The organism is Acinetobacter sp. YH12235, from assembly GCF_013417705.1.
In the GTDB taxonomy this organism is placed as follows: Bacteria; Pseudomonadota; Gammaproteobacteria; order Pseudomonadales; family Moraxellaceae; genus Acinetobacter.
The window spans coordinates 1-41,176 of the sequence record NZ_VPDL01000029.1 but is presented as its reverse complement, the minus strand read 5'-3'; the positions used below and the strand labels follow the sequence as shown (position 1 = coordinate 41,176).

The 41,176-nt window shown below is 41.8% G+C and carries 31 protein-coding genes and 1 tRNA gene; 14 read left to right on the top strand and 18 right to left on the bottom strand.

Annotated elements, in window-relative coordinates:
• Positions 1 to 170 precede the first annotated feature (170 nt).
• The 4 genes from FTV13_RS13395 to FTV13_RS13380 all read right to left on the bottom strand — a co-directional run bounded on the left by FTV13_RS13395 (position 171) and on the right by FTV13_RS13380 (position 5,090).
• On the bottom strand, positions 171 to 1,391 hold the full coding sequence (locus FTV13_RS13395) for an OmpP1/FadL family transporter (RefSeq protein ID WP_180012295.1): 1,221 nt from the start codon (positions 1,389 to 1,391) through the stop codon (positions 171 to 173).
• 321 nt (positions 1,392 to 1,712) lie between these two features.
• Positions 1,713 to 3,233: an outer membrane protein transport protein gene (locus tag FTV13_RS13390; protein ID WP_179993355.1), complete on the bottom strand. Its 1,521-nt coding sequence runs from the start codon at positions 3,231 to 3,233 to the stop codon at positions 1,713 to 1,715.
• A 337-nt stretch (positions 3,234 to 3,570) separates the two neighbouring features.
• Positions 3,571 to 3,646: transfer RNA gene (locus tag FTV13_RS13385), tRNA-Arg, on the bottom strand.
• 91 nt (positions 3,647 to 3,737) lie between these two features.
• Positions 3,738 to 5,090, bottom strand: coding sequence for an amino acid permease (locus tag FTV13_RS13380; protein WP_179993356.1), 1,353 nt, complete (start codon positions 5,088 to 5,090; stop codon positions 3,738 to 3,740).
• 332 nt (positions 5,091 to 5,422) lie between these two features.
• Between FTV13_RS13380 and prpF the strand changes: the two genes are divergently transcribed.
• Positions 5,423 to 6,613 (top strand): 2-methylaconitate cis-trans isomerase PrpF, encoded by a 1,191-nt coding sequence (gene prpF, locus FTV13_RS13375; protein ID WP_180012293.1) that lies wholly within the window; start codon positions 5,423 to 5,425, stop codon positions 6,611 to 6,613.
• Positions 6,614 to 6,841: 228 nt separating this feature from the next.
• Positions 6,842 to 7,750, top strand: a complete 909-nt coding sequence (locus FTV13_RS13370; RefSeq protein ID WP_179993358.1) for a farnesyl diphosphate synthase — start codon at positions 6,842 to 6,844, stop codon at positions 7,748 to 7,750.
• An 83-nt stretch (positions 7,751 to 7,833) separates the two neighbouring features.
• On the opposite strand, the gene putP is transcribed toward FTV13_RS13370, so the two are convergent.
• The 5 genes from putP to FTV13_RS13345 form a co-directional block, all read right to left on the bottom strand.
• On the bottom strand, positions 7,834 to 9,345 hold the full coding sequence (putP, locus tag FTV13_RS13365; RefSeq protein ID WP_179993359.1) for a sodium/proline symporter PutP: 1,512 nt from the start codon (positions 9,343 to 9,345) through the stop codon (positions 7,834 to 7,836).
• A 213-nt stretch (positions 9,346 to 9,558) separates the two neighbouring features.
• Entirely contained in the window at positions 9,559 to 10,410 is an 852-nt protein-coding gene (locus FTV13_RS13360) for an SPFH domain-containing protein (protein ID WP_005234507.1), read from the bottom strand.
• 3 nt (positions 10,411 to 10,413) lie between these two features.
• Positions 10,414 to 10,896 (bottom strand): NfeD family protein, encoded by a 483-nt coding sequence (locus FTV13_RS13355; RefSeq protein WP_179993360.1) that lies wholly within the window; start codon positions 10,894 to 10,896, stop codon positions 10,414 to 10,416.
• Between the two features lie 101 nt (positions 10,897 to 10,997).
• Positions 10,998 to 11,915 (bottom strand): patatin-like phospholipase family protein, encoded by a 918-nt coding sequence (locus FTV13_RS13350; RefSeq protein ID WP_004783071.1) that lies wholly within the window; start codon positions 11,913 to 11,915, stop codon positions 10,998 to 11,000.
• 64 nt (positions 11,916 to 11,979) lie between these two features.
• Entirely contained in the window at positions 11,980 to 12,609 is a 630-nt protein-coding gene (locus FTV13_RS13345) for a 1-acyl-sn-glycerol-3-phosphate acyltransferase (protein ID WP_179993361.1), read from the bottom strand.
• Positions 12,610 to 12,742: 133 nt separating this feature from the next.
• Here FTV13_RS13345 and FTV13_RS13340 point away from each other — a divergent pair, with 133 nt between their 5' ends.
• The 3 genes from FTV13_RS13340 to FTV13_RS13330 all read left to right on the top strand — a co-directional run bounded on the left by FTV13_RS13340 (position 12,743) and on the right by FTV13_RS13330 (position 16,624).
• Positions 12,743 to 13,984 carry an MFS transporter gene (locus tag FTV13_RS13340; protein ID WP_179993362.1) on the top strand — a complete coding sequence of 414 codons (1,242 nt, stop codon included), beginning with the start codon at positions 12,743 to 12,745 and terminating at the stop codon, positions 13,982 to 13,984.
• A 359-nt stretch (positions 13,985 to 14,343) separates the two neighbouring features.
• On the top strand, positions 14,344 to 15,648 hold the full coding sequence (locus FTV13_RS13335; protein WP_179993363.1) for a DcaP family trimeric outer membrane transporter: 1,305 nt from the start codon (positions 14,344 to 14,346) through the stop codon (positions 15,646 to 15,648).
• A gap of 274 nt (positions 15,649 to 15,922) precedes the next feature.
• A complete protein-coding gene (locus FTV13_RS13330; protein ID WP_179993364.1) occupies positions 15,923 to 16,624 on the top strand; it encodes an HAD family hydrolase in 702 nt (233 codons plus the stop codon).
• Here FTV13_RS13330 and FTV13_RS13325 read toward each other — a convergent pair.
• On the bottom strand, positions 16,621 to 17,298 hold the full coding sequence (locus FTV13_RS13325) for a DUF421 domain-containing protein (RefSeq protein ID WP_004783062.1): 678 nt from the start codon (positions 17,296 to 17,298) through the stop codon (positions 16,621 to 16,623). The two genes, FTV13_RS13330 and FTV13_RS13325, sit on opposite strands and share 4 nt — an antisense overlap.
• A 478-nt stretch (positions 17,299 to 17,776) precedes the next feature.
• Here FTV13_RS13325 and FTV13_RS13320 point away from each other — a divergent pair, with 478 nt between their 5' ends.
• The 3 genes from FTV13_RS13320 to FTV13_RS13310 all read left to right on the top strand — a co-directional run bounded on the left by FTV13_RS13320 (position 17,777) and on the right by FTV13_RS13310 (position 20,098).
• The gene (locus FTV13_RS13320; protein ID WP_179993368.1) at positions 17,777 to 18,463 is read left to right on the top strand and encodes a carbonic anhydrase; all 687 of its coding nucleotides are present in this window, start codon (positions 17,777 to 17,779) and stop codon (positions 18,461 to 18,463) included.
• Between the two features lie 142 nt (positions 18,464 to 18,605).
• Positions 18,606 to 19,649, top strand: coding sequence for a molecular chaperone DnaJ (locus FTV13_RS13315; RefSeq protein WP_179993369.1), 1,044 nt, complete (start codon positions 18,606 to 18,608; stop codon positions 19,647 to 19,649).
• A gap of 68 nt (positions 19,650 to 19,717) precedes the next feature.
• Positions 19,718 to 20,098 carry an endonuclease domain-containing protein gene (locus tag FTV13_RS13310; RefSeq protein ID WP_179993365.1) on the top strand — a complete coding sequence of 127 codons (381 nt, stop codon included), beginning with the start codon at positions 19,718 to 19,720 and terminating at the stop codon, positions 20,096 to 20,098.
• 98 nt (positions 20,099 to 20,196) lie between these two features.
• On the opposite strand, the gene FTV13_RS13305 is transcribed toward FTV13_RS13310, so the two are convergent.
• From FTV13_RS13305 to FTV13_RS13290, 4 genes are all read right to left on the bottom strand, one after another.
• Positions 20,197 to 20,637 (bottom strand): Panacea domain-containing protein, encoded by a 441-nt coding sequence (locus FTV13_RS13305; protein WP_179993366.1) that lies wholly within the window; start codon positions 20,635 to 20,637, stop codon positions 20,197 to 20,199.
• A complete protein-coding gene (locus FTV13_RS13300) occupies positions 20,634 to 21,428 on the bottom strand; it encodes a GAF domain-containing protein (protein WP_179993367.1) in 795 nt (264 codons plus the stop codon). The genes FTV13_RS13305 and FTV13_RS13300 overlap by 4 nt, the downstream gene beginning before the upstream one ends.
• A protein-coding gene (locus FTV13_RS13295) for an IS5 family transposase (protein WP_180012291.1) occupies positions 21,428 to 22,250 on the bottom strand; the annotation gives its coding sequence in 2 pieces (ribosomal slippage) (positions 21,428 to 21,868 and positions 21,870 to 22,250; 822 coding nt in all). Before FTV13_RS13295 ends, FTV13_RS13300 begins: the two co-directional genes overlap by 1 nt.
• 275 nt (positions 22,251 to 22,525) lie before the next feature.
• Positions 22,526 to 25,420, bottom strand: a complete 2,895-nt coding sequence (locus tag FTV13_RS13290) for a valine--tRNA ligase (protein ID WP_179993451.1) — start codon at positions 25,418 to 25,420, stop codon at positions 22,526 to 22,528.
• Positions 25,421 to 25,595: 175 nt separating this feature from the next.
• Between FTV13_RS13290 and FTV13_RS13285 the strand changes: the two genes are divergently transcribed.
• From FTV13_RS13285 to FTV13_RS13275, 3 genes are all read left to right on the top strand, one after another.
• On the top strand, positions 25,596 to 26,291 hold the full coding sequence (locus FTV13_RS13285) for a hypothetical protein (RefSeq protein WP_004783051.1): 696 nt from the start codon (positions 25,596 to 25,598) through the stop codon (positions 26,289 to 26,291).
• Positions 26,291 to 27,097 carry an SDR family oxidoreductase gene (locus tag FTV13_RS13280; RefSeq protein ID WP_004783050.1) on the top strand — a complete coding sequence of 269 codons (807 nt, stop codon included), beginning with the start codon at positions 26,291 to 26,293 and terminating at the stop codon, positions 27,095 to 27,097. The genes FTV13_RS13285 and FTV13_RS13280 overlap by 1 nt, the downstream gene beginning before the upstream one ends.
• 266 nt (positions 27,098 to 27,363) lie before the next feature.
• Positions 27,364 to 28,638, top strand: coding sequence for a glutaminase (locus FTV13_RS13275; RefSeq protein WP_004783049.1), 1,275 nt, complete (start codon positions 27,364 to 27,366; stop codon positions 28,636 to 28,638).
• 176 nt (positions 28,639 to 28,814) lie between these two features.
• Here FTV13_RS13275 and dhaK read toward each other — a convergent pair whose 3' ends face one another.
• Positions 28,815 to 30,545 (bottom strand): dihydroxyacetone kinase subunit DhaK, encoded by a 1,731-nt coding sequence (gene dhaK, locus FTV13_RS13270; protein ID WP_179993414.1) that lies wholly within the window; start codon positions 30,543 to 30,545, stop codon positions 28,815 to 28,817.
• A gap of 264 nt (positions 30,546 to 30,809) precedes the next feature.
• Here dhaK and FTV13_RS13265 point away from each other — a divergent pair, with 264 nt between their 5' ends.
• Together FTV13_RS13265 and FTV13_RS13260 are read left to right on the top strand one after the other, a co-directional pair.
• On the top strand, positions 30,810 to 31,160 hold the full coding sequence (locus tag FTV13_RS13265) for an endonuclease domain-containing protein (RefSeq protein WP_004783047.1): 351 nt from the start codon (positions 30,810 to 30,812) through the stop codon (positions 31,158 to 31,160).
• Positions 31,161 to 31,202: 42 nt separating this feature from the next.
• Positions 31,203 to 32,381 carry a RelA/SpoT domain-containing protein gene (locus FTV13_RS13260; RefSeq protein ID WP_004783046.1) on the top strand — a complete coding sequence of 393 codons (1,179 nt, stop codon included), beginning with the start codon at positions 31,203 to 31,205 and terminating at the stop codon, positions 32,379 to 32,381.
• Positions 32,382 to 32,548: 167 nt separating this feature from the next.
• Here FTV13_RS13260 and metH read toward each other — a convergent pair whose 3' ends face one another.
• Positions 32,549 to 36,235 carry a methionine synthase gene (metH, locus tag FTV13_RS13255; RefSeq protein ID WP_179993415.1) on the bottom strand — a complete coding sequence of 1,229 codons (3,687 nt, stop codon included), beginning with the start codon at positions 36,233 to 36,235 and terminating at the stop codon, positions 32,549 to 32,551.
• Between the two features lie 516 nt (positions 36,236 to 36,751).
• On the opposite strand from metH, the gene FTV13_RS13250 reads away from it, so the two are divergent.
• Complete coding sequence (locus FTV13_RS13250) at positions 36,752 to 38,371, top strand: inorganic phosphate transporter (RefSeq protein WP_179993416.1); 1,620 nt, start codon at positions 36,752 to 36,754, stop codon at positions 38,369 to 38,371.
• A gap of 524 nt (positions 38,372 to 38,895) precedes the next feature.
• On the opposite strand, the gene FTV13_RS13245 is transcribed toward FTV13_RS13250, so the two are convergent.
• Positions 38,896 to 40,437 carry a hypothetical protein gene (locus FTV13_RS13245; RefSeq protein WP_179993417.1) on the bottom strand — a complete coding sequence of 514 codons (1,542 nt, stop codon included), beginning with the start codon at positions 40,435 to 40,437 and terminating at the stop codon, positions 38,896 to 38,898.
• 167 nt (positions 40,438 to 40,604) lie between these two features.
• Complete coding sequence (locus tag FTV13_RS13240) at positions 40,605 to 41,123, bottom strand: ABC transporter substrate-binding protein (RefSeq protein WP_257218524.1); 519 nt, start codon at positions 41,121 to 41,123, stop codon at positions 40,605 to 40,607.
• Between the last annotated feature and the right edge of the window lie 53 nt (positions 41,124 to 41,176).

Genomic DNA, 41,176 nt, shown 5'->3' with positions numbered 1-41,176 from the left:
TAATGGAAAAATCTAAAAGGTATGTTTTACTGAAAAAAAGAAGTAGAAACTACCCACGAGTTGTGAAAGGGAAACCACAGAAATACCCAAAAAAATGCCAGTCAATCTCTTAACTGACTGGCATTACACCAAAGGGTGCCTTTTTTTATTAGAGTAAAACTCTTTATTGCTTAGAAACGGTAGCCGATTTTTAGGCCATAACCCATGGCATGGTTGTCTTCAAAGCTACCTTTTACTTCACCACCTGTTTGTGCTTGTGCATCTCCTAGCCAGAAGTATTTAACCCCAGCCTGGATAAAATAGTTTTCTGCAGGGCTGTATTGGCCGCCTAGACCGACACTCCAATAACCTTCAGTTGGACCCAAGGTGGTTACCGGGTTTCCTGCACCAGAGTCATAACCTACAGCAGCAGAGCCTGACCATTTAACGTTAAATTTATGACCTAAACCCACATTTGCAGACCATTGATCATCTGAATAATCGACAAGATTCTGCTGTTTTCCGGTGAGTGCGCCAGTTAGCTGAGATAAATAAGCAGGTTTTACTGCAAACTGATCCCAATGTACCCAGCGAATATTAGCAAAGGCTAAGGTATTTTTTGCAATGCCTGACTGTAAGTCAATGTTGACTGATTGTGGTGTAGTAATTTCCGCTTTATGGTAAGTTGGAATTACTGGTTTACCCAATAATGTGCCAGTTAATCCAGGAATATATAAAGCCCCATCTGTACCAAAACCGAAGGTTTCTGTGGTATCTAATTCATGTTTAATTTCAGAGCGATAAGTCACAGCAGCTTTTAAGGCAATTTCAGGAATAGAATATGCAAAACCAGCTAACCAACCGTAAGCTTCACTTTCTTTAAGGTCAATATCATAACCGCCAAGAACTTGCGGGCCTCTATAAGCTGTACCACGTAGGGAGACTTTCGCCTTTACGCTTTGATAGACAGGTCCGGCATAAACATTCCAGTTCTCATTTGGCTGATACCCTATAAGTGCTGTAATGCTATTGGTTTTTACTTCAACAGAAGTGCCCTCCAATACACCAGTATTGGTATTTACTGTAGCAAAAGCATTAGATTCAGGCGCATATTGAGCGTCAGCTCCAAATGGCTGGTCATAAAGTAAACCCAGAGATATTTTATCAGTTGCCTGAATTTTTATAGCAGCAGTAGGGAAGTAGTAATCTTCAGCCATATCGCTGACTTTATTGCCGGCATTGTCTTTACCTTGAACTTCTGGATCTAAAACAGAAATACCCGCTTCCGCATAGTTACCAGGTTGTAAAAAAGCCTGAATAGACTGGCCTGAACGGTCTAAACCGGCAGCGAACACGAGAGAAGTAGGCAGGCTAGAAAGAAGAATAGCGATAGAGATTGGCTTAAGCTTCATGGCTCATCCTTGACAATGTTGCATAAATATTAATAAAAGTTGTGGAAAAGTAACACAAATTTAAAAAGAGTAAATGCTCCACTTCGTCCAAGAAATGAACTATGGCGGTTATAAAAAATGATTGCTTAGAGTATTTATACTATATTTTTTTGATTAACTTAATGAAAATAAACAAATAATAATTTTTATCAAAATATATTAAAAACAAAATTTAGGCAAAATTTGATTGGTGATAAAAGCATCGAATAGTATACAGGTGTATAAAAATATAATTGGGATAATAAAAACCACCCGAAGGTGGTCTTTATTAACTATCAGGAATTAGAAGCGATAGCCCATTTTTAAGCCATATGCGATTGCATGGTTATCGCTGAAGTCACCAACAATACGGTTATCTTCACCGACTTGAGCTGCAGTTTGTGATTCTGCATCACCTAACCAGAAGTATTTCACACCACCAGCAATAAATGTAGCTGGAGTAGGACTAAATTGAACGCCTAAACCAACATTCCAATAACCTTCTGTTGGTCCAAGTGTTGAAACTGGATTACCTGCACCAGAATCCCAACCCACAGAGACATTCCCAGCCCATTGCTCAGAAAGCTTACGACCTACACCTACTGTTGCAGACCATTGATCTTTATCATATTCAACTACGTGGAAACCATCTGGACGATTCACAGAATCTAATTGTCCAACAGCTTCACTTATTTTACCAAACTGGTATGGGCGAATAGAGAAATTAGACCACTCTACCCAACGTACATTAGCAAATGCTACGGTATCTGCCATGATACCTGTTTGGAAGTCTAAGTTTACAGATTGCGGAGTAGTAATTTTGGTTTTACCAGATTCAGTCATTGCATCTGTATAAGTAGTTGGTACACCTAAACCATTTAAGAGTCCTGTAACTGATGCAGCAGCAAGAGGATTATTTAAAACTGATAATCTTTCAGTAGTGCTCGCATTATGGTCGATTTCAGAGCGATAAGTTAAAGAAGCTTTTAAGGCAATCTCAGGAATTTGGAAAGCCATACCTGCTAACCATCCTAAGTCTCCTGTCTCTTTGAAATTTGCATCATAGCCATTAAAAATACTATATGCCTGTCCGCGTAATTTTAAGTCGCCTTTAACAGTTTGATATACTGGTCCTGCATAGATATTCCAGTTTTGGGTTGGTTGGTAGCCAAAAACAAAACTAAGATTTTGTGTATGTACCTCAACCTCAGTATTGCCTTGACCTAATGCAGCATTAGCATTCACTAAAGCAGTTTGAGTTCCTTGTAATTGTTGTAAGCCTGCTGCAACGATTGGATTTGATGCAGCAACTTGCTGTAAAGCACCTAGTACTAAGCTCTGCTGTGGAGTGCCTGCTGGTGCAGCTGCTGTAACAGCAGTCAAAGCTGGAGCAAAACTAGCTCCAGCTGCTTGCACTAATTGACTAACTGAATTTTGAGTAATATTCGCGATACTTGATGGAGTGAGAACTTGGTCAGTTCCTTGAGATACAAAAGCGTTATTACCGCTATATTCTGCATTTGCACCAAAAGGTTGGTCATATAAGAGACCAAATGAAAACTTATCTGTAAGTTGTAATTTTAATGCAGCATGAGGAAAATAATAGCTGTCAGCCATATCGCTAATTGAACGACGTGTGTCTAATTCGCCAGCTTCTTGTCCTGAGACATCTGCATCTAAAACAGAAATACCTGCTTCAAAATAGTTACCAGGTTGTAGGAAGGCTGCAATAGATTGGCCTGAACGGTCCATTGCCGCAGCAAATGCACCCGTCATTGGTACAGTTGCGAGAATCATTGCAGTAGTTAATGTTTTTAATTTCATTTACGTCTTTCCTTGAGGTACAAATTTATATCTAGCGTTGTTGTTTGCACTTATTAAATTCTTGGAGATTTCGGGTATTTATCCGCAATCATTTGTTACTCCATGTGACAAAAATAGCACAATTAAAATAAGAGTAAATGCTCTAGAAAAAACTAATTAGTCTAAAAAAGCACCAAAATAGAGTTTTTGCACCAAAAAATAGCTGTATTTTAAAATAAGTATTTGAAAGTAAAAGAAATAAAATAATGGAGAAAAAATGATTTTTTGTATAAAAAATATTCTAAAAATATGAAGATTAACGCTAATTTTTTGAAGTATAGATCACATTTTGAAAGGATGGTGCGCCCTGCGGGACTCGAACCCACGTCGGTCGCTTAGGAGGCAACTGCTCTATCCAGTTAAGCTAAGGGCGCGAAAAGAAGGCTATTGTACTGTAAAAAATGCAAAAAAAAAGTTATTGCCGCAGCAATAACTTTAAAAATCATCGATTAAAAGATTTTTTGATTAATTCTTAGGGCGCAGTGCCTTAAACAGAATAAACATGATCACTACCCAGATCGGAAGCATCAGTACTGATTCTTTAAAGCCTTGTGTCCACATGATGTAAAGAATGGTTGCAATGAAAGCTAAAACCAGAATATTACTTGCAGGTGACCACAATGCAGGGAAACTGGTCTTTTGTCCTAACTGCTTCATGCTTTGCATAAACTTGAAGTGGGTCAAGCTAATCATGGCCCAGTTCAGTACCAATGCACCTACCACCACATACATCAGGTGACTTAAGGCATCTTCAGGAACAAAGTAGTTTAGGAGTACACAGCCGAAAATCAGCAGGGCAGAGAACAGTACTGCAGGAATAGGAACCCCTTGTTTGTTCACAGTCTTGAAGATTTTAGGGGCATTACCTTGCTGTGCCAGACCATAAAGCATACGGCTATTGGCATACATACCACTGTTATAAACAGAGAGTGCCGCTGTCAGGATGATGAAGTTCAGCAGATGTGCTGCCCAGTCAATCCCCAGCTGGCTGAAGATCATCACAAACGGGCTTTTATCTAGGCCGCCAAGCTCTAACTGATTCCAAGGTACTAAAGACAATAGAATGGTCAATGCACCTACATAGAATACCAGAATACGGAATACGACCTGATTAATCGCTTTTGGAATGGTTTTTTCTGGATTTTCAGCTTCTGCTGCCGCCATCCCGATCAGTTCAATCCCACCGAAGGCAAACATCAGGAAGGCCAGCATATAGAATAAGCCTTCAAAACCATTCGGGAAGAAACCGCCTGCTGTCCAAAGGTTGCTGAAAGAAGCTCCTGAAGAGGCATCAGCAGTCAGGATCAGATAGAGACCAAAGACAATCATGGAAACGACCGCAGTCACTTTCACAATAGACAGCCAGAATTCTGATTCACCGTAGAATTTCACATTGCCGAGATTGACCAGCGTAATTACGATGAAGAAAAACAGGACTGAGGTCCAAGCAGGAATATGAGGCCACCAGTAATTAATATATTTTGCAACGGCGGTGAGCTCGGTCATAGCCACCAGGATATATAAGATCCAGTAGTTCCAACCCGCAAGGAAACCAGGGAATTTGCCCCAGTATTTATAAGCAAAATGGCTGAATGAACCTGCTACAGGTTCATGAACAATCATCTCACCCAATTGACGCATGATTAAGAATGCAATTAAGCCACCAATGGCATAGCCAAGAATAATAGAAGGACCCGCAGATTGGATCACCTGTGCGGAACCTAAGAATAAGCCTGTGCCAATTGCACCGCCCATGGCGATCAACTGAATATGACGGTTCTTTAAGCCACGCTGAAGTTGTGAAGACTCGTTATTCAAAGTGTTCAGCCCGACAATGTAAGAAATAGGTATAAAGATTGTAATGGAACAAAGATAAGAAGCCTAGAGCACCCGTCTGGATGAAATATTATTATCGTATTTATAAAAAAAAATTATAAAAATAAATAGAATAAAAGATATGTGAATCAATATATTAATTTTATTGAAAATGTAACTGATGAGTTTGCTGTTTTTTTAACTCGACACAAATGCTGTTTTTTTATACTTAGGTCGGGCAAGGCAGCTACTTGGCTTTAAACCGATTATACTCGTCTCAGAAATATTCAATAATTTTGATCAGAATAAAGACAAGCCAGAGGAAGAAAGTATTCATGAGTTTCGCTGCCCAAATCAAAATCCCGGCCACTTACATGCGCGGAGGCACCAGTAAAGGGGTGTTCTTTAAACTGGACGATTTACCTGCTGCTGCACAACAGGCAGGCCGAATTCGGGACCAGTTATTATTAAGAGTGATCGGCAGCCCGGATCCATATGGCAAGCAGATTGATGGGATGGGCGGTGCCAGTTCAAGTACCAGCAAAACTGTGATTCTGTCTAAAAGTCAGCAAGAAAATCATGATGTGGATTATCTTTTTGGTCAGGTATCGATTGATCGACCTTTTGTGGACTGGAGTGGTAATTGTGGCAATCTGACTGCAGCAGTTGGGGCATTTGCAATTTCCAATGGCCTGGTCGATCCTGCACGTATTCCTGAAAATGGGCTGTGTACGGTGCGAATCTGGCAGGCGAATATTCAGAAAACCATTATCGCCCATGTACCGATGCAGAATGGTCAGGTTCAGGAATTAGGTGATTTTGAGCTGGATGGCGTAACTTTCCCAGCAGCCGAAGTACAGATTGAATTTCTGGATCCTGCCGATGATGATGCCGAGGGCGGTTCAATGTTTCCGACCGGAAATTTAACCGATACGCTAGAAGTACCGAATATTGGCAGCTTTGAAGTAACGATGATTAATGCCGGGATCCCGACAGTTTTCTTAAAGGCAGAAGATCTGGGCTATAACGGTACCGAGTTACAGGACCATATCAATAATGATGCAGCTGCCTTGGTGAAGTTTGAAACCATCCGAGCCTATGCTGCTCAACAGATGGGTCTGATTCAGGACATTAGTGAAGCTGTTACACGTCAGCATACGCCAAAGATCGCTTTTGTGGCTCCGCCAAAGACTTATACGTCCTCTAGTGGTAAGGAAGTCACTGAAACAGATAGCGATATTCTGGTCCGTGCCTTATCGATGGGTAAGTTGCATCATGCCATGATGGGAACAGCCGCTGTAGCGATTGGAACAGCGGCAGCGATTCCGGGAACTTTGGTCAATCGTGTTGCGGGTGGCGGTGAACGTGAATCAGTCCGCTTTGGTCATCCTTCCGGTACCTTAAGAGTGGGTGCGCAAGCAGTGCAGGAAAATGGAGAATGGAAAGTAAAAAAAGCCATCATGAGTCGTAGTGCGCGTGTGCTAATGGAAGGTTGGGTGCGTGTCCCTGAAGATGTTCTCTCTTAAAATTATTCCTTGAGAAAATTAGCCTAAGTAAAACCATCAGTTCTCTGGTGGTTTTTTTATTAAAAAAGATATTTCTGATTTGATTATTTTCAGTCTCAATACAGAATTATGAAACAACATTTGGATTTAAGAATGAAAATTCAATGCAATTCTAGGTACAATGCCTGATAACAGACAGGCACTTATAAACTGTCATTTTATTATTCTGGCTACGTATTCGAGGCGAATGTGTCATCTATCACTGACGTATCAACCCATGCACTAACTCAAGCACAACAACGGATTCAACACGATTTAATGACTGCTTTGGAAGCCTTTTCCATTCCAGAACCGTTAAAGTCGGCAGTACATCATGCCGTAATGCTAGGAGGAAAGCGGGTACGTCCAGCGCTCTGTTATGCCACTGCTGCATTAAAGCCGAATCAGAATAGTGCTGCGGTACGCCGTGCCGCAGTTGCGATCGAGTTTATTCATTGCTATTCACTGGCACATGATGATCTGCCATGTATGGACAATGACTTGTTACGTCGTGGTCAGCCAACCTGTCATGCTGCTTTTGGTGAAGATACGGCTCTTTTGGCGGGTGATATTTTGCAATCTATGGCGTTTGAAATTCTGGGTAGTCGTCTGTTTGATCAGGGGCCTGCAGTAGAACCTGCGATTGTCTTGAAGCAGATGCAGATTCTGGCGACTGCTTCCTCGAAAATGGTCAATGGTCAGGTACTGGATTTACAGGCCGAAGGCAAAAAAATTGATCAGGAAGCACTGGAGACGATTCACCGAAATAAAACCGGTGCCTTGATCAGTGCAGCGATTATGATGGCAGCGGTGACGATCTTTGAAGGGACTGATCTGGCCATTCCAAAACTGCGTGAATTCGGGCAAGCGATTGGTCTGGCTTTCCAGGTGCAGGACGATATTCTGGATATTATTTCTGATACAGAAGTGCTGGGTAAAACCGCGGGCAAGGATGAACAGGTGGAGAAGTCAACTTATCCAGCATTAATGGGTTTAGAGAAAGCCCAGGCCTATGCACAGCAGTTACATGATCAGGCCATGACTGCACTGAATCATTTTGAAGGTCAAGCTGATGAACTGATGCAGATTACCCAGTTCCTGCTAACACGTAAGAGCTGATTTAAATAAACTAATCTTCCTGAAATTAGCTTAAAACGAGCATAAAAAAGAGGACTTAAAGTCCTCTTTTCTTTTATATTGAATTACTTGCTTTCGTTATACAGACGTTCTGCCTGTTCAAAGCGTGTTGTAATTTCAGCTGTTGGTGCTTTGCCTAAGAGACTTACAACTACAATCGCAATCCAAGAACAGATAAAGCCTGGAATAATTTCATAGATGCCGGCTGGAATAAAACCAAGACCTGTTCCACCAACAGTATTCTTCCACAGAATCACCATACATGCGCCAACGATCATGCCTGCCAAGGCGCCATTCAAGGTCATGCGCTTCCAGAACAAAGACAGAATAATCAGTGGACCAAAAGCAGCGCCAAAACCTGCCCAGGCATACGCCACCAGACCCAAGACTTTAGATTCAGGATTACCAGCCATCCAGATTGCCAATAAAGCAATGAGAAGCACCATCAAACGACCGACCCAAACCAGTTCTTTTTGTGAGGCATTTTTACGTAGGAATGATTTATAGAAGTCTTCAGTCAGGGTACTTGAACAAACCAGTAACTGACAGCTAAGCGTACTCATCACCGCGGCCAAAATTGCCGCCAGAACCACACCGGCAATCCATGGATTGAACAGGATTTTAGTCAGTTCCATAAACACGGTTTCAGGATTGGCATTCACCACAGCAGCGAGTTCCGGATGTTGCTGGAAATAGGCAATACCAAAGAAACCTGCGGCCACTGCACCACCCAAACAAAGCGTCATCCAGGTCATCCCGATACGGCGTGCATTTGGAATCGACTTCACTGAATCGGCGGCCATGAAACGCACTAAAATATGCGGCTGACCAAAATAACCCAAACCCCATGCCATTAATGACAGGATCGCGATGGTACTCAGATCACCGACCAAGTTCATGGCCTGTGGACGTGCGGCTTCCAAAGCGAGCGTAACTTGCGACATATCTGAAAAAGTCAGGATGGTTACGATTGGCGTAAGAAGCAGGGCGAAGATCATCAGGGTTGCCTGAATGGTATCGGTCCAGCTGACTGCCAGGAAACCGCCAATAAACACATAACTGATGGTTGCAATCGCACTGATCCAGAGCGCTGTATTATAAGACATGTTGAACATGCTTTCGAACAGACGTGCACCTGCCACCATGCCTGAAGCACAGTAAATTGCAAAGAAAATCAGAATGACAAATGCAGAAACCACACGCAGCACTTTTTTCTGATCGTTAAAACGGTTCGAGAAATAGTCCGGCAGGGTCAGGGCATTGTGCTGGACTTCGGTATGGACCCGTAAACGGCCCGCAACCAGCAGCCAGTTCAGCCAGGCACCGATAATCAGACCAATCGCAATCCACATTTCAGACAGGCCAGAAAGATAAATTGCGCCTGGCAAGCCCATCAGCAGCCAGCCACTCATGTCGGAAGCCCCTGCAGAAAGTGCAGTTACGAAACTACCTAAACGTCGGCCCCCTAAGATGTAATCAGAAAAGTTGTTTGTCGCGCGGTATGCCATCAGGCCAATTACGACCATGCCGACAATATAAAAAAGAAAGGTAATTAAGGTTGGATTTAGGGAGCTCATACGGTATCCATTTTTAAGTTGGACAGTAGATCGAAACAAGGATTATGACAGATGCGAAAGACTTTAATCCGAAAGCCAGGCAACATCGAATCCAGAGGATTTCAAAAATAAACGCGAAATTTAACCATAAATTCACAATCTTTGCTGAGATTTTCTTATTTTGAAAGAAAATAGGCAACCAATTGGCTGCCTATTGTGAAGTATCTCTGAAATTTAGTGACGTCCCATTACACCGCGGATGGTATTCAGCACATCGGCAGGCAAGACCACAGTCTTGGCATTTGGAGACTTGGCCATATCCTGCATGGCTTTGACATATTGTTCACCCAACAGATAAGCCACAGGAATTTCCTTGTCACCAATTGCCTGACTCACCATATCAATCGCACGTTGGGAAGATTCTGCCAGTACGACTTGTGCTTCTGCATCACGACGAGATGCTTCCAGACGACCATCAGCTTCCAGAATGGCGGCCTGTTTTTCACCATCCGCTTTAGTGACGGTTGCACGACGTTGACGCTCTGCCGCTGCCTGTTCTTCCATCGCCGTCTGCATGGTTACAGAAGGTTTGATATCCTGGATTTCAACCGTCTTTAAGGTGATTCCCCAGTCTGAAATATCATCAGAAATGCTGGACTTTAAACGTGCCTTGATATGATCACGCGAAGATAAGGCATCATCCAGATCCATTTCACCCACGATTGAACGTAGCGAAGTTTGTACCAGGTTCTGAATTGCCCATGAGTAGTTCTCAATCCCGTACACCGCTTTTTCAGGAGTTGTCAGGTTGATATAAGCCACCGCATTCATCAGCAAGACGGCGTTATCGCGGGTAATTACTTCCTGCGAAGGAATATCCAGAACGATATCTTTGGTGGTGACTTTATAAGCCACTTCATCTACATAAGGAATGACAAAATTCAGGCCAGGATTAAGTGTGGTGTGGTATTTACCCAGACGTTGTACGATCCATTTATAGCCTTGTGGAACAATCCGTACACCTTTAAAAATGGTAATCGCAACAAAGGCCAAGAACGCAATAACAATGATAGTGCCAGCAGACATAATTTATTCACCTTTTTCGTTTTGATATTGAGTGCTGTGGGGCTGTACAACCAGGTCATTTCCCAAGATATCGACAACACGGACACGATCTCCAACCTGAACTTTATCCAGAGCACGGCAATCCCATTCATCCGAGCCTAGAACGGGTAGCGGAAAACGGACCCGGATCTGATCCTGTTCAAGATCGGTCTGAATCACCATGCCAATTTGGCCAATAGTGGCTTCGCGCGACAGGCCGGCTTTGGTCTTGTCGATAGAAAGCGGCTTGATAAACTTAAACCAGAGCAAGGTACAAAGAACAGACAGGATGATCCAGGTCAGGATCTGAGTGGTCAATCCCATCATTGGGAACATCCAGTACAGAATGCCAACCATAATGGCACCAATCCCGAACCAGAGGGCAGCAAAAGCGGGCAGGAGTAATTCTGAAAGAATAAGAAGTACTCCCAATACAAACCAGTGCCAAGGTTCAAGAACTAATTCCATATCGTGACCTATATTGCTAAGTATTTAATTAATCATCATCTTTATATGATTTACTTCCAATGTAGCAGATGCTGCAGCAGATGAATATAAAAAATTTCTGATTAAAATTTTGCCGGTCGTGCAGGCTTGAATGCAGCCGGAGACTGCCTAAAATCACTGATGGCTTTTTCAATTGAACGGATTTTTAGTTGCGCGGCTTTTTCACCTTCAAGAATGGTCTCATTGCTGGCTTTTAAATCCAGCGTACCAATATGACCTACTTTAGGCTGGATCACGATATTAGCTTGCCTGAGTTCTTCATTGATACTTTGCTGACCCATAATATTAATCGTCTGGTCCAGTACGCCCCACATGTTGAGTGCTTTATTGCTGTCCGGACGTGCAGATATATCTACGGCAATAACAATATCTGCTCCCATATCTTTGGCCGTTTTTACTGGAATTGGACTAACCAGACCGCCATCGACATATTTTGTACCGCCAATTACAGCGGGCACAAAGACATTCGGAATACTGCAAGAGGCACGCACGGCTTGTCCGGCATTGCCTTTGATAAAGTCAGCTTTACGGCCATTGTCTAGGCGGGTTGCCACTGCCGCGAAGCGAATCGGGAACTGTTCAATCGGTTTATTCGCCACATTTTTATTGACGAAATCCTGCAGTTTCTGTCCGGCAATAATCCCTTGGCGGTTCAGGGTTAAATCACGAATATCGGATTCTTTAAAGTTCAAGGCGATTTGCTGCAACTGATAAGGAGATTTGCCGCTGGCATATAGACTGCCCACGAAGCTTCCGGCACTAGTTCCAGTAACAATCTTCGGTTTGATGCCATGCGATTCGAGGACTTTGAGTACCCCGATATGGGCAAAGCCTTTGGCACCGCCACCACCGAGTGCAATAGCCACCACAGGTTCACGAGCCTGAAGAGGAGTAGAGGTTGTTGGGGTTTTAGTAGCTTTATCACATGCTGCAAGGCTTAAACCCAGGCAGCCAATCAGAGCATAACGGGTTAATTTCATTATAAAAAACTGGCGATTAAATCAACAAAATTCAGGCTATCACATCAAAAAAAGCCAGTTTTGCCTAGTCTTTTTTCAAAAGCTTTTGTAACGGCTTGGCGACCCAATCCGGATTTTTGGCCGAAAATTTACCTTCATAATGCTTATAGATCTGTTCTAGATCATATTCATAATCACCTGTCAGGTGATATACACCGAGGATATGAATGGTCTTGATATCATAGTCAAAGGAAAACATCACGATCGGCAAATTGGCTGCCTTGGCAATGTGGTAGAAACCGCTGCGGATTTTTTCTGGCGCCTTGCGAGAACCCTCTGGTGCCATACCCACCCAGATCCGGTCTGCTTTATTAATCACATCAACAATCTGTCGGGTATGACCTTGCGGTGTATCGCGTACTACAGGAACTACACCGATCCATTCCAGAATGGGTTTAAGAGGAGTACGAAATAGGCTGTCTTTACCAAAAATCGTAATCTGAATACCCAGACCGAGTAGGGCATTAAAACCTAACCAGGCATCGATATTCGAGGTATGCGGAGAAATAATCGCTACTGCTTTAGGCAGGTTAGAGAACTCGCCTTTAAGCTGCCAGCCCTGAGCCAGAAATAGCTGTTTAAACAGGGTCTGGCTCAATTTACCTCCGCGAGAAGGAACTAGGGGAGGAAGTTTGGGGAAACGTGTTGTACTCATCGATGTCTCATCCTGAAACTTATTTTTCTTTATTTTTGATCATATTAGACTGTTGTAAAATCCGGATCATTGGCAAAATGTATAGCGATGATGGATGCTTTTAGCATTTTTACCTTAAGGACCTGCGCTGAATATGCGGAATACTTATATTTTATTGTTTTCCCTATATTGGGCACAGGGGCTTCCGGTCGGGTTTATGACCCATGCCTTGCCGGTCATTCTGCGAGCTGAAGGTGTATCTCTGGCACATATTGGTGGCTTTGGCCTGCTCATGCTGCCATGGTCGATTAAAATCTTCTGGGCACCTTTAGTCGATCAGCATGGATCAAGATCCAGAGGTCATTATCGAAGCTGGATTATTCCTTTGCAATGGCTTTCTGTCGCTGTACTGATTGGGCTGTCCTTCTTGCCGATCCAAGCCTTAAACCAGCCCCTGTTTCTGCTGATCTTTTTTATCACGTTGTTAGTGATGAATGGGATCGGTGCTACTCAGGATATTGCTACGGATGGACTGGCAGTCAATATTCTAAAAAATGAACAACAGCACTGGGGCAATACCTTTCAGGTGATTGGCTCCCGCTTGGGCTTTATTGTTGGAGGCGGGGCAATCCTGTGGTTACTCGATTTTTTGCATTGGCAGATAACCTTTTTACTGCTGGCAGCTCTGGTCTTTCTGAATACTTTACCGGTGTTATGGTTTAAAGAACCAGATCATCAAAAGATGATTTCTTCATCATCTGAGAAATTACCTGCTCGGACTAGAATCACAGCTTATTTTCAATATTTTTTAGCTGATTCTACCTTGGCGACATGGCTGCTGGTTTTACTGACCTTTAAAGTGGCAGATGGTCTGTCTGGGCCTTTATTAAAACCTTTGATGGTCGATTTGGGACTGAGTTTTAGTCAGATTGGTATTTATGTCACCATACTTGGCGCTTTTGCAGCGTTGATTGGCGCAGGGCTAGCAGGCTGGTGTTTGAAATACTGGTCGCGCAGCTGGAGTTTAATGATTTTCTCTATTCTGAAAATACTCAGTCTAATCGCTTATGCCTGGCTGGCTGCACAATATGAAGCCCAAAACAAAGTGGCAAACTGGATCATTTATCTCATTAATGCTGCCGAGGATATGATATCGGCCATGCTCTTAGTCGTTATGTTGACCTTGGTGATGCAATACAGCCGCAAGCATCTGGCAGGAACTGATTTTACTTTTCAGGTCGCCTTGATGGCTACTGTAAGCGGGGGACTTTATAGCCTGAGCGGGCTACTAGGGGATTATTGGGGGTATGCACAGTATTTAACATATATTGTATGGATCAGCGTGTTTTTATTATGGCCTATTGTATTTTGGGGTAGAACACAGCAAGACTCCTGATCATTGCAACGCATCAATTAAAGCCGTATTAAAAACAATCAAATTATTTTAAAAGTGTCGTTAATACATATTTTAGCTAAAAGTATGAGATAAAAATGATTTCAAACTGAGTCTAAAATTGTTAAATTTCTGATGTTTTTATACGGCTTATTATGTAGGTATAGTTAAAAAACATAAATCCAGTAAAATCATGTAACATGATAAGGATGGTTTTTAACTATGCACATTGTTCGTGAGTGATCTCACGAGATAATAAAATAAGTCAATTTATAATTATAGATATTCCACACGCTTTAGATTTTAGTGGGAATCAGTGAGCTTTCAAAGCCAATGAACGTTTGTTCAATATGGAGAATTTAATGAATCAAGTTTTAACACGAAAGTTTTTAGCTAAGGGATTAGCAGTTGCAGTAACAACCTTGATGATGGGGACGGTTGCACATGCTGAAACACAAGAGCAAAAAGAAATTAAGCAGCTGCGTCAAGAAGTTGAAGCACTAAAAGCATTAGTAACACAGCAGCAACAAGTTCAGCATAATCAAGCCGTGCAGATTGAACAAGTTAAAGCAGCACCACAACCATCAGCAGCTGCACCGAAAGCACTAAGTACAAAATCAGATACTGAAGTGAAGCTATATGGTTTCGTTCGTGGTGATGCGAACTATATCATTGAAGGTTCAGCAGGTGACTTCTCTGACGTTGCTAAAACCAATGGTCAAACCAGAGACAAGTTAGTCGCAACAGCAAAAACAACACGATTGGGTTTAGATTTTAAAACCAGTGTTAACGGTGCAGAGGTTGGCGGTAAACTTGAAAGTGATTTCGCAGGTACTAACGATTCATTCCGTATACGTCAAGCATATTTAACCTATGAAAATTGGTTGATTGGTCAAACCCAATCTAACTTCTTGTCAAATCATGCACCGTTTATGATTGACTTTAGCACCAACGTTGGTGGTGGTACTACCCGTCTACCAATGGTTCGTTATGGTTTTGATTTGACACCAGCAACGCAATTGTTCTTGGCGGCAGAAAAGCCAAACTCAAGTGCTGCACAGACTGAATTAAATGCCCAAGGCGAAAGAGTAAGTGTTGAACATATCAAATCAAGTGTACCAACATTGACTGCTAAATTGGCACACAACTTTGATGACAAAAAAGGTAATGCGTCTGCGCGTGCTTTAGTTGAAGTTTATAAAGATGAAGACACTAATAAACGTAAAGCAGGTTGGGGTCTAGCAGCAGGTACAACGTATCAAGTACTTGATCCTTTAAAAGCGACGCTGGATGTCAGCTATACCAAAGGTGTAAACGGTATTTTGTATGGTACCAATGCCAATGCTGCATTCGTAGATGATGAAGGTAACCGTAATATTGAACAAAATGAAATTTGGGCGGTACAAACGGGCTTAACGTACAGCATTTTATCTAACTTAAAAACATCACTTGGTTATGGTGCATTGTTTGCCGATAAAGACTCAGACTATGCAGACCTCAATCCTACTGCAAACAAAGAGGTACAACAAGCTTGGTTAAACTTGGTGTATTCACCAGTTAAACCGCTTGAGTTTGGTGTTGAGTATGTCAACGGTGAGCGTAAAACCTTTAATAATGGAAAATTCAAAGATAACCGTATTGGTTTAATGAGCAAATATAGCTTCTAATTGATGATGTGAAGCTAAATAAAAAATCCCACCACTTGGTGGGATTTTTTATATCAATACTTTAGGAGAAAGGTTATTTTTAATAAAGCATAAGGATTTTTGTACAGGCTTAAAATACAAATCCTAATTGAGAGTTTTATTTTCCTATCAAAAAGCGGTACTTCAGCATCACTTTTTATGCTCAAAACAACAAAACTTAGCAATTTTATGTCTGATCTAACAAGTTTCGGACTGTTAACATGATTGAAAGTTTCAGCATTTCGTTTTGAAAATTATGCCTATTCAAGCCGTTTTATTTGATCTCGACAATACCTTGACGCACCGTGACCTGACGACACAGGCCTATAGCCGTTATCTGGCGGAGTATTATACTTCGGCACTAGCACAGGTTGAACTTGAGAAAATTATTGAGATTGTACGACGCATTGATAATGGCGGTTATCCGAAAAAGGAATTGCTGACCCATGGCAGTATTGGCGCTTCAGGTGCATATGCATTGTTGCAGGAATTATCTTGGTTAACTCCACCAGATCTAGAGGAGCTAGCGCAGTTCTGGTTCAGCGAGTTTGGACGTTTCGCCGTAGAGATGCCGCAAGCAGGGCAAGTATTAAAACAGCTTAAAACTGAAGGTTATCGCTTGGCCATTGTATCCAATGGCGGCCATGACACCCGATTAAATACCATTCGCGTTTTAGGTATTGCAGATTATTTTGATGAGATTATCAGTTCAGGTCTGGTCGGCTTTAATAAACCGCAACCGGAAATTTTCCAGATTACCGCAGAGCGTTTAGGCGTACAGCCAGAACAATGTCTTTATATTGGTGATCATCCTGTCAATGATGTTCAAGGCGCAACAGCCGCAGGTATGCATGCTTTATGGATGCAAGGTTTCCATCCCGATGCCGGACATATTCAATATAAGATTCAGCAATTACCAGAAATCTTTGATCATTTGCAGCGGCTTAAGCAGCTTTAAGTAATCCGGTGGCTATTCATGGCTTTTGCCCATTGGTGAGAGTGACAGCGCGGACAAGTCTGTTCCGCTTCTTTTAAATACTGGACTTGACCGCAATAAATACAGGCATAAAGCTCTTCTGGCCTGACTTCTTTGACAATGCAGCAGGATTTAGGGAAAAGCGGGAGCCCATGCCGAACATCATCTGGATGGAAATACAAAATACTAAATTTACCGTCAGTTTCCAGTAAACCCAAGCGTACCTGACCCAAATGTTCAATGCCTTGCTGACGCATTTCAGCAAAGAATTCATCATGAGACATTTTGCCTTTTTTAATTTCATCAATGACCAGTAAACCATCTTCCACAATATGAATCGGTTTGCCTTCGAGCAGGTCTTCAAACCATTGAAATTTCATCATGAGCCAGGTGGTGAGGCGATACAGAAAAATGATCACCGACATGATCAGCGCTGCCTGGATCAAGGGGAGATCTTCTGTAAACATCGGATCGCCAGCAATGGAACCCAAAGCAAGAATGATGGTGACTTCAAAGATCGAAAGTTGTCGTACCCCACGTTTACCTGTCAGCCGCAGAAACAGGATAATCATCGCGTACATCACTACACAGCGCAGCAAAATTTCTGTGGCAAATTCCCAGGTCGTATCATTTATAAATATGGTGGCCCAGTCCATTGTTATTATTCCAGATCACTCTTTGTTACGAGTCTATCAATCTCGGCTGTTAGTTTGCTGCTGTAATTGTGTAAGTTTTTGAATAAAAATAAATTATGTTTTTTGAATGTGATTGCTATGAGTGAAAGATATAGCGATTTTAAGAAAATAAGATAGATATTTCATGTAAATATTGATTGATTATTCAACAGATTAAATTTGAACCAGTTCACATTTTACTCTGTGTGATTTTTAATCAGTACAAATAATATCCTACTGAAATATATCAAGATAAAATCTGAGCAATTTCCTAGGAATAATGAGAACTATTTAATGATTTGTAATCAAATAACTTGATAATTATAAATTTCTGTATGTTGTGCCCTGAAAAATATAGCGATTAGATCAAGCTAAAAATCTGTTTTTTAAATTAAAAATATTGATTTTGACTTCCAAGAAAGGATGTATTGTGAAAAAGATATTCACGCTTTTAACGGTTATGAGCTTAAGTACAGCGGTATTTGCAGATGCAGACTGGAACTATGATCAGCCTGAACAATGGTCGACTCTAAACCAGAAATATTCAGCCTGTAATGGACTGAACCAGTCACCAATCAATATCGAGCGAACAGTCAAAGCCGAACTGGAACCGCTCAAGTTTAGCTATAACACCATGATTCACACAATTGAAAATAAAGGTCATACCGTTCAGGTAGACTTTGCTCAAGGCAGAGAATTACAGCTGGATGGTGAAACTTTTGTGCTGAAACAGTTTCATCTACATAGCCCAAGTGAGAACCTAATTAAAGGCAAGAGCTATCCTCTAGAGATTCATTTTGTCCATGCCAATACTCAAGGTGAACTTGCTGTAGTGGCGATGATGTTTGCGCAGGGTACAGAAAATCCGATGCTTAAACGTATGTGGAATCGCTTGCCGAAAAAGCAAGGTGAAAAAGTCGTCTTGAAAACTCCGCAACCTGTAAATGAGATGTTGCCTAAGAATCTGGATTATTACCGCTTTAGTGGTTCGCTGACGACACCACCATGTTCTGAAGGTGTGCGCTGGTTGATTTTGAAAGAGATCCAACAGGCCTCTGCGACACAGATTTCAGAATTTTCCAAGTTAATGGGTCATCCAAATAACCGTCCAGTGCAGGCCTTAAATGGCCGTGTGGTACTGGAATAACAAAAATCTGGATGAAAAAGCTGACTTAGTTCTGCTTTTTTTAATTCTGATACAAATTTCAATAGCCTAAGGTCAAAAGAACTTTGTGGCGAAAGCTGAACGAATTAATATAGATTAGATTTCCTTGGGTCTTTCTGCTGCCATGCTCTTTGACTTAAAAACCATGATCCAGCCATTCACAGCGCTTTCGCCACAGCAGAAGAAGCTGGATCGTCTGATTGATAAAATCGAACAGCAGAAGCTGGAGTTAAAACAATGGCAACAGGCTGAAGAAGACCTACAGCAATATACGCATAAAACTTTCATGCCGGTCTATCATGAATTGCATGGTGTTGTGTTTGAGCAGCTCGAACAGCTCTGGAACCACTTGCAGGAAACAGATTTTACCAAGGCCGAGTTGGTAGTACTGGATGAGAAGATTCAATACCTGGCAGATTATCTGCAAGATTCTCAGGCGATGTCAGCGCAAGAAGCCAATAAGGTAAATGAAATCTTCACCTATTATCAGCAGCGTGCTGAACATGCCCAATTCAGAAAAAGCCAAAAAAAGACCAATGAACTGGAAAGATTCTTTAAGAATGAAAATATCCCAGATCCGGCAGATGCTGAGGGATTTGAAGAATGGGCTTCTGATCATTTTCAGCAAATCCGCGAGCAGGCCAAACTAAAACGCCAGCAGGAAAAGCAGAAACAGGCAGCCGCAATGGCAGAGCAGTCAGTGAAATCTGTATATTTAAAGATTGCTGCAGCGATTCATCCGGATCGTGAAGCGAATGATGTAAAAAAGATTAAAAAAACTGAATTGTTGCAGCGTGCCAACGAAGCCTATGCAGAACAGGATTTGTTTGTCTTATTAAAAATGCAGCTTCAGATTGAGCAAGATCGAGATCCTTCGCAAAAGAGTTTAAGTGCAGAGCAAGTCAAGCTGTATCAACTGGCTTTGGATGTGGAGAGCCAGAAGTTACAAGAGCAGATTGATGCATTGATCAATCGATTGGTCTGGTCATCAAAAACCAGAATTGCAGTCAAAAAGGCAAAAGGTAAGGTTCAAATTGCTGATCTGTATAAACAGATTGATGAAGATACTTCCACTATCAAGCAGCAGATTAAGGTCGAAAAAGAACGCCTGATGTATATCAAAAAGGTAAGTGGATTAGAGATGTTTTTAAGGCGTGGGATGCTTTAAGGTTTTTCTACCTCTTCCTTGGGGAGAGGTTATAAAATCTGCTAATCTCACAAAAAATAAAAAATACCATGAACAAAAAGCTTGATCCTCAACTTTTAATTTTCGCCAAATTCATGCGCCACACTGCCACCGATGCTGAGCACCTCATGTGGCAAATCCTTCGTGCCAAACGTTTTATGAATCTTAAATTTCGTCGTCAGCATGTGATTGAGCCTTATATTGTGGATTTTTACTGTCATGAAATTGGTTTGGTGATTGAGTTAAATGGTAGTCAACATGGAACGGATGAGGGAAAAGAATATGACGCTGAACGAACCAAGTGTTTAGAGGCTTTGGGTTTGAGAGTTGTGAGGTATTGGAATAATGAAGTGTTGTTAGAAACTGATGATGTATTAGATGATTTATGGAAAGTGTGTTTAGGGCTTAAAAGTAAAAACACCTCTCCCTAACCCTCTCCTAAAAGGAGAGGGAATTTCATTACTAAATCCATGCAAGCATTAATTCAAATGACGCTCCCTCTCCCTATGGGAGAGGTCTGGGGTGAGGGTTAACTGAAATTGGCAAAATCTAAGTGGTTGTATCTAGTAGATTGCTTTATAGGAGGGGTTGAGTATACGTAGTCAATAAAGCTTTTCCACGATAATGGCTTAGTCTCATCAATAACTTTATCCAAGATAGAGGTTGTATTTTCATCTAATCTTGGAGGTTCACCTTTATATTCAATCAGTGTTTTATCTGTTCCGTAGATTGTTCTTGTCGATACAACTCTGATTTCAGGATCCGTATAAGCAGCATCGATAACATCAGTTACATAAGGTCCAAAATTATCAAAATACCAATTAATATTAGAAATTTGTTCTTTATTTACCTGATAATTTTCCCAATCAGCTAAATAGATCATTTTTGTTAAACGTGCTTTAGATAACTCTTGAGCATGAGGGTATTTGCTGCAAAAGTATTTGATTAAATCAGTTAGAGAGTTAGTCATTCTACAACCTCCCTTTGACATGCATTTATAGTTTTTTCATAGTGTATAAGGAATTGTCTGAATAGAGTATGATATTCATCGGTTAGCGTACCATCTTCATCAAAATCCCATTGCTCTTTAGTAGATTCAACAACCATTACACCGATTAGCTCAAAATTATCCCTATGAATAGGTATGGCAATCAAGCTTCTACTTTTCATTGTAAAACTTTTAATTTCTGCTTCAGTAAAATTTTGTTTGACAGTTTCTTTTATATAAGGAGCATCATTTTTAGGTAGATGTTTCAGAATACGTCTGTTTAGCCTCCAGCACTCTCCTATAACACCTTGCTCAATCGAGAATTCTTTACGATGAACTTCAGCAAATCTTGAGTCTAAAGAATAACGTGCAGCCAAAATAAAGTGACCATTAGTTTTAAGATATAAACTAACTCTTTCTCTAGAAGTCAGACCAAATTTCGTAAAAATATAAGCTATAAATTTACTACCTATTTCAAATGAGGTTGTTAAATTACTATTTTTTAATTCATCAATAGCTTCCTCTGCTTCATTTAATTGATTTTTAATTTCGGATGCCGCTCTATTGCTCTGTGTTAATTCGATTGTTAGTCGCTCAATTTCTGTTTCTTGACTATGTGATTGACGGGTAATTTTTTTAGTAATGAAATATGAAATAATAAAAAAGAATAAAATTACATAAAAGGAAACTGACGATAAAATATCAACAATATATTGAATTAAATCAGAAAATTCTTCATCTTTATTAAATAATAGATCTCTTGCGAAAGTCATTATTGCAAGTTCATCCGGTTTACCAGTGCAGCGATTAAGTTAATGCGTAAACCGAATCTTTTCCGTCTATTTCGATAGCGTTCACTTAGTATTCTAAATCTTTTCAATTGACTGTTAATGTGTTCGATTACAACTCGTATTTTTCCAATCATTTTATTGTAATTTGTCTCAGCATCAAATAAGGGTAAATTCTTCTTTTTCTTTATTGGCATCAATAATTTAAAGCCATCTTGCTCTAACCCATAGTACCCTAAATCGGTCATAACATAGTCACAATGTTTGAATTTCTTAACTGTTTTTCTTGCCAATTTAATATCATGCTGACTGCCAGACGATATATCTACTCCTATGATTTGTTTGCTCTTCGGATGATAGATCACTTGGGCTTTTAACGTATGTTTCTTCTTTTTACCACTGTAGAACTTACTCTGATTTTTTTTTCGGGCGTTCTATTAAACATTCTGTCGCATCAATAATTACCCAGTTAAATTGTTCGTCTGCTGTGGTAATGCTTCGTTTTGGCAGGGTAAAACGTCTTGATTTCATTAATGCATCTTCAACCTTTTTAATAGTTCGATTCACATTACTTTCAGCGATATGGTAATTTGCCGCCAATTCCAATTGGGTGTTGTAGCTCCGTAAGTAATTGAGTGTTAATAATAATTGATCCTCTATAGCTAAAGTATGAGGACGCCCTAATTTCTTTTTAAGTGATTCTGCTTCTTTTAAAACTTCGACCATTTCACTAAAAACTGCTCGAGGTACACCAACCAAGCGCTGGAATTCAGAATCTGAAAAACGATTTAATTTCTGATATTTCATGAAATCTATATTGAGGCAGTTTTTACTTTCGCAAGAGGTCTAATGATGACCACAATTTTATTATATTATCTTTTAGATGAGTAAAACCGGATAGAAAAAAGATACTTAAAATAAAGAAAAATAGGGCTTCATAGTTTTTGTAAATATGATGGTAATTACTTTCAAAATATTTAATTTTTTTAACTAACCAACTTTCGCTTTTAGTATTCATAAAAATAATAAAGGGCTGAATAATCAGCCCTTTATACTACAAATTAGATCAAACTAACAACACATTAAAGCGCCGCAATTTGCTCCATATTCGCTTTAATCTTCGCTAACTGATCAGCAAACTCAGCAAGTTTTACTTTCTCGCCTTCAACCACAGCAGCAGGGGCTTTTGCCACAAAACCTTCATTGCTAAGTTTAGTTGCAATTTGGTCATGCTGCTTTTGAACCTTGTCTAAGTCTTTTTGTAAACGACCCAATTCCGCTTTCGGGTCAATTAAACCCTTCATTGGAACAAATACAGACACATGGCCGACTACAGAAGAAGAAGACAATGGTGGTTGTTCACCATCCGCCAAGAAGGTAATGCTCTCAACTTTCGCCAATGCTTTAAACAACGGCTCAATACGAGAAATTTGTGCTTTTTCTGCTTCAGTGGTGTTCTGTAAAAGTACAGGTAATAAACGTGCATTACCTAGACCCATCTCACCACGGATATTACGTACCGCACCGATCAAACCTTGTAGCCATTGCATGTCTGCTTCAGCCTGTTCGTTGATCTTCGCTTCATCTGCAACAGGGTACTGAGCCAGCATGATGGTTTCGCCAGCGATACCAAGTTTAGGCGCAAGCGTTTGCCAGATTTCTTCAGTCAGATACGGCATGATTGGGTGAGCAAGACGTAAAGACGCTTCCATCACAGCCAATAATACGCGACGAACTTCAGCTTTACGCTCTTCAGATACGTTTTCATCATTCAGAACCGGTTTGGTCAGCTCGACATACCAGTCACAGTATTCATTCCAGATAAATTCGTAGATCGCTTGAGCAGCAAGATCAAGACGGTAAGTCGCGAATGCTTGCTGAACCGCTTGTTCTGCTTTTTGCAGACGGCTTACGATCCATTGTTCAGGCAATTCCCACAGATCAGGACGTGCAGTTTGACCAACGGTTTGACCTTCCACGTTCATCATCACGAAACGTGTACCGTTCCAGATTTTGTTGGCGAAGTTACGGTAACCTTCAACACGTTTCATGTCGAACTTGATGTCACGGCCAGTGTTGGCAAGTGCACAGAATGTGAAACGAACCGCGTCAGTACCGTAAGCCTGAATACCTTCTGGGAATTCTTTACGGGTTGATTTTTCAATCTTCGCTGCCTGTTTAGGGTTCATCAGACCGAAAGTACGTTTTTGTACCAAGGTTTCCAGATCAACACCATCAATCAGGTCTAATGGATCAAGTACGTTACCCTTAGATTTAGACATTTTCTGACCTTCGCCATCACGTACCAGACCATGTACATACACAGTTTTGAATGGTACTTGTGGTGTGCCATCTTCATTTTTCATGAAGTGCATGGTCATCATGATCATCCGGGCAACCCAGAAGAAAATGATGTCGAAACCAGTGACAAGAACATCAGTCGGGTGGAAAGTATTCAAGAAATAGTTTTCTTTATCTTTCGCTTCGTCGCCAGTCCAGCCTAATGTTGAGAATGTCCACAAACCAGAAGAGAACCAGGTATCCAGTACATCTTCGTCCTGTTTCAATTCAACTTCAGGTGCAATACCGTGTTTCGCACGAACTTCTTCTTCATTGCGACCTACAAATACATTGCCTTCAGCATCGTACCAAGCCGGAATACGGTGACCCCACCACAATTGACGCGAGATACACCAGTCCTGAATGTTGTTCATCCATGACATGTACATGTTGCTGTACTGCTCAGGAACGAACTTGATGCGGCCATCTTTAACCGCTTCAATAGCAGGTTCAGCCAGTGGCGCAATTTTCACATACCATTGGTCTGTTAGAAGTGGCTCAACGATCACGCCTGAACGGTCACCGCGCGGTGGTTTCAGGGTATAAGGTTGGATTTGATCTAACCAGCCTTCAGCTTCCGCTTGCTCAACCAGTTTCTTACGTGCTTCAAAACGTTCTAAACCAATGTAGTCTGCTGGTGCAGGGATGGTTTTAGAAATCTGTTCGCCGGCTTTCGCAATGTACTCAAACTCAGCCAGAACTTCAGCATTTTTGTTGAAGATGTTGATTAGTGCCAGACCACAGCGTTTACCCACTTCATAGTCATTGAAGTCGTGCGCAGGCGTAATTTTCACACAGCCTGTACCGAATTCTTTTTCTACATATTCGTCAGCAACAATGGCAACGGTACGGCCAGTAATAGGCAAAACGATATTTTTACCGACAAGATGTGCATAACGCTCATCTTCAGGGTTGACCGCAACCGCAGTATCACCGAGTAATGTTTCTGGACGAGTGGTTGCAACGACAATATGGTCTTTGCCATCTTGAGTGCGAAGCGATTTATCTTCAAAGAAATATTTGAAGTGCCACAATGAGCTTTGTTCTTCTTTATCAGATTCTACTTCAAGGTCAGACAGGGCGGTTTGCAGTTTAGGGTCCCAGTTCACCAGACGTTTGCCGCGGTAAATCAGGCCTTCTTCATGCAGTTTCACGAATACTTCTTTAACCGCGTTGGATAAACCTTCATCCATGGTGAAGCGTTCACGTGACCAGTCTACTGAAGAACCCAAACGACGGATTTGACGGGTAATGTTACCGCCAGACTGTTCTTTCCATTCCCAGACTTTTTCGATGAACTTCTCACGCCCCAAATCATGACGACTTACGCCTTGAGCACCTAACTGACGCTCAACAACCATCTGAGTTGCGATCCCCGCATGGTCAGTACCTGGCTGCCATAAGGTATTTTTGCCTGACATACGGTTATAACGAGTCAAGGCATCCATGATGGCATTGTTAAAACCATGACCCATGTGCAAGCTACCAGTGACGTTTGGCGGCGGAATCATGATACAGAATGATTCACCTTTTTGAGACGGCTTGAAGTAACCGCGCTCTTCCCAGGTTTGGTACCATTTTTTCTCGATCTCGGTCGGATCGTAGGTCGTAGCAATATTTTGCGCTGAATCAGTCATAGTCTAAACAGATCAAAAGTGGATAAAAAATTGCATCTATTGTAGCAAAAAAATCAAGGCATGCGGCAGCTTAACCAAAAGCAAACTTTCGCCAATTGGCAGTTGCCTGAACTCAACGTATGATAGATTGATAAAAACGCGACTCATCGCAGACGATTAAAAAAAGGATAACAAGATGAGCTATAGCATTTCTCTCAAGATTCACCCCGATACCCATCAACGCTTTAAAGACCTGCATTCCCGATTTAATGCCGGTGAGCAGGAAAGCCTGGCCAAACTGCTCGGTGAAAATCTGGCCGATATTGCCTGTGAAATTATTGACCAGATTTTTGGCCGTGTGGTGCAGCTCTCAAGCTCCCCAGATCAGGAATCTGAAAAAGTCATTCAACAGATTTTAGAAACGACTCGCAAATATATGCCATGGTCAGTTTCGTTTTTTGGTAATGACCGACTGATTCCTATGGTGAACTATCTGTACAAAATGACCCATGAAAATGAGGACGGATATTTTGTTCGCTATCCGGTAGAACGCATGCTGATCACGGAACTGCTGGGCTGTGTGGAGCAAATGAAAGGTGGCAATAATCAGTATGTATCACCAGCATTGAAAGCTTTTATTCAGGTAGTGGATCAGGGTGTGACGCATCTGGTGCGTGAACCGAAAAAGATGCTGAAATTTAATGTGGTAGTCGATAAAACATTGAATGGTGTGATTCACCTGACTACACAACTGGGTTATAAACGTTTTGATAAACTTGGTAGCCTCTATGATGCGGATACCATGAGTTATTATTTTGAGCAGTTGTTGGCATTTCTGGAAGATGAAATACCGCCAGGAACATATTCATATAAAGAAGGTGACAGGATTTAATGGCAAAACTAGAAAATTTACAGGGAAAAGTAGTCTGGATTACCGGAGCATCTTCAGGAATTGGTAAGGCACTGGCTGAAGAATGTGCTGCACAAGGTGCACAGATAGTATTGACCGCGCGACGTTTGGAAGAACTGGAAAAAGTCCGTTCAGGACTGGTAAATCCTGATCAGCACATCTCAGTCGTAGCTGATATTACTGATGAAAGTCAGGTACGCACGGCTTATGAACAGGTGCTGAGTGAGAAAGGCCGCATTGACTGGCTGATCAATAATGCCGGACTCAGCCAGCGTGCCCTGATTCAGGAAACCACCATGCAGACTGAACGCGCCATTATGGAAGTCGATTATTTCTCTCAGGTGTTTTTTACCAAAACAGTTTTACCAACGTTTTTAAAACAGAAATCTGGCCGGATTGTCTTTATTTCCAGTGTGGCCGGTCTACTTGGAACTCAATATCGGGCGTCTTATTCAGCAGCCAAAGGCGCGATTCATATGTGGGCCAACAGCCTGCGTGCTGAAATGGCAGATCAGGGTATTCAGGTATCCGTGATTTTCCCGGGCTTTATTAAAACCAATGTGTCTTTTAATGCCTTAAATGGGGAAGGTAAACCTCAGGCCAAGCAGGATGAAGCAATTGAAAACGGTCTGGAGCCGGCTGATTTTGCCCGTCAGACTGTAGAAGCGTTGAAACGTGGTGAAGAATATATTGTGGTGGGTGGCTCTAAAGAAAAACTGGGTGTTTTAGTTTCACGTCTATCGCCAAAGGTGTTGTATAAGATGATTCGCAAAACTAAGGTGAAATAATCTGCTTGCAAGATCAAGCTGGTTGTCATCGGTTACAGGTTTATTGCTCCATAGAAATAGACCTGTAATCTGAAAATAATGTGCTCATCTTTTTTATTTCTTTTTTTTAAGATTTCTTATCTTATCCAATTAAGTCATCTATTTTTACTATCCCTTTTGTCCATATCCCATTTTCACAACATAAAACTGCATAAAAGTAGCAAAACCGCCGTCAGTATTCAGTTTTAATAAAAATGATATAAAAGATTGAGATGGGAGCATTTGCCATGAAAACGCCGGTACCGGATTATTTGAATCATGTGCTTTCTGCTTGCCATGACAATAAAAAAGGCGCGCTGGCAGATTACATTCCTGAACTCGCGTCGGTTAATCCTGACAAGCTCGGACTTGCGCTATCGACCGTAGATGGAACCATCTATTCTGCCGGGGATGATGACGTTGAATTTACCATGCAGTCTCTTTCCAAGCCTTTTGCCTATGCGCTGGCAATCAAGGAGCTAGGGCTAAAACAGGTACTGGAAAAAGTAGGTGTGGAACCTTCGGGAGAGGCCTTTAACCAGATTTCGTTGGAAAAAGAACGCAATATTCCCAAAAACCCGATGATTAATTCTGGCGCGATTACTACACATTCCCTGATTCCTGCCAAGAAAACGGTATCACGTGCTGAACAGTTACGCCGTTTTCTTAGTGGACTGGCAGGACGGGAATTGTCTTTTGATGAGCAAGTTTATAATTCGGAAATTAAAACAGCTTTTCGTAACATGTCGATTGGTTACATGCTGCGTACTGTTGGTGTGCTAGACGAAGATCCTAAAGAAATCGTGCATGGCTATATTAAGCAGTGCGCAATTAAGGTCACCGTCAAAGATCTAGCCGTGATCACCAGTATATTGGCCAATGGTGGTGTGCATCCCAAGACAGGGAAACGTATGCTGGATCGGGCTTTAGTCCGGCAATTGCTCAGTGTCATGCTGACCTGCGGTATGTACGATGCTGCAGGTGACTGGTTGACTACAGTCGGTATTCCAGCCAAGAGTGGCGTGGCAGGTGGCATTATTGGAGTACTGCCAGGGCAAGTGGGGATTGCAGTATTTTCACCAAAGATTGATGAGCATGGTAACAGTGTGCGTGGTGTCAGAATCTTTGAAAATCTGTCGCACGATATGGGACTGCATCTCATGGAAGGTACGCCGTCAGCACAGACCATTCTGCAAAGTCGTTACACAGTGGGGAAAAAGAATAACGTCGTGGTGTATGAACTGCGTGGCGTGTTGCAATTTACCGAGTCTGAAATGCTGCTACGAATCTTGCAGGATGAACCGGAAGGTAAAAGTACCATTATTCTCGATTTAACCAATCTCACTCTCATGCATGATGTCGGTGCCCGAATGCTGTTTGAAGGCGTGGATCGTTTAAAACAGGATGGGCATAAAGTATTGGTTGTAGACTCAGAAGGTTTGCTGGATAAAGATCAGTTGAAGGGTAGAAAAAGGGTGGTGGTGACGGAGGAGTTGGAGAAGTTTTTGGAAAAGTATGAATAACCTCTCCCTTGCGCAGCAGTGCTGCTTGTATCTTGATTGATATAGTGATTAGCTACCACTATACGCAAATTGTAGAGTTTGGAGTGCTGCTTTAAAGGAAGCGCAAGAGAGGATTGGAGTAAGAATATAAATAAAAAGCCCCGAAAAATTTCGAGGCTTTTTTACATCATATAATCTTATTTAATATGCTCAGCAATATCAGTAAAGATCACACCTAAACCATGCGCACCAGCATCTGGATAACCCAGACTACGATCACCCACAGTTCCTGCGCGACCCATACGAGCCACGATGTCTTTGGTTGATTCCGCACCTTGAACTGCTGCTTGCGCACCTAGAACAAAGTTTTCTTTAAAGGTCTTGTCAGTATTCGCTGACCAAGAATCTGCACATGGAACCAGAGCATCAATCAGGGTTTTGTCACCCACGACTGCACCACGGCCAAATGAACGTTCGCCTGTAATCTGAATGCCTTTAACAGCAGCTTGTAGTATGTCAGCAAAATCTGCCACGGTTAACGTGTTTTTACCTTTAATCGATTTGCTTGCTGCACGGAAAGCAGAACCCCAGATTGGACCAGATGCACCGCCACAATGTTCCATGATGATCATTGAACAATTGAGTAAGAAGTCATCCATCTGTTCAGCTTGAACCAGTTCATGCCATTGACGTTTCAGTTGTTTAAAGCCTTTAGCCACACTCATCCCGAAGTCACCGTCACCTGCATGGGCATCCAGCTCACAGAAAGGCACTTCATTTTTAATGATACAGGCACTCATCACATCCACCACATAGCGCATGTTTTCAATGGTGAATTGTTCATTGGCAATCACAGCATGTTCAGGATGTGTTTCAACATCTGTATTTACTGTGCGTACAGCAGCTTGGTCTTTGGCAGCAAACTCAAATGGCAGTGCAGGTGAACCATCCATTTTAAATGCGGGGGTATTGGCTTCTGCATCCAGATAAGTTTTCAGTTCATCATCCACAGCTAGTAGCGAAACTGATGCACCTGCCATGTCGATACTGGTCATGTAGTTGCCGACAAAGGTACGGTAAATTTTGATGCCTTTACTTGCCAGATGTTCACATACATCATTATTGAACACATACAATTCTTGCAGTGGTGTTGTACCAAAGCCATTTACTAGAACTGCAACTTCAGTCAGGTTTGGACGATCCAGAAATAGGTCATCGACAATGCGCTGAGCTAGTTCTTTAGAAGGCAGAATCTTTTCACGACGGATCCCCGGTTCACCGTGGATACCGACGCCGTATTCCATTTCATCATCAGCTAAAGTAAATGTTGGTGTGCCTTTAGCTGGAACGGTACAAGAGGTATAGGCAAAACCAAGGCTAATCACGTTATGCGCAGCTTTTTGAGCCAGCTCTTTCACGCGAGCAAGTTCATACCCTTTAGAGGCAGCAGCACCGGCAATCTTATGCACGAAGATTGTACCAGCAACACCACGACGACCAACTGTATATAGGCTGTCTTTTACTGCGATGTCATCTGCGACTTTTACGTAATCAACCTTGATGCCATCTTCAGTTGCTAATGCAGCGGCATTCTGGAAATTCATCATATCGCCAGAATAGTTTTTGATAATCATCAGGACACCTTTGTCCGTCGCGACTTGCTGCAAGGCTTTATAGACCTGAATTTGTGAAGGTGAGGCAAATACGTCACCACATACAGCAGCATCTAGCATACCTTGGCCAACAAAGCCGGCATGAGCAGGTTCGTGACCGCTACCACCACCACTGATCAGGGCGACATTTTGGTGTTTTTCTTTTCGGGAAATGATTTTATAAGATTCATTAAATGCCAGTTCTGGATGTGCCAGGACAAAGCCTTTGCACATTTCGACAACGATGTTTTCAGCACCGTTCATGAGTTTCTTCATTGGAACACCAATAGTCATTGATTTGCGAGATAATTTTATTGGTCTATTATTCATGAAAGTGATGATTTTTGCAGACTTAAAAGTGTAAAAACGAACAGTCGAGGATTGATGGGTGAGAAAAGGGGCGCATATTTGATAAATTAAATCCCTCCCAACCTCCCTTTAATAAAGGGAGGAGCTGTCACGTAATTTATTTGTTTACATGGAGTCCCCCCTCTTTGGAAAAGAGGGGTTAGGGGAGATTAAAAATAAAAGAGAATAAAAATGAAGCCCTATAATAAAAACTTAAAACAAGCTTCGCGTGATTTACGCAACAACCTGACAGATGCTGAAAAGCTGTTATGGTCACGACTTCGTAATAAGCAAATTCTAGGTTTACAGTTTTATCGGCAAAAGCCAATTTTGAATTACATCGTAGATTTTTACTGTCCTGCTGCCAATTTGGTGATTGAATGTGATGGTAGCCAGCACTTTACTGATGATGGTTTGGAAGCAGATCGGATTCGGGATGAAGCTTTGGCTCAACTTGGGTTGAAAGTATTGAGGTTTGATAATGGGCAGGTTTTGAAAGAGTTGGATGCAGTACTAAACTTGATTATTCAAAATTTGAATTAATAAATATATAATTTAAAAATATTACAAAAGAAATAAATTTAGATGAATTATTCAAATAATCAAGTAGAAAAAGCTGGTGAAGATTTAAAGAAACTTGCGAATGATAAGAGTCATAAGCTAAAAGTGGATACATTGAAAATATTAACTTTTTGGAGGGATAGTCATGTTGTTGCATTAGACAATGCGGAAAAAACAGTAAAAGCTGTTATGAATTCTTCATATAGAAATGTATTTATTGCTAGAAGAATTAAAAGAGCTGATTCAATAATTCGCAAGCTTTCTAGATTTAGTAGGATGAGTCTAAAAAACATGCAGGATATTGGCGGAATTCGGGTAGTCCTAAAAAATATTAAAGATGTAAATAGGGTACTTTCAAAACTAAAAAAACACTCAGACTTTTGTGGAGAAAGTGGAGAGGTACGTTTTAAAAATTATTTAGAAAATCCTAAGCCAGATGGTTATAGAGGAATACATGTTATTGGGAAATTTAAAAATTCAGAAAATATTTTAAGAAGTGTTGAAGTCCAACTTCGCACGCAATTGCAACATAGTTGGGCAACAAGTATAGAGATAGTAGATATATTTAGTAATAATAATTTGAAATTTACGAATGGTCTTGATGAGTGGGCTAGATTTTTCAAACTAGTAAGTAGTCAATTTCATTATATAGAATCTTTGGATTCATTCGCTAAAAATAGCCAAAAAGATCTAATAGAAGAGTATTTAACTAAAGCATTAAAAAATCAAAATATTGCAAATGAATGTATAGAAATAGCTGAATTATTTAATCAAGTTCTGAGTAATCATATAACTATCGAATATAGTTTTAGAAGTTTTGCAGACTCGATAAAATTTATTCATGGAGAACTATCTAAGAAGTCAGTCCAACAGGGATTTTATTTATTAAGGCTTAATTTACGAACTAAGTCAGTTCAACATGAATTTTTTGAAAAAAAAGAACATTCAAAAGCTTCAGAACAATACACTTTATATGAATCAACTTTACAGGCAAATCCTGATTGGATTGTAGCGTTGGTGTCTTCTGATGCTGTTGATGGCATTAAACAAGCTTATCCGAACTATTTTGCTGATTCTGAAGTATTTATTTCATATGTAAAGTTAATAGAAAATGTTGCTAGGGTTGTTTATAAACAAAGATTAGTGGCTTCTAGAATGAAAAGTTTTTTAGGTGATAAAAAATCCCTCCCAACCTCCCTTTAAAAAGGGAGGAGCTGTTATGTAATTAAATTAAAACGTGAAATTCCCCTCTTTGAAAAAGAGGGGTTAGGGGAGATTTAAAAAACAAAAAAATCCCCTCACTCGAGGGGATTTTTTATATTCGATACGAATCGATTCCTCCCCCTTTGAAAAAGGGGGATCGAGGGGGATTAAACCACTGAATCATCCAGATTTGGCGCTAACCAGCGTTTTGCTTCATCCAGTGTCCAGCCCTTACGTTTTGCATAATCTTCCAGCTGATCGCCAGAGATTTTGCCTACGTTAAAGTATTCAGTTTCAGGGTTCGCATAGTAGAAACCACTGACTGATGAAGGTGGCCACATTGCAAAGCTAGAAGTTAGGTAAGTACCCATCTTCTCAGTCGTACCTAACCAGTCAAAGAGTGGCGCTTTTTCAGAATGTTCAGGACAAGCAGGGTAGCCCGGCGCAGGACGGATGCCGACATACTTCTCTTTGATCAATTCATCATTATCCAGAGTTTCGTCAGCCTGATAGCCCCAGAACTCTTTACGGATGCGCTGGTGCAGATGCTCTGCAAAGGCTTCCGCAAAACGGTCACCCAAGGCTTGAACCATAATCGCATTATAGTCATCACCTTTGGCTTTATATTCCTGAGACAGCTCTTCCGCACCGAAGATTGAAACGGTAAAGCCACCCAGATAATCCTGAGCCACATCTTTAGGCGCAATAAAGTCAGCCAATGAGTAGTTCGCTTTACCGGTCACTTTGTCAGACTGCTGACGCAAGTGCTCGAAAGTATGCGTTACATTGCCAGCTTCATCAGTCACTGCAACCGTATCTGAACCGGTACGATTCGCAGGGTAGATACTGAAAGTTGCACGCGCATCGAAACGTTTATTTTCAATGATGTCTTTCAACATCGCCTGTGCTTGTGCATACAGGTCACGTGCGGCTTCACCCACGACTTCATCTTCAAGGATTTTCGGGAATTTGCCCGCAAGACTCCAAGAAATAAAGAACGGTGTCCAGTCAAAGTATTCCACCAAGGTTTCTAAAGGATAGTTGGTGAAAGTTTGTGAACCGATGAAGTTTGGTTTAAATGGTGCATTCTTATCGAAGTCGATTTTAAAACCATTTTCAACCGATTCAGCATAAGACAGTTTCGCTGCTTTCGGTTGCTTGTTGGCAAGACGGATACGAATTTTTTCATAATCCGCTGCATAGTCTGCTGCCAGTTTTGGCTTCATTTCGGCAGAAAGCAATTGAGTCGCCACACCTACAGCACGAGAAGCATCAGCCGTGTAGTACACGCCATCATTCTGGTATTGCGGAGCAATCTTCACTGCAGTATGCGCTTTAGAAGTCGTTGCGCCACCAATCATCAATGGAATGTTAAAACCTTTACGCTGCATTTCTTTAGCAACGAAGACCATTTCATCTAGAGAAGGGGTGATCAGACCAGACAAACCGATGATGTCAACTTTCTCATCAATCGCAGTTTGCAGAATCTTTTCACATGGCACCATCACACCAAGATCAACCACGTCATAACCGTTACAGCCCAGTACCACGCCTACGATATTCTTACCGATGTCATGTACGTCGCCTTTTACGGTCGCCATCAGGATTTTACCTTTGGCTTCACCTTGGGTTTTTTCCGCTTCGATGTACGGGTTCAGCCATGCCACAGCTTGTTTCATGACACGTGCAGATTTCACCACCTGTGGCAGGAACATTTTACCAGCACCGAACAAGTCACCAACGACGTTCATACCCGCCATCAATGGGCCTTCGATTACGTCGAGTGGACGAACAGCTTTCAGGCGAGCTTCTTCAGTATCCTGGTCGATGTAAGTGGTAATACCTTTAACCAGTGCATATTCAAGACGCTTTTCAACGCTTTCATTACGCCATTCAAGGTTTTCTTCCGCTTTTTGTGCACCACCTTGACCACGGTATTTTTCAGCTATTTCCAGCAATTTTTCAGTTGCTTCATTACCGCTTTCACCCTGATTACGGTTCAGAATTACATCTTCAACCGCATCTTTCAGGTCTTTGTCGATGTCATCGTAAATTGCTAGCTGACCAGCATTCACAATACCCATGGTTAAACCTTGCTGAATACCGTAGTACAGGAATACCGCATGGATCGCTTCACGTACCGGCTCATTACCACGGAATGAGAACGATACGTTGGAGATACCACCAGAAATCATCGCATTTGGCAGGTTCTGTTTAATCCAGCCAGTGGCTTCGATGAAATCTACAGCATAATTGTTGTGTTCTTCGATACCGGTTGCAACAGCGAATACGTTCGGGTCAAAGATAATGTCTTCAGACGGGAAGCCAACTTCATTCACCAGCACGTCATAAGAACGCTTACAGATTTGTTTTTTACGTTCAGCTGTATCTGCCTGACCATTCTCATCGAATGCCATCACAATCACCGCTGCACCGTACTGACGGCAGAGGCGGGCACGTTCTACAAACTCGTCATAACCTTCTTTCAGGGAAATCGAGTTAACAACCGCTTTACCTTGGACGCATTTCAGACCAGCTTCAATGATTTCCCATTTTGATGAGTCAATCATGATTGGCACACGAGAAATATCAGGTTCAGATGCCACCAGATTCAGGAAGTGCACCATCGCACCTTCTGAATCGAGCATGCCTTCATCCATGTTGATGTCGATGATCTGTGCACCGGCTTCAACCTGTTGACGGGCAACATCTAGTGCTTCAGCGAAGTTTTCTTCTTTGATCAGACGCAGGAATTTTTTCGAACCGGTGACGTTGGTACGTTCACCGACGTTCACGAATAGTGAATCTTTAGTAATGTTAAATGGCTCTAAACCACTTAAACGACATGCTGGTTCAATTTCAGGGACCTGACGCGGAGCAATACCCTCAACTGCTTGAGCAATCGCGCGGATGTGATCGGGAGTGGTACCACAACAACCACCGGTGATGTTGATTAGACCACTTTCAGCAAATTCTTTAATGAAAGCTGCAGTTTCTTCTGGAGTTTCATCATAACCACCGAAGGCATTTGGCAAGCCGGCATTAGGGTGGGCAGATACAAAAGTATCTGCCACATCAGACACGGTTTTTACGTGTGGACGCATGGCATCTGCACCCAGGGCACAGTTGAAACCAATTGAGATTGGTTCTGCATGACGCATTGAGTTCCAGAACGCTTCCGCAGTTTGACCCGTTAATGTACGGCCAGATGCATCAGTAATCGTACCTGAAATCATGATTGGCAATTCAGTGCCCAGTTCTTTAAACACTTCTTTCACTGCAAAGATGGCAGCTTTGGCATTTAAAGTATCAAATACGGTTTCGATCAGGATGATATCGACGCCACCTTCAATCAAGGCCTTGGTTGATTCGATGTAATTCACTTTCAATTCGTCAAAAGTGATATTACGGAAGGCAGGGTCATTTACATTTGGAGAAATCGACGTAGTACGTGATGTCGGCCCAATCACACCTGCCACAAAACGTGGTTTTTCAGGCGTTGAGTATTTTGCACAGGCTTCTTTGGCAAGACGCGCCGCTTCACGGTTGATCTCAGGAACCAGATCTTCCATGTGATAGTCAGACATTGAAACACGGGTGCCGTTAAAGGTATTGGTTTCAATAATATCGGCACCGGCTTCAAGATATGCTTCGTGAATGCCTTGAATAATCTGTGGCTGAGTCAGCACAAGTAAGTCGTTATTGCCTTTAAGGTCGTATGCCCAATCAGCAAAACGCTCACCACGATAATCGGCTTCTTCCAATTTATGGCGTTGGATCATGGTACCCATCGCACCATCGATAATTAAAATTCTCTTGGCAAGAAGTTCTTTTAGGGTGGCAAGTGTGGACATTCAAACTTTCTCAGTAAGCATCAAAAACGGCAATAATCTTAACAGATTAGTGCGCAGTTTTCTGTAACGCTTATACAGAATGCTGGATATGCTTGATATGAAAATTTGATAAAGAAACTCAAGCCGGTATAGAAAGCTGAAAACAGATGGAAATCTGGAAATTAAAGTTTCTGATAAAAGGGTACGACTGGAAAATAAAATGTAAGCAGCTTTCATCAGAGTGTCATATTACAAAGCTAATCTTTAGCCAAATATGACAGGCTCGGAAATATGACAGCCGGGTAAGAATGATCAGATATATTGCAAAACATGAATAAAGCTGGGCGATTCAAGCGTTTTATTTTTAATAAATAATTGATTATATTTGTATATTTTTAAAATTTAGAGCAGGTGGTTACAGGATAAACGGCAACGAGAAAGTCTAAAAAACTGGTTTATATGACAGCACTTTGTCATATAATTGTCACAATTTAACTGAACAATATGGGGATTCTTGAATCCTCTATTCCTGCTTGCATGAATTCTAATCAAACTCCCTTAGGTTCAGCACAACAGTCGCCTTCTGATAAGCCGGCCAATGTTCATGTGCCCACACCGAAATTTTTTATGCCGGTGTTTCTGACTCTAATTATCTCCACGCTGATCTATATCGGCTTCCAATTGACTTCAGATTTAGCTCATGTCCCACCGATCGGTCTGTATTCAATGCTTCTTTTAGGCACGGCGTTATTCATTGCGCTGGGCTTCGAATTCGTCAACGGTTTCCACGACACGGCCAATGCGGTTGCGACCGTGATTTATACCAATGCATTGTCTGCACCGGTTGCAGTCATGTGGGCAGGTTTTTGTAATTTCCTTGGGGTAATGGTGGCCAGTGGTGCTGTTGCATATGGGATCATTGCATTATTGCCTGTCGAGCTGATTATGAATGTCGGCACAGGTGCCGGTTTCGCTATGGTTTTTGCCATGCTGATTGCCGCGATTCTCTGGAATTTGGGTACCTGGTTCCTTGGCATTCCCGCTTCCAGTTCACATACCCTGATCGGTTCGATTCTGGGGGTAGGTATCATGAACTACCTGTTGAATTCAGGTGGTGGTGCTTCTGGTGTGGATATGGAACAGGTGCTGAAAGTTGGTAAAGCATTGCTGTTTTCACCTTTGATCGGTTTTGCTTTTGCTGGAGTGCTATTCCTGCTGGTGAAAAAGATCTTCAGAAAGCAACTTGAACTGTTTAAGCCACCTGAAGGCAATAAGCCACCACCACCGCTGATTCGTGCCATTCTGATCTTTACCTGTACAGGTGTGAGCTTCGCGCATGGTTCAAATGACGGTCAAAAAGGTATGGGTCTGATCATGCTAATCCTGATCGGTTGTGTACCTTTGGCATATTCATTAAACAAAAATCTGGATGTAGCACATATCCAGTCTTTTGGTCAGTTGTCTGCGCAAACGGCTGATGCGATTTATCCGCAGCATGAAGATATTCCGGACGAAAAAGCACGTGCCATCATCACGACCTACATTCAAACCAAAGAATTGAATGCTGAGGTTGTTCCTGCACTGGCAAGCCTGACAGATCATTTGGGTGATAAAGTCGGTAGCTACAGCAATATTAAAGATGTCCCAGAAACACAAGTTTCAGAATTCCGTAACGACATGTACCTGAGCACCACAGCATTTAAACGTCTGGACAAAGCAGAAGCTTTACCGGCAATGAGCGAGGCTCAGGAAAAAACCGTTGATGAGTATCGAGACAACTTGGATTCATTCCTGCAATACATTCCGACCTGGGTGAAAGTGGCAACAGCCTTGGCATTGGGTTTAGGTACCATGGTGGGTTGGAAACGAATTGTCGTAACTGTCGGTGAGCGGATCGGTAAAGAGCACATGACTTATGGTCAGGGGATGTCTGCCGAACTGGTAGCCATGTCTACGATCGCTGCTGCTGATGGCTTTGGTATGCCAGTATCTACCACTCATGTCCTGAACTCTGCAGTTGCAGGTACCATGGTGGCGAACAAGTCGGGCCTAAACTTTAAAATGGTCAAATCAATTCTGTCTGCCTGGATATTTACACTGCCAGCAACGATCTGTTTATCAGGTGGTTTGTACTGGATTCTTCTGAAAGTTTTCTAAGAAGATTCGATGTAAAAAACGCTGCTTAGGCAGCGTTTTTTTATGGGTGATTTTTATATTTCCTTGTGGAAGATAGGAGTACTCCTCTTCTGCAAGAGATGAGGGATTTAAATAAAAGATGACCCCTCCCTAACCCTCACTTGCGCTGCGCTTTAAAAGCAGTGCTTTAAAGCTTGCTCAGGAGAGGGAATTTCCATTTGGAAGTTATAATAAATCACATGATAATTCCTCTCCCTATGGGACGAGTAGCGCCACTGCGCAAGGGGGAATTATTGAAACCTCTCTCTAACCCTCACTTGCGCTGTACTTTTAAAGCAATGCTTTAAAGCTTGCTCAGGAGAGGGAATCTTCTTGAAGATCCAAAAGAAGTATTAATTTCACAAAGAAAACACCCTCTCCCTATGGGATGAGTAACATTGCTACGCAAGGGGGTGAGGGTAAAGTAAAAATACTTTTTCACTAACCCATATTTGAGTATTACCTTAAAACTTGCTCTAGAGAGAGATCTATCTATTTAAGAAGAATTACTTCTTCAATTTACCTAACAATCCGTTCGGTAGTTTATCCGTTGCAAAACCATACAACGCAGCAAACGGCAATGCTGTACGTGCCAGATAAGCCACACGCCATAAACCGCCATGATTCGCGCCTGACATCATCAATTCAAGTGGGTGATTGAGTTGTACATCAGGATTTGCAACAGACTCAGAGTTGCGTAAGTCATGAATCCACAGGGCTGCCATAATCGCATTAGTGGTTTCAGGTGCAAACGCTTCTACATCAAACAGGCTGGCACCATTAAACGCAGCTTTCAGCAGTGGGTTCTTGGTCACAGAGTAAGTTGTGGTTGAAGGGGCGATATTGATGCTCACTTGCTGCCCGCTGGCACGAGCCAATGTTGCACGCCATTGCTGGATGCGTTTAGCCAGTGCATAGTTCGGACCTTGCTCAATGACCAGACAGTCACAAACACCATAAGACTTATCGCCAACCTTAAACAGATCCTGCTTATTTTTCTGGAAAAAATGCTTGCGTGAGATCAGTGAAATGCCTTTGGTTAAAGTACTTTCCAATTTCGACAACTGCTGGTATTTGCTTTGTGAAGCCTGAACGACTTCTTCTGGAACTGCATATACATCCGTCGGGGTGCACATATACATCAGGCTGGTATTGGCTTTCTGCTTGCTGACATATTTCATAATGGCATCCATCGCCATGGAAACACGTACGTGCTTTTCACCGTCCAGATAAGCAATCGCCGCGAGATCCAGATCCTGTTTGAACTGAATCAGCCATTGGGCAATTTCAGGAATCTGAGTGAGCAGGTTAGCCCCCAGTTTTTCTTTTAAAACTTCCAGTGAAGTATCAGCAGGAAGCGCTTCAACTGATGGTGCATATAAAGTGGCGTTGCCTTGACTTACTGTATCTAAAATCTTGCCCCAGACACGAGTATTCGGCAGGTCAATCGCGACAATATTGGCTTTCCATTTCGACAACCAGGTTAGTGGACCTGCTTCAGAAGCGGCTCCAAATAGAACAGTGGTACGATCGGATAGGTCAAACCATTCCGGATGGGCAATACATTCACGCAGTGCATTGGCATGACTCGGTTCGACGATACCATGCTCTTCCCAAGACTGGATCTGATCCAGTAATGCTTGTCCTTGCAGTTTTTTGCCATGATAGGGCACATACCATTCTGGGGCTTTTTCAGACTGGCCTTTCAGCTGGAAAGTATTCAGGTTCTGCGCTGGTAAAGACATGACATCTTTCAGTAGATGCTTCTGGCCATCACGGTAAAACTCAAAGCTGGCATGTGCAGTTTCTAGACCTTGCTTGGCAATACTTAGTGCTGCACCTGCGGAGCGTAATCCATCTTCAACCAGATGTTTAAAGTGTACTGGATATTGCTTACGCCAGTTCTTTTCCTGCTGTGCTGCAGTAGCATGTACAGGATCGACTGCGGCTAAGGCTTCAGAAATAATGTTACGGCCGATTTTCGATGTGCTTGGTTTTTGTTGTGAAGCAGAAATGGGAAATTGAAGACCGTCTAGGGAAGTGGACATGCAAAATATCTCGCAACTTACAGCAATTAATATACAGATGTATACATTATCGCTGCTAAGTTGCTTCCTGGGTTGGCATTAAATTCCAGTCTTGGGTCTTAATTTATTACTAGATGTTTCAAATAAAAAGGAAGCTTGAAGCTTCCTTTTTAGTAATGGGTTAAAAATTAATTCGCTGTGCCTTTAATGAGTTCTTCCAGCATGAAAGCGGTATTGTCCAAACCTGCACCAGTGATGTACCAGGCATCAGCATTCACATAGATCACTTTTTTCTCTGCCAAGGCTTTGGCATTTTTTAGGGCAAGGTGTTTCTGAATATTATCCTGAGCGGTATATTTCTGGGTATTCACTGCACCACGATCCAGGATAATGATGTAATCCGGATTCTTCTCAACGGCTGCTGTAATACGCTGAACATTTTTCTCCGCTGCTTTCAATGCTTCCGGAGAGCCGGCTTCTGGACGGGGTGCATTAGACTGTTCAGATGGATCCAAGACTGGTTTAAAACCTGCTAATTCATAAACAAAGCCAAAACGGTCATTTTCTGCATGTGGCATAAAGTTTTCACCAACCGCAAACAACATCAGTGCAGTTTTGTCTTCAGTTTGCTTTTTAACCCGAATCGCGGATAAAAAATTGACTTGAAAAATAAGAGGACTAGAGCCATCAGTTGAGTTACCACACAAAACTTAAAACTCTAGTCCCGATGTTTAATAGTACCGAATTATTTTGCGTAATT

Bases quoted from the DNA above. Each gene is read 5' to 3' on its own strand.
- FTV13_RS13395 (WP_180012295.1), bottom strand. From the start codon at position 1,391: ATGAAGCTTAAGCCAATCTCTATCGCTATTCTTCTTTCTAGCCTGCCT.
- FTV13_RS13390 (WP_179993355.1), bottom strand. From the start codon at position 3,233: ATGAAATTAAAAACATTAACTACTGCAATGATTCTCGCAACTGTACCA.
- prpF (WP_180012293.1), top strand. From the start codon at position 5,423: ATGAGTTTCGCTGCCCAAATCAAAATCCCGGCCACTTACATGCGCGGA.
- putP (WP_179993359.1), bottom strand. From the start codon at position 9,345: ATGAGCTCCCTAAATCCAACCTTAATTACCTTTCTTTTTTATATTGTC.
- FTV13_RS13360 (WP_005234507.1), bottom strand. From the start codon at position 10,410: ATGTCTGCTGGCACTATCATTGTTATTGCGTTCTTGGCCTTTGTTGCG.
- FTV13_RS13355 (WP_179993360.1), bottom strand. From the start codon at position 10,896: ATGGAATTAGTTCTTGAACCTTGGCACTGGTTTGTATTGGGAGTACTT.
- FTV13_RS13350 (WP_004783071.1), bottom strand. From the start codon at position 11,915: ATGAAATTAACCCGTTATGCTCTGATTGGCTGCCTGGGTTTAAGCCTT.
- FTV13_RS13345 (WP_179993361.1), bottom strand. From the start codon at position 12,609: ATGAGTACAACACGTTTCCCCAAACTTCCTCCCCTAGTTCCTTCTCGC.
- FTV13_RS13340 (WP_179993362.1), top strand. From the start codon at position 12,743: ATGCGGAATACTTATATTTTATTGTTTTCCCTATATTGGGCACAGGGG.
- FTV13_RS13335 (WP_179993363.1), top strand. From the start codon at position 14,344: ATGAATCAAGTTTTAACACGAAAGTTTTTAGCTAAGGGATTAGCAGTT.
- FTV13_RS13330 (WP_179993364.1), top strand. From the start codon at position 15,923: ATGCCTATTCAAGCCGTTTTATTTGATCTCGACAATACCTTGACGCAC.
- FTV13_RS13325 (WP_004783062.1), bottom strand. From the start codon at position 17,298: ATGGACTGGGCCACCATATTTATAAATGATACGACCTGGGAATTTGCC.
- FTV13_RS13320 (WP_179993368.1), top strand. From the start codon at position 17,777: ATGAGCTTAAGTACAGCGGTATTTGCAGATGCAGACTGGAACTATGAT.
- FTV13_RS13315 (WP_179993369.1), top strand. From the start codon at position 18,606: ATGCTCTTTGACTTAAAAACCATGATCCAGCCATTCACAGCGCTTTCG.
- FTV13_RS13310 (WP_179993365.1), top strand. From the start codon at position 19,718: ATGAACAAAAAGCTTGATCCTCAACTTTTAATTTTCGCCAAATTCATG.
- FTV13_RS13305 (WP_179993366.1), bottom strand. From the start codon at position 20,637: ATGACTAACTCTCTAACTGATTTAATCAAATACTTTTGCAGCAAATAC.
- FTV13_RS13300 (WP_179993367.1), bottom strand. From the start codon at position 21,428: ATGACTTTCGCAAGAGATCTATTATTTAATAAAGATGAAGAATTTTCT.
- FTV13_RS13290 (WP_179993451.1), bottom strand. From the start codon at position 25,420: ATGACTGATTCAGCGCAAAATATTGCTACGACCTACGATCCGACCGAG.
- FTV13_RS13285 (WP_004783051.1), top strand. From the start codon at position 25,596: ATGAGCTATAGCATTTCTCTCAAGATTCACCCCGATACCCATCAACGC.
- FTV13_RS13280 (WP_004783050.1), top strand. From the start codon at position 26,291: ATGGCAAAACTAGAAAATTTACAGGGAAAAGTAGTCTGGATTACCGGA.
- FTV13_RS13275 (WP_004783049.1), top strand. From the start codon at position 27,364: ATGAAAACGCCGGTACCGGATTATTTGAATCATGTGCTTTCTGCTTGC.
- dhaK (WP_179993414.1), bottom strand. From the start codon at position 30,545: ATGAAGAAACTCATGAACGGTGCTGAAAACATCGTTGTCGAAATGTGC.
- FTV13_RS13265 (WP_004783047.1), top strand. From the start codon at position 30,810: ATGAAGCCCTATAATAAAAACTTAAAACAAGCTTCGCGTGATTTACGC.
- FTV13_RS13260 (WP_004783046.1), top strand. From the start codon at position 31,203: ATGAATTATTCAAATAATCAAGTAGAAAAAGCTGGTGAAGATTTAAAG.
- metH (WP_179993415.1), bottom strand. From the start codon at position 36,235: ATGTCCACACTTGCCACCCTAAAAGAACTTCTTGCCAAGAGAATTTTA.
- FTV13_RS13250 (WP_179993416.1), top strand. From the start codon at position 36,752: ATGAATTCTAATCAAACTCCCTTAGGTTCAGCACAACAGTCGCCTTCT.
- FTV13_RS13245 (WP_179993417.1), bottom strand. From the start codon at position 40,437: ATGTCCACTTCCCTAGACGGTCTTCAATTTCCCATTTCTGCTTCACAA.